43 protein-coding genes and 1 tRNA gene (1 of these 44 cut by a window edge) are annotated in these 47,743 nt (G+C 66.5%); 30 read left to right on the top strand and 14 right to left on the bottom strand.

All coding sequences use genetic code 11. The annotated features are described in order from the left end of the window. The first annotated feature begins 21 nt into the window (after positions 1-21). From JWN03_RS33610 to JWN03_RS33600, 3 genes are all read left to right on the top strand, one after another. Positions 22-825, top strand: a complete 804-nt coding sequence (locus tag JWN03_RS33610) for an alpha/beta fold hydrolase (RefSeq protein ID WP_297623434.1) — start codon at positions 22-24, stop codon at positions 823-825. Positions 826-967: 142 nt separating this feature from the next. Beyond that, on the top strand, positions 968-1,210 hold the full coding sequence (locus tag JWN03_RS33605) for an MbtH family protein (protein WP_019931522.1): 243 nt from the start codon (positions 968-970) through the stop codon (positions 1,208-1,210). Positions 1,211-1,480: 270 nt separating this feature from the next. Next, a tRNA-Thr gene (locus JWN03_RS33600) sits at positions 1,481-1,552 on the top strand. 40 nt (positions 1,553-1,592) lie between these two features. Here the strand turns inward: JWN03_RS33600 and JWN03_RS33595 are convergent. Beyond that, a complete protein-coding gene (locus JWN03_RS33595; RefSeq protein ID WP_441343105.1) occupies positions 1,593-1,880 on the bottom strand; it encodes a tyrosine-type recombinase/integrase in 288 nt (95 codons plus the stop codon). A gap of 459 nt (positions 1,881-2,339) precedes the next feature. Between JWN03_RS33595 and JWN03_RS33590 the strand changes: the two genes are divergently transcribed. The 3 genes from JWN03_RS33590 to JWN03_RS33580 all read left to right on the top strand — a co-directional run bounded on the left by JWN03_RS33590 (position 2,340) and on the right by JWN03_RS33580 (position 5,195). Then, positions 2,340-2,822 (top strand): hypothetical protein, encoded by a 483-nt coding sequence (locus JWN03_RS33590; protein ID WP_297623375.1) that lies wholly within the window; start codon positions 2,340-2,342, stop codon positions 2,820-2,822. Positions 2,823-3,000: 178 nt separating this feature from the next. Next, a complete protein-coding gene (locus tag JWN03_RS33585; RefSeq protein WP_297623373.1) occupies positions 3,001-3,735 on the top strand; it encodes a response regulator transcription factor in 735 nt (244 codons plus the stop codon). Beyond that, positions 3,732-5,195 (top strand): sensor histidine kinase, encoded by a 1,464-nt coding sequence (locus JWN03_RS33580; protein ID WP_297623370.1) that lies wholly within the window; start codon positions 3,732-3,734, stop codon positions 5,193-5,195. The genes JWN03_RS33585 and JWN03_RS33580 overlap by 4 nt, the downstream gene beginning before the upstream one ends. On the opposite strand, the gene JWN03_RS33575 is transcribed toward JWN03_RS33580, so the two are convergent. After that, a complete protein-coding gene (locus tag JWN03_RS33575; RefSeq protein ID WP_297623368.1) occupies positions 5,171-5,596 on the bottom strand; it encodes an HIT family protein in 426 nt (141 codons plus the stop codon). The genes JWN03_RS33580 and JWN03_RS33575 overlap by 25 nt on opposite strands. Before the next feature lie 208 nt (positions 5,597-5,804). On the opposite strand from JWN03_RS33575, the gene purD reads away from it, so the two are divergent. Then, positions 5,805-7,091: a phosphoribosylamine--glycine ligase gene (gene purD, locus JWN03_RS33570; protein ID WP_297623366.1), complete on the top strand. Its 1,287-nt coding sequence runs from the start codon at positions 5,805-5,807 to the stop codon at positions 7,089-7,091. Positions 7,092-7,218: 127 nt separating this feature from the next. Here purD and JWN03_RS33565 read toward each other — a convergent pair whose 3' ends face one another. Continuing rightward, the gene (locus tag JWN03_RS33565) at positions 7,219-8,415 is read right to left on the bottom strand and encodes a M23 family metallopeptidase (RefSeq protein ID WP_441343104.1); all 1,197 of its coding nucleotides are present in this window, start codon (positions 8,413-8,415) and stop codon (positions 7,219-7,221) included. A 71-nt stretch (positions 8,416-8,486) separates the two neighbouring features. Between JWN03_RS33565 and JWN03_RS33560 the strand changes: the two genes are divergently transcribed. The 5 genes from JWN03_RS33560 to JWN03_RS33540 all read left to right on the top strand — a co-directional run bounded on the left by JWN03_RS33560 (position 8,487) and on the right by JWN03_RS33540 (position 13,519). Next, the gene (locus JWN03_RS33560) at positions 8,487-9,644 is read left to right on the top strand and encodes a pyridoxal phosphate-dependent aminotransferase (RefSeq protein WP_297623364.1); all 1,158 of its coding nucleotides are present in this window, start codon (positions 8,487-8,489) and stop codon (positions 9,642-9,644) included. 92 nt (positions 9,645-9,736) lie between these two features. After that, on the top strand, positions 9,737-10,342 hold the full coding sequence (locus tag JWN03_RS33555) for a TetR/AcrR family transcriptional regulator (RefSeq protein WP_297623362.1): 606 nt from the start codon (positions 9,737-9,739) through the stop codon (positions 10,340-10,342). Positions 10,343-10,498: 156 nt separating this feature from the next. Next, positions 10,499-11,920, top strand: a complete 1,422-nt coding sequence (gene purB / locus JWN03_RS33550; protein WP_297623360.1) for an adenylosuccinate lyase — start codon at positions 10,499-10,501, stop codon at positions 11,918-11,920. 73 nt (positions 11,921-11,993) lie between these two features. Further along, positions 11,994-12,431 (top strand): HIT family protein, encoded by a 438-nt coding sequence (locus JWN03_RS33545; protein ID WP_297623358.1) that lies wholly within the window; start codon positions 11,994-11,996, stop codon positions 12,429-12,431. Positions 12,432-12,559: 128 nt separating this feature from the next. Further along, positions 12,560-13,519, top strand: a complete 960-nt coding sequence (locus tag JWN03_RS33540; RefSeq protein WP_297623356.1) for an alpha/beta hydrolase — start codon at positions 12,560-12,562, stop codon at positions 13,517-13,519. A 47-nt stretch (positions 13,520-13,566) separates the two neighbouring features. On the opposite strand, the gene JWN03_RS33535 is transcribed toward JWN03_RS33540, so the two are convergent. Beyond that, positions 13,567-13,785 carry a DUF397 domain-containing protein gene (locus tag JWN03_RS33535; RefSeq protein WP_441343103.1) on the bottom strand — a complete coding sequence of 73 codons (219 nt, stop codon included), beginning with the start codon at positions 13,783-13,785 and terminating at the stop codon, positions 13,567-13,569. 405 nt (positions 13,786-14,190) lie between these two features. Between JWN03_RS33535 and JWN03_RS33530 the strand changes: the two genes are divergently transcribed. Further along, positions 14,191-16,368: a S9 family peptidase gene (locus tag JWN03_RS33530; protein ID WP_297623354.1), complete on the top strand. Its 2,178-nt coding sequence runs from the start codon at positions 14,191-14,193 to the stop codon at positions 16,366-16,368. A 39-nt stretch (positions 16,369-16,407) separates the two neighbouring features. Here JWN03_RS33530 and JWN03_RS33525 read toward each other — a convergent pair whose 3' ends face one another. Beyond that, a complete protein-coding gene (locus JWN03_RS33525) occupies positions 16,408-17,805 on the bottom strand; it encodes a glutamate decarboxylase (protein WP_297623352.1) in 1,398 nt (465 codons plus the stop codon). A 194-nt stretch (positions 17,806-17,999) separates the two neighbouring features. Between JWN03_RS33525 and JWN03_RS33520 the strand changes: the two genes are divergently transcribed. The 3 genes from JWN03_RS33520 to JWN03_RS33510 are packed head-to-tail and all read left to right on the top strand — an operon-like array spanning position 18,000 to position 21,254. After that, entirely contained in the window at positions 18,000-19,424 is a 1,425-nt protein-coding gene (locus JWN03_RS33520) for an APC family permease (protein WP_297623350.1), read from the top strand. Then, positions 19,421-19,879 (top strand): hypothetical protein, encoded by a 459-nt coding sequence (locus JWN03_RS33515; protein WP_297623348.1) that lies wholly within the window; start codon positions 19,421-19,423, stop codon positions 19,877-19,879. The genes JWN03_RS33520 and JWN03_RS33515 overlap by 4 nt, the downstream gene beginning before the upstream one ends. 13 nt (positions 19,880-19,892) lie before the next feature. Next, positions 19,893-21,254, top strand: coding sequence for a dipeptidase (locus JWN03_RS33510; protein ID WP_297623346.1), 1,362 nt, complete (start codon positions 19,893-19,895; stop codon positions 21,252-21,254). Positions 21,255-21,409: 155 nt separating this feature from the next. Here the strand turns inward: JWN03_RS33510 and JWN03_RS33505 are convergent, their stop codons facing one another. Continuing rightward, entirely contained in the window at positions 21,410-22,054 is a 645-nt protein-coding gene (locus JWN03_RS33505; protein ID WP_297623344.1) for an MBL fold metallo-hydrolase, read from the bottom strand. A gap of 254 nt (positions 22,055-22,308) precedes the next feature. On the opposite strand from JWN03_RS33505, the gene purS reads away from it, so the two are divergent. Both purS and purQ read left to right on the top strand, forming a co-directional pair. Next, a complete protein-coding gene (gene purS, locus JWN03_RS33500; protein ID WP_297623342.1) occupies positions 22,309-22,542 on the top strand; it encodes a phosphoribosylformylglycinamidine synthase subunit PurS in 234 nt (77 codons plus the stop codon). Then, on the top strand, positions 22,539-23,216 hold the full coding sequence (gene purQ, locus JWN03_RS33495; protein WP_297623340.1) for a phosphoribosylformylglycinamidine synthase subunit PurQ: 678 nt from the start codon (positions 22,539-22,541) through the stop codon (positions 23,214-23,216). The genes purS and purQ overlap by 4 nt, the downstream gene beginning before the upstream one ends. 191 nt (positions 23,217-23,407) lie before the next feature. Here purQ and JWN03_RS33490 read toward each other — a convergent pair whose 3' ends face one another. After that, on the bottom strand, positions 23,408-24,499 hold the full coding sequence (locus tag JWN03_RS33490) for a substrate-binding domain-containing protein (protein ID WP_297623338.1): 1,092 nt from the start codon (positions 24,497-24,499) through the stop codon (positions 23,408-23,410). A gap of 43 nt (positions 24,500-24,542) precedes the next feature. Between JWN03_RS33490 and JWN03_RS33485 the strand changes: the two genes are divergently transcribed. Both JWN03_RS33485 and JWN03_RS33480 read left to right on the top strand, forming a co-directional pair. Further along, positions 24,543-24,980 carry a MarR family winged helix-turn-helix transcriptional regulator gene (locus JWN03_RS33485; protein WP_297623336.1) on the top strand — a complete coding sequence of 146 codons (438 nt, stop codon included), beginning with the start codon at positions 24,543-24,545 and terminating at the stop codon, positions 24,978-24,980. Positions 24,981-25,058: 78 nt separating this feature from the next. Then, entirely contained in the window at positions 25,059-26,378 is a 1,320-nt protein-coding gene (locus tag JWN03_RS33480; protein WP_297623334.1) for a M18 family aminopeptidase, read from the top strand. A 61-nt stretch (positions 26,379-26,439) separates the two neighbouring features. Here JWN03_RS33480 and JWN03_RS33475 read toward each other — a convergent pair whose 3' ends face one another. Continuing rightward, positions 26,440-27,714, bottom strand: a complete 1,275-nt coding sequence (locus tag JWN03_RS33475; protein WP_297623332.1) for a glycosyltransferase 87 family protein — start codon at positions 27,712-27,714, stop codon at positions 26,440-26,442. 338 nt (positions 27,715-28,052) lie between these two features. Here JWN03_RS33475 and purL point away from each other — a divergent pair, with 338 nt between their 5' ends. Continuing rightward, entirely contained in the window at positions 28,053-30,368 is a 2,316-nt protein-coding gene (gene purL, locus JWN03_RS33470) for a phosphoribosylformylglycinamidine synthase subunit PurL (protein WP_297623330.1), read from the top strand. Between the two features lie 229 nt (positions 30,369-30,597). On the opposite strand, the gene JWN03_RS33465 is transcribed toward purL, so the two are convergent. Then, positions 30,598-30,888 carry a YiaA/YiaB family inner membrane protein gene (locus JWN03_RS33465; protein WP_297623328.1) on the bottom strand — a complete coding sequence of 97 codons (291 nt, stop codon included), beginning with the start codon at positions 30,886-30,888 and terminating at the stop codon, positions 30,598-30,600. A 144-nt stretch (positions 30,889-31,032) separates the two neighbouring features. On the opposite strand from JWN03_RS33465, the gene JWN03_RS33460 reads away from it, so the two are divergent. The 3 genes from JWN03_RS33460 (at position 31,033) to JWN03_RS33450 (ending at position 34,469) form a co-directional block, all read left to right on the top strand. Beyond that, positions 31,033-32,802, top strand: coding sequence for an alpha/beta hydrolase (locus JWN03_RS33460; RefSeq protein ID WP_366914507.1), 1,770 nt, complete (start codon positions 31,033-31,035; stop codon positions 32,800-32,802). 3 nt (positions 32,803-32,805) lie between these two features. Next, positions 32,806-33,501: a CPBP family intramembrane glutamic endopeptidase gene (locus JWN03_RS33455; RefSeq protein ID WP_297623326.1), complete on the top strand. Its 696-nt coding sequence runs from the start codon at positions 32,806-32,808 to the stop codon at positions 33,499-33,501. Positions 33,502-34,082: 581 nt separating this feature from the next. Then, positions 34,083-34,469 carry a sterol carrier family protein gene (locus JWN03_RS33450; protein WP_297623325.1) on the top strand — a complete coding sequence of 129 codons (387 nt, stop codon included), beginning with the start codon at positions 34,083-34,085 and terminating at the stop codon, positions 34,467-34,469. Positions 34,470-34,500: 31 nt separating this feature from the next. On the opposite strand, the gene JWN03_RS33445 is transcribed toward JWN03_RS33450, so the two are convergent. Beyond that, on the bottom strand, positions 34,501-35,832 hold the full coding sequence (locus JWN03_RS33445) for a YhgE/Pip domain-containing protein (RefSeq protein WP_297623323.1): 1,332 nt from the start codon (positions 35,830-35,832) through the stop codon (positions 34,501-34,503). A gap of 115 nt (positions 35,833-35,947) precedes the next feature. Between JWN03_RS33445 and purF the strand changes: the two genes are divergently transcribed. The 6 genes from purF to purM all read left to right on the top strand — a co-directional run bounded on the left by purF (position 35,948) and on the right by purM (position 44,388). Beyond that, positions 35,948-37,513: an amidophosphoribosyltransferase gene (gene purF, locus JWN03_RS33440; protein WP_297623321.1), complete on the top strand. Its 1,566-nt coding sequence runs from the start codon at positions 35,948-35,950 to the stop codon at positions 37,511-37,513. A 279-nt stretch (positions 37,514-37,792) separates the two neighbouring features. Continuing rightward, positions 37,793-39,382, top strand: coding sequence for an ABC transporter substrate-binding protein (locus tag JWN03_RS33435; RefSeq protein WP_297623319.1), 1,590 nt, complete (start codon positions 37,793-37,795; stop codon positions 39,380-39,382). Next, positions 39,382-40,404, top strand: a complete 1,023-nt coding sequence (locus JWN03_RS33430; protein ID WP_297623422.1) for an ABC transporter permease — start codon at positions 39,382-39,384, stop codon at positions 40,402-40,404. Before JWN03_RS33435 ends, JWN03_RS33430 begins: the two co-directional genes overlap by 1 nt. A 92-nt stretch (positions 40,405-40,496) precedes the next feature. Beyond that, positions 40,497-41,423, top strand: coding sequence for an ABC transporter permease (locus JWN03_RS33425; RefSeq protein ID WP_297623419.1), 927 nt, complete (start codon positions 40,497-40,499; stop codon positions 41,421-41,423). Next, positions 41,413-43,107 (top strand): ABC transporter ATP-binding protein, encoded by a 1,695-nt coding sequence (locus JWN03_RS33420; RefSeq protein WP_297623317.1) that lies wholly within the window; start codon positions 41,413-41,415, stop codon positions 43,105-43,107. Before JWN03_RS33425 ends, JWN03_RS33420 begins: the two co-directional genes overlap by 11 nt. 201 nt (positions 43,108-43,308) lie before the next feature. Further along, the gene (gene purM, locus JWN03_RS33415) at positions 43,309-44,388 is read left to right on the top strand and encodes a phosphoribosylformylglycinamidine cyclo-ligase (RefSeq protein WP_297623314.1); all 1,080 of its coding nucleotides are present in this window, start codon (positions 43,309-43,311) and stop codon (positions 44,386-44,388) included. A 330-nt stretch (positions 44,389-44,718) separates the two neighbouring features. Here purM and JWN03_RS33410 read toward each other — a convergent pair whose 3' ends face one another. From JWN03_RS33410 to ygfZ, 4 genes are all read right to left on the bottom strand, one after another. Continuing rightward, the gene (locus JWN03_RS33410; RefSeq protein WP_297623312.1) at positions 44,719-44,943 is read right to left on the bottom strand and encodes a DUF3073 domain-containing protein; all 225 of its coding nucleotides are present in this window, start codon (positions 44,941-44,943) and stop codon (positions 44,719-44,721) included. Between the two features lie 207 nt (positions 44,944-45,150). Beyond that, positions 45,151-46,113, bottom strand: coding sequence for an asparaginase (locus JWN03_RS33405; protein WP_297623310.1), 963 nt, complete (start codon positions 46,111-46,113; stop codon positions 45,151-45,153). Between the two features lie 145 nt (positions 46,114-46,258). Continuing rightward, positions 46,259-46,912, bottom strand: a complete 654-nt coding sequence (locus JWN03_RS33400; protein ID WP_297623308.1) for an MOSC domain-containing protein — start codon at positions 46,910-46,912, stop codon at positions 46,259-46,261. Next, positions 46,909-47,743: the 3' portion of a CAF17-like 4Fe-4S cluster assembly/insertion protein YgfZ gene (ygfZ, locus tag JWN03_RS33395; protein ID WP_297623306.1), read on the bottom strand. The gene runs 275 nt beyond the window's last position; the window shows 835 of its 1,110 coding nt (coding positions 276-1,110); its start codon lies off the right edge, out of view; its stop codon occupies positions 46,909-46,911. The genes JWN03_RS33400 and ygfZ overlap by 4 nt, the downstream gene beginning before the upstream one ends.

The raw sequence follows: 47,743 nt of genomic DNA, 5'->3' as shown, positions 1-47,743 counted from the left end.
TTCGATGAAGGGGTCGCAGTAATGCCGTTGGCCACGGTGCACGGAATCTCGTTGAACTACCAGGTCAAGGGGTCCGGTCCGCTGGTCGTCATGATCATGGGGACGGGGAGCCCGGGGCGGGTGTGGGAACTGCACCAGGTGCCCGCGCTGGTCGCCGCCGGATACCAGGTGTGCACCTTCGACAATCGCGGCATCGCGCCGTCCTTCGAGGCCGCCCAGGGCATGACCATCGACGAGCTGGTGGGCGATACCGCCGGGCTCATCGAATTCCTCGGCGAGGGACCTGCCCTGGTGGTCGGCCAGTCCATGGGCTCGCGGGTGGCGCAGGAATTGGCGCTCGCCCGGCCGGAGCTGGTGCGCAAGGCCGTATTCATGGCCGGGCACGCACGGCTCGACCAGCTGCAGAAGACGCTGTCGATCGGTGAGCACGATCTGGATGTCTCCGGTGTGCGGCTGCCCGCCAAGTACGACGCGGCCATGACCGCCCTCATGAACCTGTCTCCGGCGACCCTGGCGGACCCGCACGCGGGCCGCGACTGGCTGGACCTGTTCGAATTCACCGGTGGCCCGGTGACGCCCGGTGTGCGCGCACAGCGGCGCATGGACCACGACTTCGATCGCGTGGACGCCTACCGCAAGATCACGGTGCCCTGCCTGTCCATCGGTTTCGCCGATGACCGGATGATTCCCCCATACCTGGCACGCGAGGTCGCCGAGGTCATTCCGGGCGCCCGCTATCAGGAGGTCCCGGATGCCGGGCACTACGGCTACCTGGAACGACCCGAGATCGTGAACAAGATCCTGCTGGAATTCTTCGCGGGCTGAAGGTAACCGCCCAGGCGTAACGCCCGCCTTGCTAGGGTCGAATCAACGTCGGGGGTTCGTCCTTGCGCTGCGGTACCCAAACCCAGCGCTCGGATGGTCCTTCAGCGTTCCTGTACACAGCGCCAGTATCCAGTGAGGTGAAATGAGCACCAATCCTTTCGATGACGAAGACGGCCGGTTCTTCGTCCTGGTCAACGACGAGGAACAGCACAGCCTGTGGCCGGCATTCGCCGAGGTTCCTGCGGGTTGGCGAGTCGTATTCGGCGAGGACTCGCGCGCCGCGTGCGTCGAGTACGTCGAGAAGAACTGGACGGATATGCGTCCCAAGAGCCTTCGCGATGCCATGGCCGCCGACGACGCGGCACGTCAGGCGGCGCAGTCCTGATACACAGCGGTTGACCCGATACTGCGCAGGAACGGTTCCGGCTGCGGTCGGGTGGTGCCACAGTGTCACCCGGCCATATCCGGACCTCTCCCGCCTGCACGGGACAACCAAGGGAAGCCGACTCTCCGCGCAGTCGGCTCACCTAGTTTCGACCGGTCTGCAACCACCGGACGGTCGGGGCTCTGCGTAGCGCCGTCGGATCGCCGTTCCGTACCCGAAACCCGGTGTCGCCCGGTCGATGCGTCCCGTTATGATGGCATCGCTTAACCTGCCTCCTTAGCTCAGTGGTAGAGCACCGCTCTTGTAAAGCGAAGGTCGTCAGTTCAATCCTGACAGGGGGCTCAGTTCGAGAGAAAGGCTCCGGCCCAGGTCGGAGCCTTTCTCACGCGCTAGCCACAGCCGGAAGACTGGCGATTGGCCTCACTTTGGACACACTCTGCTCCAGCCGGTCGGCCAGGGCATCGAGATCGTCATCGAAAAGATCGGTGTAGATATCCAGCGTCATGGCCGCCGACTGGTGGCCCATCATGCGCTGCACCGCTTTGACATTCGCCCCCGCCGACACGGCCAGACTGGCGGCGGTATGCCGCAGCGCAGCCGCCGCCATCTTCACCCGCCGCAAGCGCGCACCCCCGATCGCGGCCTCCGTCAGCCCGCGTGCTGGCCGCATCGAACCGGATGCCGTTGGCCTTGGCCAGCCGCGAGAGTTCGCCCTTGTCACGTCCCCGGATCCATTCGAACGATCCGGGGTCACGTGTGCGGGAGGCTACGGATACCACCTCGGTACCGGCCCTGATCAAGATGATCCCGAGAGTTCAATCCTGACAGGGGGCTCTGAGCCGCCTCCCCGGATCTTTAACGGTCACGGGGGAGGCGGCTGGGCTTTATCCCGGGCCGACGGTTTGTGTGTGGCTCGGTTTCGGGGTGCCACGGGAGCTGCCCCGATCCCTGCGAGGCTATGGCGAAAGTCACTGCGGGAGTGCATGAATCGGCTGCCGATTTACCGAATGCGGGTTCTCCGGCTTGGATAAGCTGCGCCGTCCCTCTTGATACACAAGGGGCTTTGGTAAGTGGGGAACGAAGTATGAAAATGTCGATTCTTGGTCGCTCGAGTGTCGGATTCGCTGCCATGGCAGCGATGGGGGTGGCCGCGATCGTGACAGCCACGACCGCATCCGCGGCGGTGGTTTCCACCTTGCAGCTTTCGGCCTCGCCGGCGTACTGCGCGGGCACCAGTTACACGATCACCCTGGCTGCCGCCGATGCCACCGCACTCATGGCCCAGGCGTCGGGCTATCAGGACATTACGTTCCAATGGGCACCGTATCCGCAGGGAACCAACGTCGAAATCTCAACTCTGCCGTACGTCGCAGGCCAAGGTATGACCGTGAAATGGACGCCGACCTACTTAGGGGCGACGACGCTGGTGGCGTACGCCTACGACCCGACTCGCGGTCCCAATGCCATCATCGATGACATGCTTCCCAACATCAACGTTGTGCAGAGCGCTCCCGCTGGAAGCAGCTGCACGCCGGCCGCGCCCTCCGGTGGAACCGGTAGCGCGAGCTCGATTCCGGTGATCGGTCCGCTGCTGAGCAGCCTGCTCGGATAATTGGTCCCGGCACCGCAACAACCACGTCGCTGAAAGGAGAACCACCCCGACCATTGTCAGGGCGGGGTGGTTTCTCGGTAGGAATCCTGCTCGACTCACTGCGTTTGGATCTACGCCTCCCAGGAAACTCCCAGCGGAGGTCCAGGAACTTTGACGCCCGAGGCAGCAGGATGAGGTCATGACAGGTGTGCCCGCGCCCCGTGAGGCCGAAGCCAAAGTGCTGGTGGTCGATGACGAACCGATGATCGTCGAGTTGTTGTCGGTGAGTTTGCGGTATCAGGGGTTTGAGGTGGCTACGGCCAGTAGTGGTACCGAAGGGTTGGATCGGGCGCGGATGTTCCGGCCGGATGCGCTCATCGTGGATGTGATGATGCCGGGGATGGACGGTTTCGGGCTGCTACGGCGGCTGCGGGCGGACGGGATCGATGCCCCGGTGCTCTTCCTGACCGCGCGGGACGAGGTCGAGGACAAGATCACCGGACTGACCCTCGGGGCCGACGATTACGTGACCAAGCCGTTCAGTCTCGAGGAAGTGGTGGCCCGGCTGCGGGTGATACTGCGGCGGGCGGGACGTGCTGCGCCGGAGGAGAAGTCGTCGCGGCTGCGGTTCGCCGATATCGAACTCGACGATGATACGCACGAGGTGTGGAAGGCGGGGGAGCCGATTCCGTTGTCGCCCACCGAATTCACGCTGCTGCGCTACTTCATGGTGAATGCCGGCACGGTGCTCAGCAAGCCGCGCATTCTGGATCACGTGTGGCGCTACGACTTCGGCGGTGAGGTCGGAGTGGTCGAGACCTATGTGTCCTACCTGCGGAAGAAGGTGGATACCGGGCCGGATCGGCTCATCCACACTTTGCGCGGGGTCGGTTATGTGATGAGGGAGCCACATCGCAGGTCGGCTGCGAAGTGAGCCCACGCGCCCGGCTGTCGGATCGGCTCGCGGCCGTTCCGCTGCGAACCACGCTGGCGCTGGCGCTGGTTTCGCTGGCCGGGCTCGGGCTGCTGGTTTCCGGTTTGGCCGTGACCTCGCTCATGCGCAATGTACTGCTGGGCCGCATCGATCAGTCGCTCTACGATGCCGCGCACGGCTGGGCGCAGCCGGGGGTCACGCGTCCGGAGCCGCTGCCCATGCCGCCCGGGAAGCGGGAACGTCCCGCGCAATTGCTCTATGTGCGCGTACTGGATTCGTCCGGCAATCTGGTCCTGCACCTGGACGTGGGTTCGACGGAGCCCGATGTGCCGGCCGATCTCGGCCATCACCCCATTACGGTCGGCTCGATCGGTGACGGTGGTGAGCAGTGGCGGATCATGCGGACCGCGAACCAATACGGCACCAGCACAGTCGGATTGCGGCTCGATGAGACCAAGGGGATTCTCGACCGGCTGATTCTGCTGCAGTCGGTGATCGGGGCGCTGGTGCTGGCGGCCCTGGCAGTTGTTGCGCGCCTGGTCATCCGGCGAAGCCTGAAACCCCTGGGCGAAGTCGAGAGAACCGCGGCCGCCATTGCGGGCGGCGATCTGCATCAGCGAGTTCCGGTGCGCGGCAATGACACCGAAGTGGATCATCTGTCGCAATCGCTGAACACCATGCTGACCCAGATTCAGCAGGCTTTCGCGGCGACCGAGGCTTCCGAGGAGGGTGCGCTTCGGTCCGAGGCCAAGATGCGGCGCTTCATCGCCGATGCCAGTCATGAATTGCGCACGCCGCTGACCACCATCAAGGGGTTCTCGGAGCTGTATCGGCAGGGCGCGATCACGGAGCCGGGCATGCTCATGAATCGCATCGAAAGCGAATCCAAGCGGATGAGCCTGCTGGTGGAGGACCTGCTCATGCTGGCCCGGCTGGATGCGCAGCGGCCCGTCGAGCGGCGGCCGGTGGACCTGCTGGCACTGGCCAGCGATGCCGTGCACAATGCCCGCGCGCAAGCGGCGGTGCAGAATCCGGATGCGGACCCGCGGCCGATCGATCTGGAGATCCGTTCCGGCACGGGCACTCTGGAGATCGCGGGCGACGAGGCCAGGCTGCGGCAGATCCTCGGCAATCTGGTGAGCAATGCGCTGGTGCACACGCCGCCCGATGCTGCGGTCACGGTGCGGCTCACTCCCTCCGAGCGGGAGGTACTGCTCGAGGTCAGCGATACCGGGCCCGGCCTGGAGCCCGAACAGGCCGAGCGGGTCTTCGAACGCTTCTATCGCACCGACAGCTCCCGCAGTCGCGTGAGCGGCGGTACCGGACTGGGACTTTCGATCGTGCAGGCGCTGGTCACCGCGCACGACGGCGCGGTGTCCGTGGCCAGTACGCCGGGCGTGGGCACCACCTTCAGCGTGTGCCTGCCCCGGACGGGTCAGTCGGGGACGTTGGCACCGTAGCCGAGATCGCGCAGCGCCTGTTTGATCTTGGCCTGCGCCTCGTCCATGGATTCCTTGCTCGGCTCCGGATCGGCGCCGGTGATATCGAAGTCACCGAGTTCGAAGGCCGGGAACACGTGCAGGTGCAGATGCGGCACCTCCAGACCGGCGATGAGCAGGCCCGCGCGCGGGGCGTCCCAGGCCGCGCGGACGGCCTTGCCGATGCGCTGGGCGACCGTGGTCATGCGGGAGAAGGTTTCGGGGTCGAGGTCCTGCCACTGGTCGATCTCCTTGCGCGGCACCACCAGGGTGTGCCCCTGCGTCACCGGGGCAATGGTCAGGAAGGCGACGAATTCGTCGTCCTCCCAGACGAACCGGCCCGGCAGCTGACCTTCGATGATCAATGAGAAAACAGAAGCCATGCTGTGTATTTTGCCCTCCGCTTCGCTCCGGGCGGGTTCGCGGCCCCCTTTGTCTCGTTCTTCCCTCCTTCCGCTCCTCCGCTTCGCTCCCTCGCTCCACTCAGTCCAGAACGAGACGGGCCGCGAACTTGGGGTAGATGTCTCTCAGGGCGGGGGTGTGTGCGAACCGCCCGGTGGCGAGGTCCGGGCACGCCCTAAGCTGTCTGCCGTGCGCGTACTCGTCATCGGTTCCGGAGCCCGTGAACATGCCCTCGCCCTGGCTCTGCGCCGGGACCCGGCGGTGACCGCGGTGTCGGTCGCGCCCGGTAATGCGGGGATTGCTCAGCACGTCGAGGTGCGAGCGGTCGACCCGAGTTCGGGCGACGACGTGGTCGCGCTGGCGCGGGAGCTGAAGTCCGATCTGGTCGTGATCGGTCCGGAGGTGCCGCTGGTGCTCGGCGTCGCCGACGCGGTGCGTGCCGCGGGCATTCCGGCCTTCGGGCCGTCGGCCGCCGCCGCTCGCATCGAAGGGTCCAAGGCTTTCGCCAAGGACGTCATGAATGCGGCGGGCGTGCGCACCGCGCACAGTGAGATCGTCGATCACCCGGGCGAGCTGGATGCCGCGCTGGATCGTTTCGGACCCACCTGGGTCGTGAAGGACGACGGGCTGGCCGCGGGCAAGGGTGTGGTGGTGACCGCCGACCGCCGGATCGCGCGTGACCACGGCGCGGAACTGCTGGAGAACGGGCATCCGGTGCTGCTGGAGTCCTTCCTCGACGGTCCCGAGGTGTCGCTGTTCTGCCTCGTCGACGGCGAGAATGTGGTGCCGCTGCTGCCCGCCCAGGACCACAAGCGGGTCGGCGACGGCGATACCGGACCCAATACCGGCGGCATGGGCGCGTACACGCCGCTGCCGTGGCTGACCGACGAGACGCTGCAGGCCATTGTCGACGATGTGGTGAAACCCGTTGCGGCCGAAATGGTCCGGCGTGGCGTGCCGTTCAGCGGCCTGCTGTACGCGGGGCTGGCCATCGGGCAGTCCGGGCCCGCCGTCATCGAATTCAACTGCCGCTTCGGCGATCCCGAGACCCAAGCCGTGCTGGCCATGCTGGACAGCCCGATCGGTGAGCTGCTGCACGCCACCGCCACCGGCACCCTCGACCAGGTCGCGCCGCCGCGCTGGAAGGACGGTTCGGCCGTCACCGTGGTGCTGGCCGCCGAGAACTACCCGGGCCGCCCGCGCAGTGGCGATGTCATCTCCGGAGCCGAATCCTCCGGCGCCGGAACCGAATCCGAGGTGCTGCACGCCGGTACCGCGCAGCGTGCGGACGGCTCGATCGTCTCCGCCGGCGGCCGCGTACTCGCCATCGTCGGCTACGGCGCCGACCTCACCGAGGCCCGCAAGAACGCCTACGACCGACTCTCCGGCATCAAACTCCCCGGCGGCCACTACCGCACCGATATCGCGCTCGCGGCCACCGAAGGCCGGATCACCGTCCCAGCACCGGCGGTCTGACACCCCTCGTCATCCCGGCCTGCTTTTGGCTGGGATCCACCGAGTTCGGCTGCGCTGCTGCCACTGTGGATCCCGGCCGAAACCGTGCCGGGATGACGAGGGGCCCGCCGGGATGACGGGTTTCGTGTCAGGGGGTGAGTTGGATGCCGCGCTGGGCCAGCCAGGGCTGGGGGTCTACGTGCTGGCCGTTGATGATGATCTCGAAATGCAGGTGTGGGCCGGTGGAGTCGCCGCGGTTGCCGATGCGGGCGATCTGCATGCCGGCGGGGACGCGTTCGCCTACCGAGACGAAGAAGTCGTACATGTGGCCGTAGACGGAGATGGTGCCGTCGTCGTGGCGGATGCGCACCCACAGTCCGAAGCCCTGTGCCGGGCCCGCGTCGATGACCGTGCCCGCCGCGACCGCGTAGATCGGCGAACCTATCGGGGCGGCAATATCGACGCCCGCGTGGAAGGTGCCCCAGCGCGAACCGAATCCCGAGGTGAACGAGCCCTTCGCGGGTAGTGCGAAACCGCCGATGCCCGGGATCGCGAATCCGGGCGGCAGGGTGGCGTCCGGGGCGGGTGGCGTGATCATCCACGGCTGCGGCTGGCCGGACATCGCGGCGGCGGCTTCGGCCTTGGCCCGATCCAGCGTCTCGTGCGCCGCGGCGGACACCACTGCCGACTCCCGTAGTCGCTCACCATTGCTGATGGCATCCAGGTACCGCTTCGTCGACTCCGGCACCGTATGTATCTGCAGCGGATTCGCCACCGGAACCCGCAGTGCCATACCGGGTTCCACGGCCGCGTCGATCGGAATGGCCCCCAGCGCGCTGTCCGCCCCCGCGAATACGAGCACCGCCACCACCCCGCCGATCAATACACGATGCCTGATCGCCCACGCCCGAGTCACCGGCCACTGCTGCCGTGCCTGCGCCTTGGTCTGCTCGGCCAGCGCCCCGAACTCCGCCCGAGATCGCGGCCGCCGCGCCCACATGTCGACGGCCTGATCGCGCACCACCGGCAGCTGATTTCGCGCCCGCGCCGCGCCCCGTGCCCCCGCGCGTCCCGCCCGCACCGCATACTCACGCAGCCGCGACGGCGGCTCGTCCGGTCCGGCCAGGTGCGCTCTGACCCCCGGGGTGTACCTGTCCACGCCTGCTCGGAACCTCTGCGGCCCGGAGTCGGCCTCTCTCTCCGATTCCGGGAACTCGACCTCCGGGAGATCGGTGGCGCCGTCCTCGCCCCCTGGTTTGCCGCCGTTCGAGCTGGTCCCGTCCATGGCGGCTGTCGATAGCCGGGCTGCCGAGTCCTCCTCGGTAGCTGCTGGTCCCCCCTGCATGCGAGCCTCCTCAGGCATTCCGGCGGCCATCTGCGGACAGCCGGGGGAGCGGGTGCTCTACCGTCTGTCGAGTGCGTATCGAATCTCGCCGGTCGACCATTCCACCTTTTTACGTGATGGATGTCTGGAAGGCAGCAGCAGAACGGGCGCGTTCCCATGGGGACGTACTGGTGCTGGCTGCGGGGCAGCCGTCCACGCCTGCCCCGCGGGCGGTGTTGCGGGCCACCAAGGCGGCCATGGACTCCGAATTGCTCGGGTACACCGAGACTTTCGGGATCCTGGCGCTGCGGGAGGCCATCGCCGAGCATCACCGGAGCACCTACGGGGTCCGGGTGAGCGCCGATGACGTGGTGGTGACGACCGGATCGTCCGGCGCGTTCACGCTGCTCTTCCTGGCCGCCTTCGATCTCGGTGACACCGTGGTGGTGGCGCGGCCGGGGTATCCCGCCTACCGCAATACCCTCACCGCGCTGGGCTGCAAGGTGGTCGAGCTCGATTGCGGCCCGGAGACCCGTTTCCAGCCGACCGTGGCCATGCTGGAGGCGCTGCCGGAGCCGCCCGCGGGGTTGATCGTGGCGAGCCCGGCCAATCCGACCGGAACCATGATCGCCCCGGCGGAGCTGGCGGCCCTGGCCCGCTGGTGCGACGAGCACGGGACGCTGCTCATCTCGGACGAGATCTACCACGGCATCGTCTACGACAACACTGAGCCGACGTCGTCAGCGTGGGAGACGTCCCGGGAATCGGTCGTCATCGGCTCGGTGTCCAAATACTTCTCCATGACCGGCTGGCGGCTCGGCTGGATGCTGGTCCCGGAAACCATGCGCCCGGCGCTGCAGCGGCTCGCCTCGAATATGACCGTATGCCCGCCCGCTATTTCGCAGTTTGCGGCCGTGCACGCTTTCGGTGCGGAGGCCAAGGCCGAACTCGACGGGCATGTGGCCCGCTATGCCGCCAATCGGCAGTTGCTGCTGACCGGTCTGCCGAAATTGGGCATCACCGATCTGGCGCCGGCGGACGGCGCCTTCTACGCATACGCGGATATTGCTCACCTGACCGATGATTCGATGCGATGGTGTACCGAGGTGCTCGACCACACGGGGGTGGCGCTTGCCCCGGGCATCGACTTCGACACGGTCAGCGGCACTCATACGGTGCGCTTCTCGTTCGCCGGAGCGAGCGCCGATATCGAAGAAGCACTGGACCGGTTGGAACGCTATCTGGCCTGAATTTGTCGCCGGAACGCCGTTCGAACCGGAATCACCACAGATCGCACAGATTTGGGTCAGATGAACCGATGATGACTGGCACGATTGCATCCGTGACCACTGCGACGACTCCGAAAGGCGAGAAGCGTCGCCAAGCGCTGGTGTGCGCGGCCGCCGAACTGCTCCTCGAGGGCGGCTTCGAGGCCGTACGGCACCGGTCGGTGGCGACCCGAGCGGATTTGCCGCTGGCGTCCACCACCTACTACTTCGAATCGCTGGAGGATCTGATCGCGCGTGCGGTCGAATTCTCCGGCAATGCCGAACTCGATGCCATGCGCCGCCGGGTCGGCGAGGTGACCCACCGCCGGCGTGGCGCCGAGGCGACCGTGGATCTGGTGCTCGATCTGCTCGTCGGCCCGGATATGGCCGACGAGGATGCGCGCGGCCAGCTCATTGCCCGCTACGAGCGCTCGGTGGCCTCCGCCCGCCATCCGGAGCTACGCGAGGTGCAGTTCCGACTACGCGCCCAGCTCGACGAACTGCTCGCAGATGTGCTGCGCCGCTCGGATCGGGTGGTGCGGGCCGAACAGACCCGCAGACTCGTCGCCGTGGTCGACGGCGCAGTGGTCACCGCCCTCGGCGAACCGGACCCCCAGCCAAGGCGCATGGCCAGAGGCGCACTCCTGGAAGTGATCGACGTAGTCGCACCGCCCGCCTAGAACGCCTCATGTTCGCGGCCCGTCTCGTTCTGGACTGAGTGGAGCGGGGGAGCGAACGGCTCCATAGACCTGCGCCTTGGAGGAGCGGAGGGAGGGAAGAACGAGACCAAGGGGGCCGCGAACCCGCCGTAGCGCAGCGGAGGCAAAATAGACACAGTGAGCTCTGTGCCGAACGTCCTCGCTACCCGTTATGCCAGTCCCGAACTGGTTCGCCTGTGGTCGCCCGAGAACAAGATCGTTCTCGAGCGGCGGCTGTGGCTGGAGGTGCTGCGCGCTCAGTCCGAACTGGGTATCGAGGTGCCGGCCGGGGTTGTCGAGGACTACGAGCGGGTTGTCGATCAGGTCGATCTGAAGTCGATTGCGGAGCGCGAGCGCGTCACTCGGCACGATGTGAAGGCGCGCATCGAGGAGTTCAACGCGCTTGCCGGGCACGAGCACGTGCACAAGGGCATGACCTCGCGCGACCTCACCGAGAATGTCGAGCAGCTGCAGATCCGGCTCTCACTGGAGCACGTGTACGCGCACGGCGTGGCGATCGCGGCCCGGCTGGCCGAGCGGGCCGCCGAATACCAGTCGCTGGTGATGGCCGGCCGTTCGCACAATGTGGCGGCGCAGGCCACCACTCTCGGCAAGCGTTTCGCCTCGGCGACCGATGAGCTGCTCATCGCGCTCACCCGCCTGCAGGAGCTGATCGACCGCTACCCGCTGCGCGGTATCAAGGGCCCGATGGGCACCGCCCAGGACATGCTCGATCTGCTGGACGGCGATGCGGCCAAGCTGGCGCAGCTGGAGCAGAAGGTGGCGCACCACCTCGGTTTCAAGAATGTCTTCACCAGCGTCGGCCAGGTGTACCCGCGCTCGCTGGATCACGATGTGCTCTCCGCGCTGGTCCAGATCGGTGCGGGCCCTTCGTCTTTCGCGCACACTATTCGCCTGATGGCCGGAAACGAACTGGTGACCGAGGGTTTCCAGAAGGGGCAGGTCGGTTCCTCGGCCATGCCGCACAAGATGAATTCGCGTTCCGCCGAGCGGGTCAACGGCCTGCAGGTCATCCTGCGCGGCTACGCCTCCATGGGCGCCGAGCTGGCGGGTGCGCAGTGGAACGAGGGTGACGTGTTCTGCTCGGTGGTGCGCCGGGTCGCGCTGCCGGATGCCTTCTTCGCCATCGACGGCATGATGGAGACCTTCCTGACCATTCTGGCCGAATTCGGCGCCTACCCGGCCGTCATCGGTCGTGAGCTCGATCGGTACCTGCCGTTCCTGGCCACCACCCGCCTGCTGATGGCGGCGGTCCGGGCCGGTGTGGGCCGTGAGACCGCGCACGAGGTCATCAAGGAGCACGCCGTGGCCGTGGCCCTGGACATGCGCGAGCAGGGCCGGGAGCCGGATCTGCTGGATCGCCTGGCCGCCGACGACCGCATGCCCCTGGACCGTGCCGCCCTGGATGCGGCACTGGCCGATCGCTCCGCCTTCATCGGCGCCGCCGAGGCGCAGACCGCCGCCATTGTCGCGCAGGTGCAGAAGCTCGTCGACGCCAACCCGGAGGCGGCCCGCTACACCCCTGCCCCGATTCTGTAGGGACCGGCGAACTTTCGACTCTCGACCCCGGCCGATCGGTCCGGGGTCGAGGTGTTTCTGGCAGGCTGCAGGTATGAATCCGTACACGATCTTCTCGGAAATCGTTGCCGGGCAGGCGCCCGCCAGCAAGGTGTACGAGGACGACGATGTGCTGGCGTTCCTTGATATTCGCCCGGTGACGCCGGGGCATCTGCTGGTGATTCCGAAGGTTCCGGCGCGCAGTCTGGCCGAGCTGGATCCGGCCATGGGCGGCAAGCTTTTTCGGGTCGGGCAGCAGTTGGCGGCCGCGCTGCGGGCGTCCGAGGTGCAGTGCGACGGGGTGAATTTCTTTCTCGCCGACGGAGTCACAGCGGGGCAGGAAGTGTTCCATGTGCACCTGCATGTGATCCCGCGTACTCCAGGGGACGGATTCGGGCTGCGAGCGCGGCCTACTTCGCCCGCGCGTGCGGACCTGGACTACCTGGCCGGATCCATTCGCGGGGTATTGCAGCGCGCCGCTGGCGATTCATAGCCGTTCTGCATTAGCATATGCGAACCAATTGGTTTGCCAGGGACACGCCATAGACCGAATATTCCTCGCACCCCCCGCGGCTCGAGTTACGTTGGAACGCGATCGTGGTGGGCTGATGGAGGTGGGGCATGCGTAGAAGAGTCGTTGCCACAGCGGTTTTTGTGATAGCCGCAGGGTTGCTCAGTCCGGCGTTATCGCCACCTGCCACCGGCCACGCGGCCAGCGTCATCAGGGTCGACGACCTGAACGCCAACCGTTCCGCAATGTTCGTCGACTCGCCCGCAATGGGCCGGACCATTGAGGTGCAGGTCCTGCATCCAGCCGGCGGCGGATCCCGCTCCAGCTTCTATCTGCTCGATGGTCTCGACCCCGGCGCAACCCAGAGCACCTGGACCAATGCCACCGACGCCGAGCCCTTCTTCCGGGACAAGAACGTGAATGTGGTGCTGCCCATGGGCGGGCAGGCCAGCTACTACACCGACTGGATCGCCGACGACCCGCGCTTCGGCCGGTACAAGTGGGAAACCTTTCTGACAGAAGAGCTTCCGCCCCTCGTCGACGACTATTTCTCCGGTAACGGGGTGAACGCCATCGGCGGGTTGTCCATGGGCGGCAATGCCGCCTTCACCCTCGCTGTGCGGCATCCGGACCTGTATCGCGCCGTCGCCGGGTACAGCGCCTGCCCGGACACCACCATCGCGCAGGGCGCCACCATGTTCTCCATCGCCAATCGCGGCGGCAATCCGTTCAATATGTGGGGCGGGCCCACCAGTCCGGCCTGGGCCGAACACAATCCGGCGCTCATGGCCGACCGGTTGCGCGGTAAGACCATCTACCTGTCCACCGGTACCGGCCTGCCCGGCCCGCACGAGCTGGAGATCAAACCGCAGCTGCCGGAGAACCTCTTCTTCGGCGGTCCCATCGAATTCGGTGTGAACGCCTGCGTCGATACCTTCGCGCAGCGGCTGCGGGATCTGAATATCCCTGCGCGCGTGGACTACAGCCCGGTGGGCACGCACTCCTGGTCGTACTGGCAGGACGGCCTGCACGATTCCTGGCCGACCATCGCCGGGGCGATCGGCGCATAGCGCGCAGCGCTTCGGTCACCCGGCGCCGATCGGTTCCCAGAGGCGAATCAGGCTCCGGGACGGTTGAATTCGCCGTCCTTGGCGCCGGCCACGAACGCCCGCCACTCCCCGGGGGTGAACACCAGCACCGGCCCGTCCGGGTTGCGGGAATCCCGCAGGCCGATATTTCCGCTGGACAGGAAGGCGATTTCGACGCCCTCCGCCTTGTCGTCGCCACGCCGCCAGACGGCGTCGGACTCGATCTCGCGATTCTTCGCTGTTTCCAACTCCGGACTCCCTGTGCGATGAGCGGCGAGTACTGGACGGTGATGTGGATCGCACTCATAATGCCAGGGTTTGCGCGACCTCCGGATCGGATATTCCATTCTGTGTCAGCGGAAGGAGGTATGTGGTGCGCACGCCATGGTCCCAGCAGCGAGCTGCCCCGATCTCCGACAGCTGCGATGCCGTACCGGAACGATTCAATGTGGAACTGGCGGACAGCATCCTGCAGATCCACCGGAGCTGCCCGACCGATCAATGCGCCCGGCGCAAGGCGGCGGTTTTCTACCTGTACGAGCAATGCCAGCATGTGGCCCCGGGGAAACGACGGCGCGCTTAACCGGCGGATATCGCGGGCAGGTGGCAGGGTGTGCGGCGTGGCGCGGGCTCGCACCACTAACGTGGTCGCCATGGCTCTGGACAGCAGTGGTAGCGCGACCTCCAATCCTGGCGCCGTTCTTTCGGCGCCGATCGCCAAGCGGGTGCCGACCGAGCGCGAGCACCACGGCGATGTCTTCGTCGACGAGTACGAGTGGTTGCGGGAGAAGACGAATCCCGAGGTGATCTCCTACCTGGAGGAGGAGAACGCCTATACGGATGCGCAGACGGAGGCGCTGGCCCCGCTGCGCGAGAAGCTCTATGACGAGATCAAGGCGCGCACGCGGGAGACCGACCTGTCGCTGCCGACCCGCATGGGCAAGTTCTGGTACTACTCGCGCAGTTTCGAAGGCAAGCAGTACGGCGTGTTCTGCCGCTGCCCGATCGCCGGTTCGGACGACTGGACGCCGCCCCTGCTGGAGGTCGGTGTCGATATCCCGGGTGAGCAGGTGCTGCTGGACTCGAACGAATTGGCCGAGGGCCATGAATTCTTCTCACTCGGCGCCTCCTCGCTGAGTCAGGCCGGTGACCTGCTGGCGTACTCGGTCGACACGGTCGGCGACGAGCGGTACACCATGCGCTTCAAGAACGTGGAGACCGGCGAGCTGCTGCCCGACGAGATCCCGGGGACCGCGGGCGGCGCGACCTGGTCGCTGGACGGCACGCATATCTTCTATGTGACCGTGGATGAATCCTGGCGGCCCGACAGCGTCTGGCGCCACCGGCTCGGTACCGGCAAGGACGCCGACGTCAGGATCTTCCAGGAGGCCGACGAGCGCTTCGGGGTCGGTGTGGGCACCACCCGCTCGGAGAAGTTCCTGGTGATCGGGACCGATTCCAAGCTCACCAGCGAGTTCCTGTTCCTGGAGTCCGATAATCCGGAGGGCGAGTTCCGGGTGCTGCTGCCGCGCCGCGAGGGCGTGTCGTACGCGTCGGTCGACCATGCGGTCATCGGTGGCGAGGACAAACTGCTGATCATGCACAACGACGTGGTGGACGGGGTGAAGTCGGAGAACTTCGTGCTGGCCGTGGCGCCGCTCGCCGATCCGGCGGACCAGACCATTCTGATTCCGCATCGTGCGGATGTGCGGCTCGAAGACATCGACTGCTTCTCCGACAAACTGGTGCTCAGCTACCGCCGCGAGGCGCTGCCGCGAGTTGCCGTGTGGCCCTTGACTTCCGAGGGCTTCGGCGAGCTGGAGGAGGTCGATTTCGGACTGACCCTGTTCTCCGCCGGACTCGGCGGCAACCCGGAGTGGGAAACGCCGACCCTGCGTATGGGGCTCACCTCCTTCATCACGCCGACACAGGTCTTCGACTATGTGCCGGAGACGAAGGAGCTGCTGCTGCGCAAGGAGCAGGTGGTGCTCGGCGACTACAACGCAGAGGATTACGAGCAGCGCCGGGATTGGGCGGTGGCCTCGGACGGCACCCGCATCCCGATTTCCATCGTGCAGCGCAAGGATGCCCCGGCGGGTCCGAAACCGTTGCTGCTCTACGGATACGGCTCCTACGAGGCCAGCATCGATCCGGGCTTCTCGATCGCCCGGCTTTCGGTGCTCGATCGCGGCATGGTGTTCGTGGTCGCCCATGTGCGCGGCGGTGGCGAGATGGGCCGCCTCTGGTACGACGAGGGCAAGATGCTCACCAAGAAGAACACCTTCACCGATTTCATCTCCTGCGCACAGCATCTCGTCGATACCGAGCTCACCACGCCGGATCGGATGATCGCCGATGGTGGCAGCGCGGGCGGGCTGCTCATGGGTGCGGTGGCCAATCTCGCGCCCGAGCTCTTCGCGGGCATTCTCACCAGCGTGCCCTTCGTGGACCCGCTGACCTCCATGCTGCTTCCGGAGCTGCCGCTCACCACGTCCGAGTGGGAGGAGTGGGGAAATCCCTTGGACGACAAGGACGTCTACTCCTACATGAAGTCCTATTCGCCGTACGAGAACGTCGAGGCGAAGGACTACCCGGCGATCCTCGCCATGACCGGTCTCAATGACACCCGGGTGCTCTACGTGGAACCGGCAAAGTGGGTCGCGAAGCTGCGCGCCACCAAGACCGGCAATTCCCAGCTCATTCTCAAGACCGATATGACCTCCGGGCACGGTGGCCCCAGCGGCCGCTACGAGCGGTGGAAGGAAATCGCCTTCGAGTTCGCCTGGGTGCTCGGCACCGTCGGTCTGGCCGAGGCCGAGCCGGCAGTCTGATCCGGGGCGGGGTTCGGGGGAGTGCCCCGAACCCCGTCGCTATTTCGGGAGCTCCGTGGAAGGCACTGCCGCAGTGGCACTGTGGGTGAACCCGCCCGCTTCCTTACGGGTGAGCGAGGTGCTGAGCGGGTGTGCGTTGAGCTGCTGCAGACTGCGCACCACATCCGTCAGCAGCAGATCGGCCATATCGCGGGTGAAGCCGTGCCGCAGCACCGCCCGCATGATGGTTTCGTCGCCGCGGTCGGCGGGCAGCGGATACGCCGCGATCAGCCAGCCGCGGGTGCGCAGCCGGTCGGACAGATCGTAGAGGTTGAAATTGCGTTCCCCGGTCAGCCGCCACGAGACGGCGGTGATGCCGCGCTCCGGATGGCCGTCGTGGATCATCTCGAACATGCCCAACTCGACCAGCCCCGCCGCCAGGTGCTGGGCGGCCAGGTAGATCGCCGTCTGCACCTTGCGATAGCCGCTGCGGCCCAGGCGGATGAAGTCGTAGTACTGGGTGATGACCTGCCCGCCGGGGCGCGAGAAATTGAGATTGAAGGTGGCCATGCTGCCGCCGAGGTAATCGACATCGAAGATGAGTTCCTTGGGCAGATCGGCCGCGCTGCGCCACATCGCCCAGCCCGCGCCCAGCGGCGCCAGGCCGGTCTTGTGCCCGGAAGCGTTGATCGATTTCACGCGCGGCAGCCGGAAGTCCCACACCAGATCGGGTGCGCAGAACGGGGCGAGGAAGCCGCCGCTGGCCGCGTCGACGTGCATGGGAATGTCGAGGCCGGTCTTCTGCTCCAGGTCGTCGAGGGCCTTGCTGATGCCGGCGACATCCTCGAACAGCCCGGTGAAGGTCTGCCCGAAGGTGGGCACCACCATGATGGTGTTCGCATCGCAGTAGGCGGCCACATCGTCCGGATGCATGGTGAGCCGGTTGCCGCGCAAGGGGATCTGGCGGATCTCCACATCGAAGTAGCGAGCGAATTTCTCCCAGCACACCTGGACCGGCCCGCAGACGAAATTGGGGATGCCGGTGCCGCCGCGCTTGCGCCAGCGGAATTTCGCGGCCAGCCCGCCCAGCATGGCGGCCTCACTGGACCCGGTGGTGGAGGTGCCGAGGGTGGTCTCCGGGTCGGGTGCGTGCCACAGGTCGGCGATCATGCGGACGCAGCGCCGCTCGAGTTCGGCGGTCTGCGGGTATTCGTCCTTGTCGACGATGTTCTTGCCGATGGCCTCGTCCATGAGCCGCCGGGCCTGGTCGTCGACCCAGGTGGTGCAGAAGGTGGCCAGGTTCATCCGGGAGACGCCGTCCAGCAGCAGCTCGCCGTGCACGATCTCGTAGGCCGCTTCGGGAGGCATTTCCGCGGCCGGGAAGCCGGCCTTGGGTGCGCCGCGGCTCAGGCCGGGCAGGGAGAATACGTCGTCGTCGGTTTCCGGATTGCCCGTCATCTAGCCTCCAGCGTCGGTCGTAGCTATAAAATTGCTGAATGCTTCCGAACGCCTGATTATCGGTGAAAATGGTTGATATGTAGACCGTTTCGTAATCAATTGATAGTTGCTAGACGGTTACTATTCAGCGCTATGGACTATCAGCATGTCATAGGGCAAGTGGGGTCCGCCACGGTGCCACGCGGGGGGCGGACATGGCAACCCTGACCACGACGAAGGCCACCACCACCAAATACATGTCCTGGGTGACGCTGGCCCTGATGACCACCAGTTCGGTGGCCAGCCTGCGGTCCTCGCCGACCATGGCTGTGTATGGCCTGGCGTGCGTATTCCTCTATCTGATTCCGGCAGTGCTGTTCCTGCTGCCGACCGCCTTCGTGGCGGCGGAGCTGGCCTCGGGCTGGGCCGGCGGGGTCTACAAATGGGTGGGCGAGGGGCTTTCGCAGCCGATGGGATTCCTGGCGGTGTGGTGCCAGTTCGCCATGACCATTTTCTACTACCCGAGCTTGCTGGCTTATGTGGCAAGCACTTTCGCGTACATTATCAATCCGTCGCTGGCGGCCAATGGCACCTACGTGGCCATAGTCATCATCACCATCTACTGGGTGGCGGTATTCGTCTCGTCGCAGGGCACCAAAACCGTTGCGGGACTGTCGAGTATGGGGCTCATCATCGGTACGTTGATTCCCGGTGTGCTGCTGGTGGTACTGGGTCTGGTCTTCCTGGCACAGGGCAATCCGTCGGCCGCGCCGATGGACAGCGGCCACCTGCTGCCCGCCTGGACCGGTGTGGCCAGCCTGGTGCTCATCGTGAACAACTTCCTGTCCTACGCGGGCATGGAGATGAATGCGGTGCACGTGTCCTCGCTGAAGAATCCGGGTAAGGAGTACCCGAAGGCCATGGCTATGGCCGTGGGCCTGGTGCTGCTGATCTTCATCGTGCCCGCCGTGGTGATCAGCTGGGTGGTGCCGTCCAAGAATCTGAGCCTCACCGCCGGTGTCATGCAGGCCTTCGACGGATTCTTCAATCACTTCGACATCGGCTTCCTGACACCGATACTGGGTGTGATGCTGGTGGCGGCGGCACTGGGCGGCATGCTCACCTGGCTGGCCGGACCCTCCAAAGGGTTGCTGCTCATCGGCCGGCAGGAAGGTTATCTGCCGCCGATCCTGACCCGCCTGAACAAGCATGGCGTGCAACAGAACATGCTCGTCGCACAGGGCGTGGTGACCACACTGCTGGCGTTGCTGTACGCCTTCATCCCCGACGTCTCCAGCGCGTACTGGATTCTGTCGGTGATCACCACCCAGGTGTACCTGATCATGTACGTGCTCATGTTCGCCGCCGCGATTCGGTTGCGCCGCAACCAACCCGACCATCCGCGTGGCTATCGGGCCCCGGCGCTGGTCGCGTTGTGCGGGCTGGGCGCGACCTCGTCGGCGGCGGCCTTCCTCATCGGCTTCGTGCCGCCGTCGCAGTACGGCAGCGGTAACGGCCTGAGCTATGTGGTGCTCATCGGGCTCGGCATGGGCATTGTCGGGCTGCTGATTCCGTACTTGTTCCTGCGATTCCGCAAACCCGGCTGGAAGATCGACGCACCCGAGGAGGCCATCGCATGACGACCGTCCATCCGGGCGCGCCCGACTCGACTCGACGCCTCGTCTACCTGTCGGTGGTGGTGGTCCTGCTGGCCATCGCAGTCGTCGGTGTCATCGTCTTCCATGACGACCGGAACAGCGATATCGCGCTACGCCGTGCGCAGGTGCTGCAATCGCGTTTGATCGCAGCGGGTTTCACCTCGCCGGAACCGAAGGTCATCGCCGATTCGCTCGGCGAGGACGGTGGACTGGTGTGCCAGGATCCGGCCTCGCCGCTGATCAAGGCCCAGTATCAGTCGGCGATCACCAATGGCGCCGGCGGTCCCGGTACCCGTCCGGTCATCGCCGACCGCGATGTCTTCACCGCGACCTCGCTCGCCATCGAAACCTATTGCCCGGACAAGCTTGCCGCCTATCTGGAGGAAACCGGAAACTTGAAGAAGGCTGGCACAGTGAAATCGGATACGGATCACTGATGGAGGAGAGGTAATGACCGATACCGAAGCGCTGCGGTCCGCCGTGCGGGAACTCATGCCGCGGGCGAAAAGCGATCTCACCGAACTGGTTTCGTACAAGTCCGTCTACGACGCCCGGCAGTTCCCCGTGGAGGAGTGCCACAAGGCCGCGCAGTGGGTCGCGGATGCCTTTACGGCCGAAGGGTTCCCGGAGGTGGCGCTGCATGAGACTCCGGACGGCAGTAATGCGGTCATCGCGCGTTATCCGGCCCCGCCCGGCGCGCCGACGATCATGCTGTACTGCCACTACGACGTGCAGCCGCCGCTCGGTGATGCCGAATGGAAGACCCCGGTCTGGGAGCTCACCGAGAAGGACGGCCGGTGGTACGGCCGCGGCAGCGCCGACTGCAAGGGCAATATCGTCACGCACCTCACCGCCCTGCGCGCCCTGCGGAAGGTGTCCGGCGACAAGTTCCCGGTCGGATTGACGCTGGTGGCCGAGGGTTCCGAGGAGCAGGGCACCGGCGGCCTGGAAGCCTTCGTGCCGGAGAATGTGGAGCTGCTGCGGTCGGACACCCTGTTGATCTGCGACTGCGGCAATTTCGCGGTCGGCGTGCCGACCTTCACGCAGACCCTGCGCGGCAATGTGAATGTTGTCGTCACCGTCGAAACCCTGTCCGGCTCCATGCATTCCGGCATGTTCGGCGGTCCCGCACCGGATGCGCTGGCGGCGCTCATCCATCTGCTCGCCACGCTGCGCGACGCCGACGGCAATACCACCGTCGACGGCCTGACCAGCGACCAGAAGTGGGACGGCGCGCAGTACCCCGAGGATCAATTCCGTTCCGACGCCGGTGTTCTCGGCGGGGTCGACCTGCTCGGCAGCGGCACCGTTTCCGACATGCTGTGGGCGCGACCGGCACTCACCGTGCTCGGCATGGATGTGCCGCCGGTGGTGGGCTCCGCCGCCGCCATCCAGCCCAAGGCCCGCGCCCGCCTGAATCTGCGCATCCCGCCCGGCACCGATCCCCAGCAGGCGCTGAAAGCCCTTACCGCACACCTGCAATCGAACACGCCGTGGCATGCCAAGGTGACCGTGGAGACCGAGGCCACCGGCTCCCCGTTCGTCGGCAGCACGCACGGTCCCGCCCGCAGCGCCATGGAGGCGGCCTTCGCCGCCGCCTACGGCCGCCCCTCCACCACCTCGGGCCAGGGCGGCTCCATCCCGCTCTGCAATGTCTTCGCCGACACCTACCCCGAGGCCGAGATCATGCTTATGGGCGTCGAAGAACCCAAATGCCTGATCCACGCCCCCAACGAAAGCGTCGACCCCACCGAAATCGAACACATGGCGCTGGCGGAGGCGCTGTTCCTCGCCTCCTATACCGGTAACTGAGTTCGAAGCCGCCTCGTCACACCATCGCCCTCGTCATCCCGGCATGCTTTTGGCCGGGATCCACACCGGCTGTGCTCCAGCTGGTTTCAGTGGATCCCGGCCAAAAGCGCGCCGGGACGACGGGCGTGGTCTATGCCGGGATGACGGGGTGCAGCTCAGAAGTCGGTGTGGTCCTCGGCCTGGATGACCTGGAATTCGGTATTGGAGGGGGCCATTTCGTTGAGGCGGCCGAAGTAGATGCCCTGTGCGGCCGGCTCGATAATGCCGAAGTGGATGGGGAAGGCGGTGCGCGGATTCACCGCGCGCAGGTAGTCGACCGCCTCGCTGATCCGCATCCACGGCGCGACCGCGGGCAATGCCAGGACGCCCACCGGGACCGGCGGCACCCAGAGCGAGTCGCCGGGGTGCACCAGCTGGGCCGGATCATCGGGCGTGCCGAGCTGGAACACCGTGTTGTCGATGACCGGAATCTCCGGATGGATGACCGCGTGCCGTCCACCGCCGCCGGTGATCTGCACATCCTTGACCTTCAGGACATTGCCGGCGTGCACGGCCTCCCAGGGCTCCCCGCGCTGCTGGGCCGTCTGCGGGTCCGACAGCAGTCGTGCCTGCGGGTTGGCGTCGATGAGCGCCTCGATGCGATTCGGGCAGATGTGATCGGGATGCTGATGCGTGACGGCGATCGCGTCGAGTCCGGTGATGCCCTCGAACCCGTGCGAGAAATTGCCGGGATCGAACAGGATCTTCGCGCCGTTCAGCTCCACCAGAATGCATGAGTGTCCGAAATGGGCTATCCGCATGAGAACAACGGTAGCCCTCACCGGCTGACAGACGAGCTCAAAGGTCGCGGCCGTCCCGGTTCTGGACTGCGGCTCCATAGACCTGCGCCTTGGAGCGGGGGAGCGCAGCGGAGGGAAGAACCGGGACCAGGGGCCGCGACCCCGCCGGAGCGAAGCGGAGGCCAACAAACTAGTCTGATCTGCGAAACCCCCGCTCGGCCGCGCTGTGAAAAGCACTGCGTCCGGGCGCCGCCCCACCAGCTGAGGAGCAACGCGTGGCACGTGTCGTGGTCGAGGTGATGCCGAAGGCCGAAATCCTGGATCCGCAGGGTCAGGCCATTGTCGGTGCGCTGGGGCGCCTGGGACACCCCGGTATCTCGGAGGTGCGGCAGGGCAAGCGATTCGAGCTCGATGTGGCCGAGGACGTGAGCGACGACGAGCTTGCGCAGATCGCCGAATCGCTGCTCGCCAATACCGTCATCGAGGACTGGAAAGTGGTGCGGCTGTGACTGCGCGCATCGGAGTCATCACCTTCCCGGGCACCCTGGACGATGTCGACGCCGCCCGCGCGGCCAAGCTCGCCGGCGCCGAGGCGGTCAGCCTCTGGCACGGTGACGCCGACCTGAAGGGTGTCGACGCGGTCATCGTGCCCGGCGGCTTCTCCTACGGCGATTACCTGCGCACCGGCGCCATCGCCCGGTTCGCGCCGGTCATGGAGAAGGTCATCGAGGCCGCGGGCCAGGGCCTGCCGGTGCTGGGCATCTGCAACGGCTTCCAGATCCTGTGCGAGGCCGGTCTGCTGCCCGGTGTGCTGACCCGCAACGAGGGCCTGCACTTCATCTGCCGTGACCAGTGGCTGACCGTGGACAATGCGGACACCGCATGGACCTCGCGGTACGAGCCCGGCGCGCAGATCCTGGTCCCGCTCAAGTCCGGTGAGGGCCGCTACCAGGCGTCCCAGGCCACGCTCGACGAGCTCGAAGGTGAAGGCCGCGTGGTGTTCCGCTACTCGGGCGACAACCCGAACGGTTCGCAGCGCGGCATTGCGGGCATCACCTCGGCCAACGGCCGCATCGTGGGCCTCATGCCGCACCCGGAGCACGCCACCGAGGCGCTCACCGGCCCGAGCGATGACGGCCTCGGCATGTTCTTCTCGGTCCTGGACGCCCTCGTCTCGGCCTAGTCCGAATACTTCAGCACAAGGCCCGCACCGCAGATCGCGGAGCGGGCCTTGTGCTGTCAAGGCGTTGTGCTGTCAAGGTCGTGGCCCGCCCGGTTCTGGACTGAGTGGAGCGGGGGAGCGAAGCGGAGGAGCGGAGGGAGGGAAGAACCGGGTAACAGGGCCACGACCCGCCGGAGCGAAGCGGAGGCAAATTAAACACAGATGCGGTCGAGGATCTCGAATCGGACGCCGTCCGCGCGGGCGATGTAGCTCGGGAAGAGCAGTTGGTTGCCGTCGAAACCGAGGCTGCCCGAAGGTGTTTCGAGTACAGGGCCGTTCGCGACCGCGGCATGCAGGCACCGGACATCCAGGGTGCCTGCGGCTTGCGCCATGACCCGCAGTGCGTGCAGTGCCTCGTATTCGGTATTGCTGAAGTTGGTGAGCGCGGGCGCGAACTCACCGTGCAGTCGCCGGTAGCGATCCAGCCGTTCCCGGTTCGCCGGACCGTTCACGAAGAAACTCGACGGCACATAGAGATTCCGGTTGGCATTGGCGCCGGCGGCGAGCAGCACATTGTCATCCACGGCCGGACTGACTCGGAGTTGCGACTCATCTCGTCCGATTCGGGCGAATTGTCGGTTAAATCGGGCAACGTCGGCGCCGACCAAGAGCACGATCACCCCATCGCAGCGGTCCAGTCGCGGATCGGCCAGAAAGTCCGCGAAATCCTCGGTACCGAATGGCACGAACTTCTCCAACGGTACGAACCGTTCCAGTGCGACCGCCCCGCGCGCACCCAATTCCGCCCGCACCACCTCGGCCGTGCGCCGCGGCCATACGTAATCGTTGCCGATGATCGCCCAGCGCCGCGCCCCCAGCTCGCGCCGCAACCAGCGCAGTGCGGGCAGCAACTGTCGGCCGGGATCCGAGCCGACCATGAACAGGCCGGGCGGCGCCACATCCAATCCCTCGTGGTCGGTGGCGAAAAGGTAGGGCACCCGCCCCGAGGTCACCCGTGTCACCGCCCGCCGCACCGCGGAGGTGTGCCAGCCGGTAATCGCATGCACCATTCCGGTGGCCAGCAGCGCCGACACCTCGCGCGTCACTTCGGCCGGTTCCCGCCCGCCGTCAATGTGGGTGACACGTAATTCGCGCCCGAGAATTCCTGTCCCACCGTTGATTTCTTCGGCAGCCAATGAAATGGCCGCCTCGCAGGAAGGGGCGAAGATACCGCCGGGCCCCTGTAGCGGAACTATGTTGAGGATCTCGATACAGTTTTCGGGGCTGCCGCGGAACGAGGTCATCGGATACCCTTCCCCTCGTTCGAGCAATTTGATGGGCGGGCTTATGTCGACAATTCTAGGTGGAATATCCACGCTGCATGGAGCGCTGCGTGCGGCGGAGCGCAGTTGGCTTCGTCACCTCGACGCCGCACTGTGCGCCAGACGGTTGACCGCCGACCAATGGTGCATGCTGACCAACCTCTCCTGCGATACCGGTATCACCATGAGTGAACTGGCCGTGCGCACGCAACTTCCGCCTTCCTCCGCCACCCGGCACGCCGACCATCTGGCCGAGCGCGGCCTCATCTTCCGGGTCGCCGCCGCCGATGATCGCCGCCGCATTCTCATCGGGCTGAGTCGGCGCGGGGCCGAACTGGTGGACGAGGTCCGTATCGAGGAGATACGCGCCGAGGCCGAGCTGCGCCGCCACTTCGGCGGTGATGACTACGTCGAGCTGCTGCGGCTGCTGGAGCGGGTCTCGGATCTTCCGCTGTCGCATTGATTCCGGGCCACACGCGCGGGCGGGCGGATAGGCCGACCGTCGGCGAAAACTGAACTGTGAATGCTTAGGATCGCAGTCATGCCAGTTGCCGAGACCACCGCGACCGCCGCAGGACTGTGCGAATTCATCGACGCCTCCCCGTCGCCGTTCCATGTGTGCCGCACCGTCGCGGCCGAACTCGACGATCACGGCTTCACCCGGCTCTCGGAATCGGCGCCCTGGCCCTCCAGTAGCGCGGGGCGCTACTACGTGGTGCGCAGCGGTTCGCTGGTCGCCTGGTCCGACGGCGGCCCGGGCGCGCCCACCGGATTCCGCACCGGGCAGGCCACCCCGTTCCGCGTGGTCGGGGCGCACACCGACAGTCCCAATCTGCGGGTCAAACAGCACCCCGATACCGCGGTGGCCGGCTGGCAGATGGTCGGCCTCGAGCCCTATGGCGGGGCCTGGCTCAATTCGTGGCTGGACCGCGATCTCGGCATCTCCGGGAGATTATCGATTCGCGACGGAAATGTGGTGCGGGAGCGCCTGATTCGCATCGACGAACCGATCCTGCGGGTGCCGCAGCTGGCCATCCACCTGTCCGAGGACCGGCGCGGGGTCACCCTGGATCCGCAGCGGCATGTGAACGCGGTGTGGGGGATCGGCGGGGAACCGCGCTCCTTCCTGGCCTTCATCGCCGAACGCTCGGGCATCGAAGCCGGTGCGGTGCTGGGCTGGGAGCTGATGACCCACGATCTGGTGCCGTCCAAGCTCATCGGCCGCGATCTGGATCTGATCAGCGCACCGCGCCTGGACAATCAGGGCACCTGCTACGCCGGACTGCGCGCCTTCCTGGCCGCCGTCGCCGAACCCGGTGCGGCGGTACCGGTGCTCGCCATGTTCGACCATGAAGAGGTCGGCAGCCAATCCGATCGGGGCGCCCAATCCGGGCTGCTGCCCACGGTTTTGGAGCGCATTGTGCTCACCCGCGGCGGCGGCCGGGCCGAATACCTGGCGGCCATCGCCGGATCCGTCTGCGCCTCCGGCGATATGGCGCATGCGACCCACCCCAACTACCCCGACCGGCACGAGCCCATGCACCGCATCGAGGTCGGCGGCGGTCCGGTGCTGAAGGTCAATCAGAACCTGCGCTACGCGACCGATGCGGCCGGGGCGGGCGCGTTCGCCCTGGCCTGCGCGCAGGCCGGCGTACCGCTGCAGCGCTACGTCCACCGCGCCGATCTGCCCTGTGGCTCCACCATCGGACCGATGACGGCCGCCGCCACCGGCATGCCGACCGTGGATGTGGGTGCGGCGCAGCTCGCCATGCACTCCGCCCGCGAAATGATGGGCGCCGCAGACGTTCCCGCCTACGCGGCCGCCCTGGCCGCATTCCTCACGCCCGACGAGGCTCGTTAGAAAAAGGCATCGCGCCGACCGCAGCAGCGGTCGGCGCGATCTGAAAGCGTTGTGGCAGTGACTACGCCGGGCTCTCGGTCCGCTCCGTGTGCGGAACCGAGACCCGCGCCGGGTGGTACGCCAGCGCCGCGACGATGAAGGCGCCCAGCGTAAACAGCACGTAGCTGCTCCCGATGATCTGCTGCCACCAGGCCCAGGCCAGTTCCCGATCGTGATCGTGCGGCAGCAACCACTGCGGGCCGATGGCGAACATGACCAGTGCCACGCCCACTGCGGTGAGGAACGCCGGGCTGCGGCGGCCGCGGGCGATGGCATCGGCGGCCACGAGCAGCGCCGGCGCGATCCACACCCAGTGGTGCGACCATGACACCGGCGAAACCAGCAGTACGGCACCGGCATTCACCAACAGCGCGGCAGCGTTCGCACCGACGGAGAAGAGGCGCTTCATCCAGATCGCGGCGAGCGCGACGGCCAGCACCGACAGCACCAGCCAGATGAGGGTCGCCACCGAATCGGAGAAACCCAGCCGGTAGGCGAAGCCCTTCAAGGATTGATTGCCCGCGAACCAGGGCGGCCCGATGCGCCCGGTATCGGAGATGGTGTGCAACCAGTACTGCACCGAATCATGCGGGAACAGTGCGAAACCCACGATGACCGCGCCGATCGTGGAGAACACCAGCGTGGCCGCGCCCTTCCAGTCCTTGCGCAGCAGGAAGTACAGCAGATAGCCGGCGGGCGTCAGCTTCACCGACACCGCGATGCCGATCAGCATGCCGCGCGGCCAGAACGGCTTGCGCACCAGGCAATCCAGCGCGATGGCGGCCATCAGCACCAGATTGATCTGCCCGAACCCGTAGGTCTGGCGAATCGGCTCCAGCAACTCCAGCAAACCCACGCCGCCGACCACCATCGCCAGCCGGGTCGCCCACGCCAGGTTCGGACGCAGCCGATCCAGTACCACCCACAGCGTCACACCCAGCGAGATCACCGAGGTCGCCAGCACCGCCCACTCGGAAACCACCAGCGGCATGATCGCCAGCGGCGCGAAGAACAATGCGGCCAGCGGGGGATAGGTGAACGGCAGCCCGAGCCCGTACACCGGTGGCATCGGACCGTAGAGATCCTTATTATCGAGCCAGGCCCGCGCACCATTGCGGTACACCTGAAGATCGATATAACCGTGCCAGAACTTGGCGGCGTAGCTGATCCCCGCCGACACCGCGAACAGCACCACGGCGATGGCGAGCAGCTGAACCTGCTGCCGCGACAGCGTAGAGCTTCTCGGCGTGGGCGCAGGTTTCTCCGCCGGATCCGCCAGCCCGGATCGTTCGTTCACCGGGACAGACTAGCTGTATCTTTGGCCTCCGCTCCGCTCCGGCGGGGTCGCGGCCCCTGGTCCCGGTTCTTCCCTCCTTCCGCTTCTCTGCTGCGCTCCCCCGCTCCAAGGCGCAGGTCTATGGAGCCGCAGTCCAGAACCGGGACGGCCGCGACCTTGCTGCGGATGTCTTGGGGGTGCACTCCGTTCAGAGGGGACGGCCGCGACCTTTGGGTTGGTGCGGAGGCTGGTTCAGGCGGGGATTTGCTGGCACTTAGACTCTGGGGTATCTCTCGCCGACTTCCAGCTACGGGCTCTCGGTACTGCACCTGCCCGGCCGAAAGGACTCTGGTATTCCCGTGACCAGCCACGTCGATACCGTCAGCAACGCCGCGGCCACCTCGGACAGCCCGCAGCCCTATAAGGAACTCGGCCTCAAGGACGACGAGTACGCCCGCATCAAGGAGATTCTGGGGCGGCGCCCCACGGATGCCGAGCTGGCGATGTACTCGGTGATGTGGTCCGAGCACTGCTCGTACAAGTCCTCGAAGGTGCATCTGCGCTACTTCGGCGAGACCACCACCGAGGAGATGCAGAAGTCGATGCTCGCCGGGATCGGCGAGAACGCCGGTGTGGTGGATATCGGCGACGGCTGGGCGGTCACCTTCAAGGTGGAATCGCACAACCATCCCTCGTATGTGGAGCCCTATCAGGGTGCGGCCACCGGTGTCGGCGGCATTGTCCGCGACATCATGGCCATGGGCGCCCGCCCGATCGCGGTCATGGACCAGCTGCGCTTCGGTGCGGCCGATCACCCGGACACCCGGCGCGTGGTCGACGGTGTGGTGCGCGGCGTCGGCGGTTACGGCAACTCGCTCGGCCTGCCGAATGTGGGCGGCGAGACCGTATTCGACGCTTCCTACCAGGGCAATCCGCTCGTCAATGCGCTGTGCGCGGGCGTCATGCGGGTCGAGGACCTGAAGCTGGCCTTCGCCTCCGGCGAGGGCAACAAGATCATTCTGTTCGGTGCGCGCACCGGCCTCGACGGCATCGGCGGCGTTTCGGTGCTGGCCTCCGACACCTTCTCCGGTGACGACGGTGACATGACGCCTGGCGGCGGCGGTTCCGGCCGTAAGAAACTGCCGAGCGTGCAGGTCGGCGACCCGTTCACCGAGAAGGTGCTCATCGAGTGCTGTCTCGAGCTGTACCACTCCGGCGTGGTCGTCGGCATCCAGGACCTCGGCGGTGCAGGCCTGTCCTGTGCCACCTCCGAGCTGGCCGCCGCCGGTTCCGGCGGGATGCACATCGACCTGGATCAGGTGCCGCTGCGCGCCGCCAATATGACTCCCGCCGAGATTCTTTCGAGCGAATCGCAGGAGCGCATGTGCGCCGTGGTCGCCCCGGAGAATGTGGATCGCTTCATGGCGATCTGCAAGAAGTGGGAAACCACTGCCACCGTCATCGGTGAGGTCACCGACGGCGAGCACCTCGAAATCACCTGGCACGGCGAAGTTGTGGTCGATGTCCCGCCGCGCACCGTCGCCCACCACGGGCCGGTGTACGAGCGCCCCGTGCAGCGCCCCGCCGATCAGGATGCCCTCAATGCGGATTCGACCACCGCACTGAACCGCCCGAAGTCCGGCGACGAACTGCGCGCCACGCTACTGAAGATGATCGCCAGCCCGCAGCTGTGCTCGCGCAAGTGGATCACCGAGCAGTACGACCGCTACGTGCGCGGCAATACCGTGCTCGCCGAGAACGCCGACGCGGGTGTCATCCGCATCGACGAGGAGTCCGGCCGCGGTATCGCGCTCGCGACCGACGCCTCGGGCCGCTACACCAAGCTGGACCCGTACACCGGCGCGCAGCTGGCGCTGGCCGAGGCGTTCCGCAATGTGTCGACCACCGGCGCTACTCCGAAGGCCGTCACCAACTGCCTCAACTTCGGTTCCCCCGAGGATCCGGGCGTCATGTGGCAGTTCCAGCAGGCCGTGCGCGGCCTCGCGGACGGCTGTGTGGCCCTGGGCATTCCGGTCACCGGTGGCAATGTGTCCTTCTACAACCAGACCGGCCAGACCGCCATCCTGCCGACCCCCGTGGTCGGTGTGCTCGGCGTCATCGACGATGTGCACCGCCGCATCCCGACCGGCCTGGGCCTGGAGCCCGGCGAGACGCTCATCCTGCTCGGCGAGACCCACGACGAGCTGGACGGCTCCATCTGGGCGCAGGTCGAGCACGATCACCTCGGCGGACTGCCGCCCAAGGTCGATTTCGCTCGCGAGCAGCTGCTTTCGGAGATCCTCACCTCCGGCAGCCGCGACGGCATGATCAGCGCCGCGCACGACCTCTCCGAGGGCGGGCTCATCCAGTCCGTCGTCGAGGCCGCGCTGGCCGGTGAAACCGGTTGCCGCATCATCGTTCCCGAGGGCGAGGACCCGTTCGTCACCCTGTTCTCCGAATCCGCCGGGCGTGTGCTGGTCGCCGTCCCGCGCTCGGAGGAGACCCGCTTCACCAAGATGTGCTCCGCGCGCGACCTGCCGTGGGTGCGCATCGGCGTGGTCGACCAGGGTTCGGATTCGGTCGAGGTGCAGGGCCAGTTCACCGCGACCCTGGAAGAACTGCGCACCGCCTTCGAAGGCACCCTCCCCGCCCTCTTCGGCCACTTCGAGCACTAGCAAATCGCCGTCCGGCGGGATTTCCCCCGTCATCCCGGCGTGCATTTGGCCGGGATCCACAGCAACAGTGTGGATCCCGGCCAAAAACATGCCGGGATGACGGGGAGGCGTTGCCGCGATGGCGGGCAGCCCGTACAGCAACCACCCCGCCAGGCACGGACCCCTCGTACTGCCGGGCCTCGGCGGGGTGTGTCTTCAGGGGACCGTCTGAGAGTCCCCGAGAGTTGGGCTAACCGGCGACCTTGAACGGGTCGTGTTCTGCCATCAGCTTTTCCAGGCGGGCTTCGTCGATGCGGCTGTGGACCTTCGAGGATTCGTGTTGGTCGCGGACCACTTTGGCGAGGGTGAAGCAGCTGCTCACCAGGAAAAGTGTGGTCATCAGGAGGAATCCGCGCTGCCAGATGTCCAGGGGCAGGTAGACGATGCCGATGGTGTTGGCGGAGAAGCTGATTCCGAACGCGATGGCAGCCTGGGCCAGAAAGGCGTTGGTGCTCTTGGTCTGTGCGCTGGTGGTGCTCATGCTGTGTGAGTCTGCTGACCGGGGCCGCCGCGCAACCGCGTACTACTACTCGAGTGCGATGGGTAGTGTCGACACGCCGTGATCATGGTGCCACTCACACCCGTGCATCCCCGGATTCCGCGCGCCGCCCTCCATACTTGACGAGTGTTCGACCCCGCCCAGGTTCTGACGCGGCTGCGCGCTCGTGGCGCCGCGTTGGCCCGTCGTGGCTGGGGACGCCGGATTGCGGTGGTGGCCAAGCGCGTCGAGGACATCATCGACCTCAATCACACCGGCCTGGTGGTGGCCACCGTCTTCTTCGCCCTGTCGGTCACGCCGTCGCTGCTGCCCCGCGACTGGCTCTTCCAGGGTCTGATCTCCGGTGTCAACGCGGCGCTCGGCTACGGCGCCGGCTGTGTGCTGCAGTGGTTGTTCCGCAAGTGGATTCGGCCCCGGCTGACGATCGGCAGCCCGCCCGAGTGGGTGCGCTACGTGCTGAAGGTCGCGGTGGTGCTGACCTGCGCCCTGGTGGCCGCCTACATGCTGGTGCTGTCCGCCGACTGGCAGCGCGAGATCACCGGCCTGATGGATATGGAGGGCACCACCCGCGCCGCCTACCTGCGCACCGGCGGACTCAGCTTCGCGGTCGGGGCGCTCGTGGTGGCGGTGTTCCGCACCCTGCGCGAATTGGTGCGGTTCATTGCCCGCCAGCTGAGCCGCTGGGTGCGGGTACCGCCCAAACTCGCGCCGGCCACCGGCGTGCTGCTGCTGACGATTTTGCTCATCACGCTCTTCAACGGTGTCGCCAGCCGCGCCTTCTTCGCGGTCGCCAACTCGGCATTCAGTGTGCGCAACAATCAGACGACCCAGTTCACGGTGCAGCCCACGTTGCCCGAACGTTCGGGCAGTCCGCAATCACTGGCCAAATGGGAGACCCTCGGGTTCGAGGGGCGCTGGTTCGTCTCGCACGGACCCGATCCGATGCTGATCAGCGCCGCCACCGGAAAGCCCGCGCGCCAGCCCATTCGGGTGTACGTGGGCCTGCAATCCGCGCCCCCGGCTACCACCGAGGAGGACCTGGCCGTCGCCGAACTGCAGCGCACCGGGGCCTTCGACCGCAAGGTGCTGGTCATCACCACGACCACCGGCACCGGCTGGGTGAACTCCATGAGCGCCGCCGCGCTCGAGTACATGTACGGCGGCGATACCGCCATTCTCGCGTCGCAGTACTCGTATCTGCCGAGCGTGCTGTCCTTCCTCGCGGACCGCCAGAAGGTGGCGATCGCGGGCAAGAAGATGTTCGATGCCGTCTACAAGGCATGGTCGGCGCGCCCGGCGAACGCCCGGCCGAAGCTGCTCGTCTACGGCGAGAGTCTGGGTTCGCAGGGTTCCGAATCGGCGTTCGACGGCCTGGCCGATCTGCGCTCCAAGGTGGACGGCGCCCTGTGGGTGGGCCCGCCCAATTCGAATCGGCTGTGGCAGCAGTTCGTCTCCCGCCGCGATCCCGGCACCCGCCAGGTGGATCCCGTCTACGCCGACGGCCTGGTGGTCCGGTTCGCCGCCACCGCACCCGATCTCGACAAACCCTCACCCGATTGGCGAAGACCCCGCATCGCCTATCTGATGCATCCCTCCGACCCGATCGTCTGGTGGTCGCCGGATCTGCTGTTCTCCCAACCGGATTGGCTCTCCGAGACCCGCGGCTCCGATGTCTCCTCGCAGATGCGCTGGTGGCCCGTCGTGACCTTCTGGCAGGTCGCCGCCGACCTCACCAACGCACAGGGTGTCAGCGACGGCCACGGACACAACTACGGCTCCCTGGTGCTGGACGGCTGGGCCGCCATTGCCGCCCCACCGGACTGGACGCCGGAACTGCGCGAGAAGATCCGCACCCAGATCGAATTGGCCGAAGATTACGAGCGGGTGATCAAGTAGCCCATGAGTGCCGCCGATATCTCGAAAGCCGTAGCCGCAGTGTCGCTTCCACTGCTGTGGAGCAGTCGTGTGCTACCTGCGCTGAGCCTGGACATCCGGGGTAGGACCGCCGCGAATGCCGCCTTCTCGACCGGCTATGCCCTTGTGTTCCAAGGTAATCCGAACTGGATCTCGTCTCGCGGTGGTCGTACCGGTGCCGCCGTCGCGGGGGTCGTTCTCGCAGGTTACGGTGCGGCACTTGCCGTTCCGGCGATCCGGCGGCACTTCGCCGAACTCGCCGACCGCGGCCCCGAGGTCTCCACGGCGGAGTGGGCGGGAGTGCACATCCCCGTCGGCACCGTCCTGAGCGAGGAGCTCGTCTACCGCGCCACCCTCACCCCGCTGCTCGAAGAAAGCTTCGGCAGTCGTGGGAGTCTGCTGGGCGCACTGACATTCGGCCTCTCGCATATCCAGCCCGCCCGCGCCGCCGGTGATCCCGTTCCCGCAACGGTCGCCGTCACGACCCTGGCGGGCCTACTGTTCGACCGGCTCTACCGCCGCACCGCGAGCGCTACTGCCCCGGCGCTACTGCACCTCGCCCTGAATGCCGGCGGAGCGTTGACACCAGTGGCCGCCCGCCGCGTCGCCACAACCACACCACGCCCGGCCGAATCACCACCGCGAGCAGCAGTAGCAGATACGCCCACACGATCACATTGAGCACCGTGCCCACCGGTTCGAACTTGGTGGTCAGACGGGTCGGATCCCAGGACCGCCGAATATTCTCGCGGAACGGGTACGGAAATCCGCGCATGGTCCGCCACACCACATCACAGCAGCGGTGTGTGGTCGCCACCGTCATGCTGGCGGCACTCGCGCCGATACCGCCGAGCCCGGTGAGGAGGAAGACCGGAATCGGCAGCGGCCGCGTATAGAGCAGTGCGGCATTGGCCAGGCAGAGCACGATGGCCGCGCCCAGCATCACTCGCGTGCTGGGCGTCCGCAGATCCGAGGTGACCGTGGGGTAGATCACGAGCGCGATCAGCCAGAGCACCATGGAGACCGACCAGCACGCGAGGATCAATCCGCGATGGCGTCGCGGTGCCTCGGAGTCGGTGGCCGTGATCAGCGGAAGCTGCTCCATCACACCATCATTCCCCGCTCGAAGTAGTCAACCGACCAAGCTGTCCGTGGCGCTCGGCCGACGGCCCCGATCCGGACGGCCGTGCGCACACACGATCGCCAAGGTACCGGGCACCGGCTCGGGCCAGGTGACAGACCTCGGCGGTAGCCTCACCGACATGGCAGGACGAGGAGCGGTGGATCCGGCAGTAGTGCGCGCGGCGCTGCTCGCGGTGCGGGAGTGGTTGCGCGACGAGACCGCTCCGGCCCCCGCCCGCGCCGAGCTGGCGGCGGCCGTCCGCGGCACCGCACGATCGCTGGCCGCCGATGCGCCGGGCGGCGCCGTGGAGGTACGGGTGCCGCCCTTCGTCGCGGTGCAGTGCATCGAAGGACTGCGGCACACCCGGGGCACACCGCCGAATGTCGTCGAAACCGATCCGCGCACCTGGCTGCTGCTCGCGACCGGACTGCTGGCCTTCGACGCCGCAGTCGAATCGGGTGCGCTCACGGCGTCCGGCTCGCGCGCCGCCGATGTGGCTCGCTGGCTGCCCATCACCCAATTCTGAACGGCCCAGCTCCGAGGTCCGCGCGGCCGTTTTACACCGCCGTCGCGGCGGCAGGCTTGCGCTCCAAGCCTTTACGGTCGTAGAAGCGGGTAATCGCCAGGCCGAGAACGATACCGATGGCCAGGCCGAGCGTGGACATCCACAGACCCCGCGACAGTCCGGCCACGCCGCCGCCGTTGAAATACAGAATCGACCGCGTCCCCAGGAACACCTGGTGCATGGGCTCGAAATTGGCCAGCCAGCCGAAATACTTCGGTGTCGCCTCGATCGGCACCGTGCCGCCCGAGGAGGGCAGGCCCAGCACGATGAACACGATCAGATTGATGATCAGGCCGGCGGTGCCCACCGCCGCGAGCACCGACGTACAGGTGAACCCGACCGCGGTGATCACGAACGCGCCGTAGAGGAACAGCAGTAGCGGCCGGTCGATCGGCATCCCGAGCGCGGAACCGATGCCCAGCAGCGCACCCGATACCGCCACCGACATCACCACCACCGCCGACCACTTCAGCAGCAGGGTGCGCGTCCGGGAAATCGATGCGCGCGAACGGTGCACGACCCACGGGCCCCATTCGGTCGGCAGGAATCCGAGAGCCGAATCGATGAGCTGGTGAATGATCATCGCGCCGACCATGCCCACCAGGAGCAGCAGCAGACTGTAGAAGAACGCGGTCAGACCCTCACCGGATCCGCCTGGCAGCGGGCGGAATTGATCGACCACGATATTCAGCGGCTGTGCGAGGGTCACCATGGTGGCCGCCGACAACGCGGGCGCGGGCGGACCACCCGGCGGCGGTGTCAGAGTCGACTTGACCTGATCGGTCAGCTGCTGCCCGACCTGAGTATTCACCTGCGTCAGCGCTTCCGCGCCGAACTTCTGCACGATGGCCGTACCGAAAGCGCCGGTGCGGGGATTGGTCTGCAGGGTGATCACCGGCCGGGTGATGTCCCCGGGGACAACACTGCCCACACCGAGAATGCCGAGCCGCTTGGAGAAGTCGCTCGGAATGATGATGGTGCCGTACACCTGCGCCGACTGCATCTGCAGCTGCGCCTCGTTGATGCCGAGCACGCGCAGGTCGATCTTGTCCGAGGGCACGGCCTTGCGCAGGCCGTCGGTGACCTGATCACCGAAATTGACGTGCTTGGCCGGACCGCCTGTGCTGAGATCGTCGCCGACATCCTGATTCACCAGTGCGATCGGGAAATCGTGCAGGTTCTTCTCGGGATCGACGATGTAATCGAGATACATCACACCCAGCAGCGAGGCCAGCAGCGTGACCACCACAATCGGGAATGCCCACCTGAGAGGGGTCAGACGCCGGGGGGTCGGACTCGATTCCGAAGTATCGGTGCTCGCCACGGAGGAACGCTAACAGCAAATCCCCTGCCATCAGGGTTATCCCGGCGGTGGGTTGCGCGCCGGTTACCAGTACTATGGGCCTTGCCCCCCGCCCGTCGAACAGGGAGCAAACACGGTGACCCTGCCCCCCGCTGCCACCACCCCCGATCAGCCCGAAAACGAACCCCGCGAAGAGTGTGGAGTTTTCGGTGTCTGGGCTCCGGGCGAGGATGTGGCCAAGCTCACCTACTACGGACTCTATGCGCTGCAGCATCGCGGCCAGGAGGCAGCCGGTATCGCCGTCTCCGACGGATCACAGGTGCTGGTATTCAAGGATCTGGGCCTGGTGAGCCAGGTCTTCGATGAACAGACTCTCGCTGCAATGCCCGGCCACGTCGCGGTCGGGCATTGTCGTTATTCCACCACCGGCTCCACGAGCTGGGAGAACGCCCAGCCCATCTTCCGCACCACCGCGGTGGGTTCCGGAATTGCGCTGGGCCACAATGGAAATCTCGTCAACACTGCCGAATTGGGTGCGCGCGCAAGGGAACTCGGTCTGATCAGTGGCCGGCTCGCCGGTCCGATCGCGGCCACCTCCGATTCGGATGTCATCACGGCGCTGCTCGCGCACGCCGCTGCCGACAAGACCATCGAGCAAGCCGCCATGGAGCTGCTGCCCACGCTGGAAGGCGCCTTCTGCCTCACCTTCATGGACGAGCACACCCTGTACGCCGCGCGTGATCCGCACGGTGTGCGCCCGCTCTGCCTCGGTCGCCTGGATCGTGGCTGGGTGGTCGCCAGCGAAACCGCGGCACTCGATATCGTCGGCGCCTCCTTCGTCCGGGAGATCGAGCCCGGCGAACTGCTGGCGATCGATGCCGACGGGGTGCGTTCACTGCGCTTCGCCAACCCGACGCCCAAGGGCTGCGTCTTCGAATTCGTGTACCTGGCCCGTCCGGACAGCACCATTTCCGGTCGCTCCGTGCATGCCACCCGCGTCGATATCGGCCGCCGGCTGGCCATCGAACATCCCGTCGAAGGCGACCTGGTCATCCCGGTTCCCGAATCCGGCACCCCGGCCGCCGTCGGCTACGCCCAGGGTTCGGGCGTGCCGTACGGGCAGGGCCTGATGAAGAACGCCTATGTGGGCCGCACCTTCATTCAGCCCAGCCAGACCATTCGCCAGCTCGGTATCCGGCTCAAGCTGAACCCGCTGCGCGAGGTGATCCGCGGTAAGCGGCTCATCGTGGTGGACGATTCCATCGTGCGCGGCAATACGCAGCGCGCGTTGATTCGCATGCTGCGGGAGGCGGGCGCCCTGGAGATCCACGTCCGCATTGCCTCGCCGCCGGTCAAGTGGCCGTGCTTCTACGGCATCGACTTCGCCTCCCGCGCGGAGTTGGTGGCCAACGGGGCCGGGCCGGACGGCATCGAAGGCACCAGCATCGACGACATGGTGGAGGGCGTGCGCCGGTCCATCGGCGCCGACACCCTCGGCTACATCTCGCTGGAGAGCATGGTCGCCGCCACCGAACAGCCGCGCTCACGACTGTGCTGCGCCTGCTTCGACGGCGAGTACCCGATCGCGCTGCCTACCGACTTGGCCCTGGGTAAGAACGTGCTGGAAAGCGTCCTCAGTGGCGCCAAGGAGTCGAACCTGCTGGCCGACAACGCGAATGTGAGCGCGCTGAGCCGCCCGTAGATCAGCTGTAGATCCGTGCCCGTCCGCTTCCCGCGGGCGGGCACGAGTCGTTTTCGGGACTTTGCGCATCACCGCAGGCAGGAGGGGTGCGGTGAAATCTGTTGGCGCAGTTGCGCCATGGGCGTCGTCGCGCACGTGACATAAAAATGATCGGTTTGTCCGGAAACGCAACACTGCGGTTATAACCAGCCGATACTGTGCCCAGCCAGACGAAGTCCACCGCGATGCGGCGGGGCCGCGACCCGGCCCGTGCGTCGCGCGTTTCGAGAGTGGGGCAGTATGCGCGGGAAAAAGGTTGCGGCAGTAGGGTTTGCGGGACTCACGGTGCTGGCCATCGCCGGCTGTGGGTCGGGAAAGACCGGGGACGGCGGTGGCGGTGGCGCGGGCCTGGTGGTCGGCACCACCGACAAGGTCACCTCACTCGACCCGGCCATGGCCTACGACAACGGGTCACTGCTGGCCGAGACCCAGGTGTACCAGTTCCTGCTGAATTTCCCTGCGGGAGAAGCGGCGCCGAAACCGGACGCGGCCGATAAGTGCGGGTTCACCACACCGACCGTCTACACCTGCACGCTGAAGCCGGGGCTGAAGTTCGCCAACGGTGATCCGCTCACCGCGAAGAGCGTGAAGTTCTCCTTCGACCGGATGGTGGGCATCAAACACCCGCAGGGTCCGTCCGCGCTGCTGGTCGGCCTGGACCACACCGACGCCCCGGACGACAAGACCGTCGCCTTCACGCTGAAGAACGCCAATGACCAGACCTTCCCGGCGATTCTGCCGACGCAGGCCGCGGCCATCGTCGACGAGAAGGTCTTCCCGGCCGACCGGGTGCTCGCCGACGAGGACGTGGTGAAGGCCAAACCCTTCTCCGGTCCGTACACCATCGCCAGCTACGACAAGAACAAGCTGGTCTCCTACCAGGCCAATCCCGATTACAACGGGCTGTTCGGCAAGCCGGCGACCGATACCGTGACGGTGAAGTACTACGCCGAGGCCGCCAACCTGAAACTCGATGTGCAGCAGGGCAATGTGGACGTCGCGTGGCATACGCTCACGCCCACCGATATCGATTCGCTGCGGGGCAGCGACAAGGTGACGGTGCACCAGTCGCCTGGCGGCGACACCCGCTACATCGTGTTCAACCTCAATACCCAGCCCGGCGGCACTCCGGCGCAGAAGCTGGCCGTTCGCAAGGCCGTCGCCACCTCCGTCGACCGGGACGCCCTCTCGACCGATATCTTCAAGGGCACCTGGACGCCGCTGTATTCACCGGTGCCGCAGGGGCTTCCGGGCGCGACCGAGGCGTTCAAGGACATCTACGGCGCCAAGCCCAATAAGGACGCGGCCGCCAAATTCCTGGCCGACGCCGGCGTGACCACCCCGGTGACGCTGAATCTGCAGTACAACACCGACCATTACGGCTCCACCAGCTCCGAGGAATACGCGGCCATCAAGAGTCAGCTGGAGTCCACCGGGCTGTTCAAGGTGAATCTGCAGTCCACCGAATGGGTTTCGTACCAGAAGGCACGCTCCACCGACGGCTATCCCGTCTACCAGTTCGGCTGGTTCCCGGACTTCCCGGACGCCGACGACTATCTGACTCCGTTCTTCACCGCGGACAACTTCCTGCAGAACCACTTCGGCGACCCCAAGATCACCGACGAGTTGAAAGCCGAAGTGACCGAGGTCGATCCGGCCAAGCGAGCGGCCCTGCTCGGCACCCTGCAGCACGACCTGATGGCCGACTTCATGCCCATCGTGCCGCTGCTCACCGGAAATCAGATCGCGGTCGCGGGCAAGAGTGTGCAGGGGGTGGACAAGACGCTCGACCCGTCCTCCAAGTTCCGCTTCGGTGTACTGAGCAAGTGATCTCCGCGCGCCTGCTGCGCTACCTCGGGGTGCGATTGCTGTTGATCGTGCCCACCGCCTGGATCCTGGTGACCGTCGTGTTCTTCCTGATGCGGGTGGTGGGCGACCCGATCACGGCGGCGCTGGGCGGTCGGCTGCCACCCGACCAGCTCGCCCAGCGCAAACACGATGCGGGCCTGGACCGGCCGATCCTGCGCCAGTACTGGGACTACATCTCGGGCCTGGCGCGCGGGGATTTCGGCCGCTCCCAGGACAATCGGGCCGTCAGCGACATCATCACCACCTACGGGGCCGCCACCCTGGAGCTGGTGTTCTGGGCGCTGCTGGTGGCCTTCGCCATCGGCGTGCCGCTGGGCCGGTACGCGGCCACCCGCCGCGATACCGCCGCCGACGCGGGGCTGCGGCTGTTCGCCATCCTGGCCTACGCCGCACCCGTGTTCTTCGTGGGATTGCTGCTCAAACTGCTGTTCTCGGTGAAACTGGGCTGGCTGCCGGTGTCCGGACGGGCGAGCACCAATGTGGAATTGGCGCTGCAGCACGTGTCGCCGAAGACGAACATCCTGTTCATCGACGCAATCCTCTACGGGGATATGGGATATCTCGGTGATGTGCTGAAACACACCGTGCTCCCGGCCTTTTCGCTCGGTCTGCTCACGGCGGGCGTCTTCCTGCGGCTGGTGCGGATCAATCTGATCCAGACCCTGCGCAGCGATTATGTGGACGCCGCCCGCGCCCGCGGCCTGTCCGCCCGGGTGGTGACGCGGCGACACGCCTTCCGCAATGCGCTGATTCCCATTGTCACCGTCATGGGCATGTACATCGCCACCATGCTCGGCGGCGCGGTGCTCACCGAGCGGACCTTCGAATGGAAGGGGCTCGGGTATCAGCTCACCGAGCTGCTCACCGCCCGCGATTTTGTTGCGGTGCAGGGGATAGTCGCATTCATCGCACTGGTGGTCGCGGTCATGAGCTTCGTCATGGACGTGATCGTCGCCTTGATCGACCCGAGGGTGAGGTTCTGATGACAGCACCTGAAGTAGTGACCGAACCGGCAGTCGCGCCGCTGGCTGTGAGGGGCAAGCGGCGCGGCCTTCCGGGGCTGCGACTATTCGCCATGACGCACGGATTGCAAAGGGTCACACTGCTGTTCGGGCTCTTCCTGATTGCGGTGTTCCTGATCTGCGCGGTGTTCGCACCGCTCATCGCGCCGTACGGGTTCGCCCAGAACCATGCCGACGGAGTGGATTTCGTGCGGCAGCAGGCGCCGTCGGCGCAGCACTGGTTCGGCACCTCGGTGCGCGGCGAGGATGTGTTCTCCCGCGTGGTATACGGCGCCCGCACGGCGCTCTACGTGATCGCGGTATCGCTGCTGCTGTCGCTGTTGACCGGTGTCCCACTGGGTTTGGTGTCGGGCTACGCCGGCCGCTGGGTGGACCGGGTGCTGGTGCTGTTCATGGATGCCATGTACGGATTCCCGACCCTGCTGCTCGCCATCGTGGTGTCGATCGTGGTGGCGGGCGGCAGCTCCAGCAAGCTCGGCGGCGTGCTGTCCGCGGCGGTGGCCATCACCGTCATCTTCATACCGCAGTACTTCCGGGTGATACGCAATGCGACGGTGGCGGTGAAGAACGAACCGTACGTGGATGCGGCCCGGGTGAGCGGGGCATCGACCACGCGAATCCTGTTCCGGCACATCCTCGCCAATGTCACCCAGTCGCTGCCGGTGATCATCACGCTCAACGGTGCGGAGGCAATTCTCACCCTGGCCGGACTCGGCTTCCTCGGCTTCGGCATCGAACCGACCCAGGCGGCGGAATGGGGTTTCGATCTCAACAAGGCGCTCGCCGATGTGCCCGACGGCATCTGGTGGACCGGCGTCTTCCCGGGCTCCGCCATTGTCACCGTGGTGCTGGGCATGACCCTGGTGGGGGAGAGCCTCAACGAAGTATTCAACCCGCTGCTGCGCACCCGGCGTGGCGTGGAGGCCGCCGATATCCCGGCGGACACCGCGAACCTCGAGGAGGCAAAAGATGCCGGGTGAAGCCGAGACCCGCGAAAAGGGCGGGCCCGCACTGTCCGTCGACTCCCTGTCGGTCACCTTCGCCACCGATGCCGGGCCGGTGTTCGCGGTCAGCGAGGTCTCCTACGAGGTGTTCCCCGGCGAAGTCCTCGCCGTCGTCGGCGAATCCGGGTCCGGCAAATCGGTGAGCTCCCGCACCGCCATCGGCCTGCTGCCCGCCACCGCGCGGGTGCGGGGCCACGTCACCCTCGGCAGCGCCGAGATCACCGCCATGACCGAGCGCCAGCTGACCGCGGTGCGCGGCGGCGATATCGCCATGATCTTCCAGGAACCGGGCTCGGCCCTGGACGCCCTCTTCACCGTCGGCTACCAGATCATGGAAGCCCTTCGCGCACACCGGCGAATGACCCGGATCGCCGCCCGGACCCGCGCCACCGACCTGCTGCGCCTGGTCGGCCTGCCGGAACCGGAACGCCGCGTCGACTACTACCCGCATCAACTCTCCGGCGGGCAGAAGCAGCGCGTCATGATCGCCATCGCGATCGCCTGCGAACCCAAGGTGATCATCGCCGACGAGCCGACCACCGCCCTCGATGTGACGGTGCAGGCCGAAATCCTGGAACTGCTACGGGATCTGCGCGATCGCATCGGCAGCGCCATCGTCCTCATCACCCACAATATGGGCGTCGTCGCCGACCTGGCCGACCGCGTAGTCGTCATGCGCGCCGGGCGTGTCGTCGAAACAGCCACGGTGGACGACCTTTTCGCGCACCCCGCTCACGAATACACCCGAGCGCTGCTCGCGGCCGTGCCACACCTCGGGACATCGACCCGGCCGGCGGCAATCGAATCGGTGACCGAGACCGAGTCGCCCGCCGAGCGACCGGAGGCGGTCCTCGAGATCAGCGACCTGAGCGTCGAATTCCCAAGTGGTCTGGGGCGGCCGCCATTTCGGGCCGTGCGCGGCGTCAGCCTCGCCATCGCCCCCGGCGAGACCCTCGGCCTGGTCGGCGAATCCGGCTCCGGCAAATCCACCATCGGCCGCTGCACCGCCGGACTGCAGCGCGCCTCGGGCGGCTCGGTGCGCGTCCTCGGCTCCGAACTGACCGGATTATCGGAGCGCCGCCTCCGCCCCCTCCGCCGCAGACTGGGATTCGTCTTCCAGGATCCCGCAACCTCCCTGAACCCCCGCCTCACCGTCGGTGACTGTGTGGCAGAACCCCTGATAGTCCATCGCGCCGCCAAAGGCGCAGCCCTGCGCGCCCGAGTCCGCCAACTCCTCGACGACGTCCAACTCCCCGCCGATACCGAAAAGCGCTACCCACACGAATTGTCCGGCGGCCAGCGCCAGCGCGTCAGCCTCGCCCGAGCCCTGGTCCTCAACCCCGACCTACTCATAGCCGACGAACCCACCAGCGCCCTCGACGTCTCGGTCCAAGCCACAGTTCTGGAACTTTTCGCCGACCTACAGCGCGAACACGGCTGGGCTTGCCTCTTCATCAGCCACGACCTGGCCGTAGTCGACCAACTGGCCGACCGCATAGCGGTCCTCAACCAGGGCGAGATCGTCGAACAGGGCAATCGCGACCAAATCCTCCGCCATCCCACCCACGACTACACCCGCCGTCTGGTCGCCGCCGTCCCCGTCCCGGACCCGGTCGAACAACGCCGCCGCCGCGAAGAAAGGCGCCAACTGATCTCGTAAGGTCCCGAAGGCGACGACTGATTTCGCAAGGATCGGGGTAACTCCTCGGGTACGTCCAAGATGGTTGTTTCACCAAACCGCTGGTACGCGTCCCCAACGGTCAACGGCTCCCAAACTGTGCGCTTAAGTTCCGGGGAGGCGGATCGGCTAGTCTTTACATGCATCTATCCACCCCGATTCGGCTTGGAGCTCTCCCCGACAATGACTGAACAGACACCCAGTGGCGCCGGTGCTTCCTACGCGGCGGCCGGAGTGGATATCGAAGCCGGCGACCGCGCAGTAGCACTGTTCGCACCGCTGGCCAAGAAGGCCAGCCGGCCCGAGGTTCAGGGTGGACTCGGCGGTTTCGCCGGACTGTTCGCGCTGAAGGGTGGATACAAGGAGCCGCTGCTGGCTGCCTCCACCGACGGCGTCGGCACCAAGATCGCGATCGCTCAGGCCATGGACAAGCACGACACCGTGGGCCTGGATCTGGTCGCCATGGTTGTCGACGATCTGGTGGTGTGTGGCGCGGAACCGCTGTTCCTGCAGGACTACATCGCCGTCGGCAAGGTCGTCCCGGAGCGCGTCGCCCAGATCGTCTCCGGCATTGCCGAAGGTTGCATCCTGGCCGGCTGCGCCCTGCTCGGTGGTGAGACCGCGGAACACCCGGGCCTGATGGGGGCGGACGATTACGACATCTCCGGCACCGGCGTCGGCGTGGTGGAAGCCGATGCGGTACTCGGCCCCGACCGCGTGCGCCCCGGCGACGTCATCATCGGCATGGGCTCGTCCGGCCTGCACTCCAATGGCTACAGCCTGGCCCGCAAGGTGCTGCTGGACATCGACCGCATGCAGCTGTCCGGGCATGTCGAGGAGTTCGGCCGCACCCTCGGCGAGGAGCTGCTCGAGCCGACCAAGATCTACGCCAAGGACTGCCTGGCGCTGATCGCCGAGACCGACGTGCGCACCTTCTCGCACGTCACCGGCGGCGGCCTGGCCAGCAACCTGGCCCGCGTGCTCCCGGCCGGCCTGCTGGCCGAGCTGGATCGCGGCACCTGGAGCCCCGCTCCGGTCTTCAAGCTGATCGCGCAGCGCGGCCGCGTCGAGCGCGACGAGATGGAGAAGACCTTCAATATGGGCGTCGGCATGGTCGCCATCGTGGCGCCCGAGGATGCCGATCGCGCGCTGGCGGTGCTCACCGCCCGCCACATCGACTGCTGGACGCTGGGCACGGTCAAGAAGGCCAAGGACGCCGACGCACAGCGCGCCGTGCTGCTGGGCGACCACCCGCGCTTCTGATCCACCTGCGGGGGCCGCTACGGCGGCCCGCCAAGGCATCTGAGCGAAACGACAGCAACGGCCCCGGTCACTCCTAGGAGTGACCGGGGCCGTGCTTTATGTCTGGAATGCCGGATGTCGTTGCGGCCCCGCCACTTCGGGACCACCGAGGCCGGAACGGCCGAGAGCACGCAATTCCGGTGTGCGAGTACAGAACACGCATCGACGCCCCACCCACGCGGACGAGACGCTGATCAGCAATCCTCAATACATCGTCGGAGCCTCGGTGACATCGCAGTGCCGAAGGGGGAGACCACTACGGCCTCCCCTTGGTACGTCGATCAATCCGAGTCAGCGGCGCCAGTCGTCGTAGTCGTCTTGTTCCCAGCTCGACTGCGAGTCCTTCGCGTCATGCTCATCGGAGAGCACATCGCTTCGCGGCAAGTCGGAAGGACTTCCCGACAGCTCACTCCCCCCCAGCTCGCGCTGGAGGTTCTTGAAGTCGGTCGGCGCTGAGCTGTACTTGAGCTCGCGCGCCACCTTGGTCTGCTTTGCCTTAGCCCGGCCACGGCCCATGGCTGACCCCCTCGCGTCACTGCGGGGCGGCCTGGGGTGGTTTGGCGGCCCCGTTCGAATTAATAATCTTCCTGACAGACACTTTAGCGTGTGTCCGGCGGTCTCGCTTCCAGGAGTGGGGCAGAAACCGTGGAAGTGCCGCCCACCGCCGTCGCGGCGAGCGACCCGCGGCCGCGTGGGACCGGGTTGCGAACGGGTCGCGCGGAGTCAGAGCACCCCCGGAACAGCTCGAATGATGCCGACCCGAGCACCACCCCCGAGTACCGCCGGCGCCGCCAGTTCCGCGTGCTCGCCGGACCATTCGATACCCATACGCTGCAGCAGCGCGAGGGTCAGCGGCAGCCGGGCGCGATCCGCGCCGTCATCGATTTTGTAGGCGAAGGCGCTGCCGTCGGGCAGCGCGCCTGCGTGCACGCCGTCCGCGCCGATCTTGCAGACCAGTCCGGGCGTTGCCGTCATCACGCGGAAATCCGGCCCGTCCGTGCCGGAAATCACTCGCGGATAGGCGCGAATCGCGTCCGCGATCCGGCGTTCCGGACTTGCTTCGGGTGCCGTCGCGAGGGTGGCGTAGGCGCGGGCCAGATTCACCAGTGACACCGGGACGATCGGCAGACCGCAGCCGTCGATGCCGAGATCGGTCTCCGGCTCACCGGTCACATCGGTGATCGTCTCCAGTACCGCCTGCTGCAGCGGATGCCCGATGTCCAGGTAGCCGGCGGTCGGCCAGTCATTGATCTTGCAGGTGGCGAGCATGGCGGCATGCTTGCCGGAGCAGTTCATGAAGATCCGGCGGGCGGCCTTGCCGCGGTCTGCGCCCGCGAGGACCTCGGCGCGAGCCTGGTCCTCGAACGGCAGATCGGGCGGGCACTCCAGCTGATCCTCGGTGAAGCCGAAGCGGTCCAGCAGCCGTTGCACCAGCTCCACGTGATCCGCTTCGCCGAAATGCGAGGCGGTCGTGATGGCCAGTTCGGCGTCGTCGATCGGCTCGAAACCATTGCGCAGCAGGGTGAGCGCCTGCAGCGGCTTATTGGTGGAGCGCGGGAAGATCGGACCGTGCACCTCGCCGACCGAGACCACCGGCTCACCGTCCGGGCGCAATACCACCGCGGAACCGCGATGCACGCACTCCCGAAAACCGGAGCGCACCACCTCGACCAGATCTGTGCTCATTTTGCCTCCGCTCCGCTCCGGCTGTTCGCGGCCCTGCAAGCCCGGTTCTTCACTCCTACGCTCAGTCGCTGCGCTCCTTCGCTTCGTCGCTCCAGAACCGAGCCGGGCCGCGAACCGGGTGTATGCGCTTGGAGTGGAATCTCTTTCATCGACTTGCTCCTACGTGGCGGCGGCGGTGCCGGTCGATCTGCACGCGCACATCGTCGGAAATGGTCGGCTCGGACTCCAGCAACAGGTCCAGGCGAGCCATATCGGCACCGGTGAACAGATCGCGCACGGTGACGCCGTGCGCGGGCACGTGCACCACCCGCACCTCGTCGCCCGCGCCGATGGTGCCCTCTGTCAGTACCCGGAAGTAGGCGCCCGTATTCGCCTGTGCGGTGAACCGTTTCACCCACTGCTGCTCACCGGTCCAGCGCTGGAAGGTCGCGCACGGCACACGCGGTGCGGACACCTCCAGCAGGGTGTCGCCGACGGCCCAGTGGCTGCCGAGCACCGCATCGCTCACCGGAATGCCGCTGACACGCAGGTTTTCGCCGAACCAGCCGACCGCCAGCTCGCGATCGAGCTCGGCGGACCAGCTCTGCGCGTCCGCCTCGGCATAGGCGTAGACGGCCTGATGCACGCCGCCGTGGTGCTCGGTATCGCAGACGTGATCACCCTCGAGGCCCAGCGCCCGCACCGGAACCCGATGCGGCACCGGACGTTTGTCGATGGCGGTGCGACCGACTCGCCCGGCGTCCTCGAGTTCCTCGTGCACCACACACACGGCGAGCACTCGGCCGGCGAGTGAGCTCATCGGCCGCGCAGCCTTTCGACGGCGAGCCGGCCGGCCTGCGGTTCATCGTGCGCGGGAACGGAATCCGGGTCGATCGACGCCGCGCACGGGCCGGCCCCGAGCGGGGTGTCCGCGGGCACACTGCGTTTGACCAGCGCCAGCGCGATCGGGCCGAGTTCGTAGTGGTCGATGACCGTGCCCAGCACGCCCACCGTGCGCCCGCCGGCCGTCACCGCGTCTCCGGGGGCCGGGCGGGAGTCGGCCGAGCCGTCCAGATGCAGCAGCACCAGATTCCGCGGCGGCTTACCGAGATTGTGGACCCGGGCCACCGTCTCCTGACCGCGATAGCAGCCCTTGTTCAGGTGTACGGCCCCGTGCTCCTCGATGCCGCCGACCCAGTTCGCCTCGTGCGGAATGGTGCGGTCATCGGTATCGATGCCGATGCGCGGGCGCAGCGCGGCCACCCGCAGCGCCTCGAAGGTCCAGCTGCCCGCCGCCTCCACCCCGGCGTCCCGCAGCCGCGTCCACCAGTTGGTGAGCTGGGCGCGGGGGACGAGCAGGTCGAAGGAATCGGTGGTGGGCCAGGGCATCCGGCGCAGGAAACCGCCGCCGGGCACCGGTACGGCCTGATAGTCCTCGGGAAGGCTTGGGATGCCCAGTGTTTCGGCGGTGATGCGCGGACCCAGCAGGGTCAATATCGCGTGGTCGGGGGCGGCTTCGGGTTTGGCGTCGGCCCAGAACACCATCTTCTGCAGGAAGCTCAGCAGGTCCGGTCCGCGTTCGGCCTCGGTATCGATCCACACCGTGCCGTCCAGCTCGGTGAGCACGAAGTGGTGCAGCACCCGGCCGTTC

The organism is Nocardia sp. (assembly GCF_025465275.1).
GTDB lineage: Bacteria > Actinomycetota > Actinomycetes > Mycobacteriales > Mycobacteriaceae > Nocardia.
Note: the sequence above shows the minus strand (reverse complement) of the source record. Positions and strands in the feature narration are given on the sequence as shown.

Coding starts and splice junctions, on each gene's coding strand:
- JWN03_RS33480 (WP_297623334.1), top strand. CDS start 25,059: ATGCCAGTTGCCGAGACCACCGCGACCGCCGCAGGACTGTGCGAATTC.
- purM (WP_297623314.1), top strand. CDS start 43,309: ATGACTGAACAGACACCCAGTGGCGCCGGTGCTTCCTACGCGGCGGCC.
- JWN03_RS33425 (WP_297623419.1), top strand. CDS start 40,497: ATGACGCACGGATTGCAAAGGGTCACACTGCTGTTCGGGCTCTTCCTG.
- JWN03_RS33435 (WP_297623319.1), top strand. CDS start 37,793: ATGCGCGGGAAAAAGGTTGCGGCAGTAGGGTTTGCGGGACTCACGGTG.
- JWN03_RS33405 (WP_297623310.1), bottom strand. CDS start 46,113: ATGAGCACAGATCTGGTCGAGGTGGTGCGCTCCGGTTTTCGGGAGTGC.
- JWN03_RS33605 (WP_019931522.1), top strand. CDS start 968: ATGAGCACCAATCCTTTCGATGACGAAGACGGCCGGTTCTTCGTCCTG.
- JWN03_RS33400 (WP_297623308.1), bottom strand. CDS start 46,912: ATGAGCTCACTCGCCGGCCGAGTGCTCGCCGTGTGTGTGGTGCACGAG.
- JWN03_RS33575 (WP_297623368.1), bottom strand. CDS start 5,596: ATGGCTTCTGTTTTCTCATTGATCATCGAAGGTCAGCTGCCGGGCCGG.
- JWN03_RS33520 (WP_297623350.1), top strand. CDS start 18,000: ATGGCAACCCTGACCACGACGAAGGCCACCACCACCAAATACATGTCC.
- JWN03_RS33410 (WP_297623312.1), bottom strand. CDS start 44,943: ATGGGCCGTGGCCGGGCTAAGGCAAAGCAGACCAAGGTGGCGCGCGAG.
- JWN03_RS33565 (WP_441343104.1), bottom strand. CDS start 8,415: ATGCAGGGGGGACCAGCAGCTACCGAGGAGGACTCGGCAGCCCGGCTA.
- JWN03_RS33505 (WP_297623344.1), bottom strand. CDS start 22,054: ATGCGGATAGCCCATTTCGGACACTCATGCATTCTGGTGGAGCTGAAC.
- JWN03_RS33490 (WP_297623338.1), bottom strand. CDS start 24,499: ATGACCTCGTTCCGCGGCAGCCCCGAAAACTGTATCGAGATCCTCAAC.
- JWN03_RS33465 (WP_297623328.1), bottom strand. CDS start 30,888: ATGAGCACCACCAGCGCACAGACCAAGAGCACCAACGCCTTTCTGGCC.
- JWN03_RS33525 (WP_297623352.1), bottom strand. CDS start 17,805: ATGACGGGCAATCCGGAAACCGACGACGACGTATTCTCCCTGCCCGGC.
- JWN03_RS33590 (WP_297623375.1), top strand. CDS start 2,340: ATGGCAGCGATGGGGGTGGCCGCGATCGTGACAGCCACGACCGCATCC.
- JWN03_RS33610 (WP_297623434.1), top strand. CDS start 22: ATGCCGTTGGCCACGGTGCACGGAATCTCGTTGAACTACCAGGTCAAG.
- JWN03_RS33420 (WP_297623317.1), top strand. CDS start 41,413: ATGCCGGGTGAAGCCGAGACCCGCGAAAAGGGCGGGCCCGCACTGTCC.
- JWN03_RS33455 (WP_297623326.1), top strand. CDS start 32,806: ATGAGTGCCGCCGATATCTCGAAAGCCGTAGCCGCAGTGTCGCTTCCA.
- JWN03_RS33530 (WP_297623354.1), top strand. CDS start 14,191: ATGGCTCTGGACAGCAGTGGTAGCGCGACCTCCAATCCTGGCGCCGTT.
- JWN03_RS33595 (WP_441343105.1), bottom strand. CDS start 1,880: ATGCGGCCAGCACGCGGGCTGACGGAGGCCGCGATCGGGGGTGCGCGC.
- JWN03_RS33585 (WP_297623373.1), top strand. CDS start 3,001: ATGACAGGTGTGCCCGCGCCCCGTGAGGCCGAAGCCAAAGTGCTGGTG.
- JWN03_RS33450 (WP_297623325.1), top strand. CDS start 34,083: ATGGCAGGACGAGGAGCGGTGGATCCGGCAGTAGTGCGCGCGGCGCTG.
- JWN03_RS33515 (WP_297623348.1), top strand. CDS start 19,421: ATGACGACCGTCCATCCGGGCGCGCCCGACTCGACTCGACGCCTCGTC.
- JWN03_RS33545 (WP_297623358.1), top strand. CDS start 11,994: ATGAATCCGTACACGATCTTCTCGGAAATCGTTGCCGGGCAGGCGCCC.
- JWN03_RS33485 (WP_297623336.1), top strand. CDS start 24,543: ATGTCGACAATTCTAGGTGGAATATCCACGCTGCATGGAGCGCTGCGT.
- JWN03_RS33510 (WP_297623346.1), top strand. CDS start 19,893: ATGACCGATACCGAAGCGCTGCGGTCCGCCGTGCGGGAACTCATGCCG.
- JWN03_RS33540 (WP_297623356.1), top strand. CDS start 12,560: ATGCGTAGAAGAGTCGTTGCCACAGCGGTTTTTGTGATAGCCGCAGGG.